Genomic DNA, 55,950 nt, shown 5'->3' with positions numbered 1-55,950 from the left:
GACTTCTCGTCGGCCTTCGTTCTCAACGTTCTTGCCGCCCGTCCGGCCTCGGTTGTCGATGCCGAAACCGTCAAGGCCAACGAAGCCGATGGCGACTTCGGCAATGCCTGGCTGAAGGCCAATTCGGCCGGCACCGGTCCCTTCGTTCTCAAGGCCTTCCGTGCCGGCGAACTGCTGAACCTTGCAAGCAACCCGAACTACTTCGGCGGCGCTCCGGCGATCAAGGGCGTCATCATCCGACACGTGGCCGAAGCTGCGACTCAGCAACTGATGCTGCAGACGGGCGACGTCGACATGGCCAAGAACCTGACGCCTGACCAGGTGTCGGGCCTCGAAGGCAAGGACGGCGTCAAGGTCGAATCCTATCCGCAGGCAGCCGTGCACTTCCTTTCGTTCAACCAGAAGGACGCAGCCCTGCAGCCGCCGGCCGTCTGGGAAGCCGCCCGCTATCTCGTCGACTACAAGGGCATGACCGACAGCTTCCTCAAGGGGCAGATGGATGTCCACCAGGCCTTCTGGCCGAAGGGCTTCCCGGGCTCGCTCGACGAAACGCCTTACAGCTACGACGTCGAAAAGGCGAAGAAGATCCTCGCCGACGCCGGCATCAAGACGCCGATCAAGGTGACGCTCGACGTCATCAACTCGACGCCGTTCACCGACATGGCGCAGTCGCTGCAGGCATCCTTCGCCGAAGCCGGCATCAACTTCGAGATCATCCCGGGCACCGGCAGCCAGGTCATCACCAAGTACCGCGCCCGCACCCACGAAGCCATGCTGCTCTATTGGGGCCCCGACTTCATGGACCCGCATTCGAACGCCAAGGCGTTTGCCTATAACGAGGACAACGCCGACGACAAGTATCAGTCGACGACGACCTGGCGGAACGGCTGGGCGGTTCCGGCCGAACTCAACGAGGCGACCAAGGCAGCGCTCAAGGAAGCCGATCCGGCCAAGCGCGACGCGCTCTATGTCGATCTGCAGCGCAAGGTGCAGGAAAAGTCGCCGATCGTGATCATGTTCCAGGCCGCGACCCAGGTCGCGATGAAGGACAAGGTCGAAGGCTACGTCAACGGTGCCACCTCGGACTTCGTCTTCTACCGTCTCGTCAAGAAGAACTGATTAAGCATCGCTCTTGCACCGCCCTTCAAAGGCGCACATATCAACGCCCTGGGCCGGAAACGGCCCGGGGCGACATGTTTCTACCGACAGCGATTTTGTCGGTTTCGAAAATCCTGGGAAGGTTTGTGAAATGGCGGATGTGAAGGTGAGAACGCGGGAAACCGGTGCGACGGCCGTCGTCGGCAAGACCGGATTTCCGCATGTGACGTCGGTGACGGGTGGCGAACTCGATATCGTTACCGGCCCGTCGCAGCCTGGCTACGGCCCGCTCGACCTGCTCTACGCGTCGCTCGCGAGCTGCCTGGTGCTGAGCGCCCGGATCGCGGCCAGCCGCTACGGCGTTCTCGACAGGCTCACGGAAGTGAGTGCGAAGGTGACCGGCGAAAAGGCACATGACGAGCCCTCGCGTGTCGCCAGGTTCAACATCGTCTTCGACATCAAGGGCGATTTCGACGATGCGGTCCGCCATGCGATCGCGGAAGCGGCCGAAAACGAAATCTGCACCGTCAGCAACACGATCCGCGGCAATCCGGAATTCGTGACAGAGTTCAGTCACTGACCGTCATCGACCGCGAGGCTTGAAAAAAAAGGCGGGTTGCCATCGGCAGCCCGCCCTTTTGCGCGCTTTGGAGACGAACTCAGGCCGGCTGTGGTACCAGCGCCTCCGGCTGGCGCCGGCCGATCGTGAGCACGAGCAGGGCGGCAACGACGCAGAGCATCCCCGCAGCAAGCAATGCCGGAGTATAGGTTTCGAGCGACGTCCGGCTAGCGCCAGCGAGGAAGGTCGCACTGGCGGCGCCGAGCTGATGGCCGGTGAAAACCCAGCCGAAGACGAGGCCGGCACGTTCCGGGCCGAAACGTTCGGCGGAGAGCTTCACGGTCGGCGGCACGGTGGCGACCCAATCCAGGCCATAGAAGATCGCGAAGATCGACAGCGTGTAGATGTTGAAGCCGCTGAACGGCAGGAACATCAACGAGAGACCACGCAGACAGTAGAACCAGAAGAGCAGCCAGCGGTTGTCGTAGCGATCGGAGAGCCAGCCGGAGCCGACGGTCCCGATGAGGTCGAACACGCCGATCAGCGCCAGCAGGCTGGCCGCGGCAACGGCGGCTATACCCACATCACTGCAAATCGAAACCCAATGGGTCTGGATCAGGCCGTTGGTGCTGAAGCCGCAGACGAAAAAGGTTGTGAACAGCACCCAGAAGGTGTTGGTCTTCGCGGCATCGGAAAGCGCCCTGATCGGTGCCAGGAGAAGGGCTCCGAAGCTCTTTGCCTTGGGAGGGGCAGGGACGATCTTGTCGGCACCGAAGGGCGCGAGGCCGAGATCACCAGGGCGATCTTGCATCAGCAACAGGACCAAGATGAAGGCTGCCATCAGGATGACGATGATCAGCGTCAGGGCAGAGCGCCAGCCGATCGTTTCCGTGAGCGACGCAAGCAGCGGCAGGAACACCAGCTGCCCTGTAGCATTGCTGGCGGTCATCAGCCCGACGACGAGCCCGCGTCGCTTGTCGAACCAGCGTGTCGCCACCGTTGCGCCGAGCACCAGCGCGGTCATTCCGGTACCGACGCCGAGCACCACCCCCCAGATCGCAACCAGGTGCCAGAGTTCCGTCATGTAGAATGAAGCGGCGATGCCGGAAATGATCAGCATCAGGGCCGCGGAAACGACCTGCCGCACGCCGAAATGGTTCATGAACGAAGCGGCGAAGGGGCCAAGCAGGCCGAAGAGGCAAAGCCGGATTGCCAGCGCCATCGAGATCTCAGCATTGGACCAGCCAAACTCGGTTTCAAGCGGCTTGATCAGCACGCCGGCAGAGCCCATGGCGCCGGCGGTCGACAGCATGACCAGGAATGTGACGGCGGCCATGGCCCAGCCGTAGTGGATGTTGCGTCTGGCAAGATAACGCGCAAGCGCTGGACCGAGCATCGTCGATTTCCTCTTTTCCGTATTTCAAGGTGTGCGAAAGCGCTGCGCGGGCTTTTTCAGCGCAGATCGCAGATTGAATTGCATTCTCGCAGGTGCCGCCGGGCGATGCTCGTCTAGAGCGCCAGAAGCATCTCCTTCAACGCGGCGGCTGCATCTGTCCCCAGCCGTGCTTCGATCTTGTCCTGAGCGCCTTCCCAGAGCGGCGCGCCGTCCGTGAGTATCTGGCGACCGTTTTCCGTCAATTCGACAACGGCTTCTCTCTGGTCCTTTCCGCTTCCGGTCGTCACCAGCCCCATGCCCTCAAGCACCTTGACATTGCGGCTCACCGTCGAGCGCTCAAGCTCGATCGTTCGGCCAAGTTCCGTCATCGAAATAGGTTCGCCGCGTTCAATGTGCCTGAGCATACTGAACTGGGCGAGGTTGATACCGATCGGTTCGAGTGCGTCGTCATAGAGTGACGTCACCCTCCGGGTGGCTTTGCGTAAGAGGGCGCAGTAGCAACGAGACATAATGCGTGTATATACACGCAAACCCGAAGCGTCAAGTCTCCAACATGGAGACGCCGTTCCGGAGATTCTCGGCGCTAGCCTTCCAGGCGATATTGAAAGAACTGGTTCGGGTAGGCCTGCTCACCGATCCGGAAATGGGTCTGTCCGGCTATTCGAAGCCGTTTGCGAGGCAGAGGTCGTGGTCTTCTCGTTTTCGGAAGTCGCGACCGGCATCTCAGTCGACGAACGGTTCCAGTTCCTTGTCGAACTCGACCTCGACCACGTTGTTGAAGAGGGCAGTGGCCACCATGATGCCCGAGAAGGCGACGAGGTCGACCAGCGCCTTGGCGTCGTAACGCACCTTGAGACCCTTCCAGATCTCCTCCGGGACGGCGTTGCTGTCGGCTACGATCGCGCGACCGAAGGCGATCAGCCGCTGTTCGTCAGCGGTGGGCGCGACGGTGTGGAAGTCGATTCCGGCGTTTGCGAAGGCGCGGCGGAAAAAGCCCATGGCGATCGGCGAGCGCATGGCCTCGGAAATCGCATGCGAGAGGAACCAGATCGCGCGGTCATCGAGCGCGGGCCGCAGCTCTTCACGCAGCGTGAACCATTCCGCATAGATGCGATGCGCCACAGGCGAATGCAAAAGCGTGCGCTTCATGTTGGTCATGCGTCCTCGCACGCGCACTTCTTCATCGTGGGCGGCGCGGATTTCGTCGGAAGCGGTGTCGTAGTCGATTTGCGGGATATGGCTCACGGTTTTGCCTGTCTGGACTGGCGCACGCGCGGTGCGCTTGTGGTGCTGAGAGATTAAACGGTGCTGAGCAGAATGCTCGTTTCGCTGTTCGATACGCCGTCAACGTCGCGCACCTCGCGCAGGATGCGGTCGAAATCGCTGAGGCTGTTGGCGCGGATTTCGGCGACCAGATCCCAGCCGCCATTGGTGGTATGCAGCGCGTAAAGTTCGGGTAGGCCGCGCAGGTACTTGATCACCTTGGTGGTGTTGCGGCCGCTGACTTCGATCATCATGATCGCACGGATGGCGCGATCGTCATAATCTTGCCGCACGCGCAAGGTGAAACCGAGCACCGCCCCGCTCTCAAGCAAGCGATCGATCCGCGTCTGCACGGTTGCCCTGGAGATGCCGAGCACGGCCGCGATCTTGGAGTAGGGCGCGCGGCCGTCTTCTCGCAATAGCGAGATGAGCTGGTGATCGAGGTCATCGAAGATATGCATGAGAACTGCATATTACGATTGCGCAAATTGCTCAATATCTCCCTCAATTTTGCGCAAGTTTAAAATTTCAACTCACTTCTTGCCTGCCTACGCTGACTTCATCGAATTTCTCCGATGGAGTTTTTAACGTGGTTCAGTATGTCGGTGTCGGCAACGTAATCGAGCTGGTCAAATCGATCGGCATTGAGACGTTCCTTGTGGGTCTTGCGGAATACATCGAGGATGATTTCCGCCGGTGGAATGCATTCGAGAAAACCCCGAGGCTTGCAAGCCATTCGAAGACAGGCGTCATCGAGCTGATGCCGACATCGGACGGTGAGCATTACGGCTTCAAATACGTCAACGGTCACCCGAAGAACCCGAATGTCGGTCTGCAGACGGTGACTGCCTTTGGCGTTCTCTCGGACGTCAGCACAGGTTATCCCTGTCTCGTTTCCGAAATGACGATCATGACAGGTCTGAGGACCGCCGCCACCTCGGCGCTTGCCGCAAGATACCTCGCTCGTCCCGATGCCCGCTCGATGGCGATCATCGGTCTCGGCGCCCAGTCCGAGTTCCAGGCGCTCGCCTTCCGCGCCCTTCTCGGCGTCAAGCGGCTTCAGGTCTTCGACATCGACGCGGAAGCGGCCGACAAGTTCTGCAAGAACCTCGCCGACATGGACTTCGACATCGTGGTCGCCAGGACCGCCGAGGAGGCCGTATCAGGGGCTGACATCATCACGACCGTCACGGCCGACAAGCGCAATGCCACGATCCTCTCCGACAACATGGTCGGTGCGGGCGTTCACATCAACGCGGTCGGCGGCGACTGCCCCGGCAAGACGGAACTGCAGGGCGACATCCTGCGCCGCGCCGACGTCTTCGTCGAATATCCGGAGCAGACCCGCATCGAGGGCGAGATCCAGCAGATGGCGCCGGATTTCCCGGTCACCGAACTCTGGCAGGTCATTGCGGGCGAGGCCGAAGGCCGCCGCAGCTCGGCCCAGATCACCATCTTCGATTCCGTCGGTTTCGCGACCGAAGATTTTTCGGCACTGCGCTTCCTGCGCGACAAAATCCAGGGCACGTCTTTCTACACCGAGCTCGACCTGACGACGCAGCCGGAGCATCCGCGTGATCTCTATGGCCTCTTCCGGCAGCCGCCAGCGGTCCCTGCCGAGCGGAGCGCTGCATAACATGAAGAGACTGTCCGTACAGGCGCCGAAGGGCGTCGTGATGATCCGCCCGCACCACTTCGGCCCGAACCCGATGACGGCCAAGGACAACGCCTTCCAGGCGACCGATGAGGCACGCCAGCCGACGGCGATCGCCAAGGCTGCCTATGATGAAGTCAGCCGCATGGCCGACGGTTTGGCCGGAGCCGGCGTCGCCGTTCATCTTTTCGAGGACGAAACGACGACGCGGCCCGACTCGGTCTTTCCGAACAACTGGTTTTCGACCCATTCCGGCGGCCATGTGGCGATCTATCCGATGTATTCGGAAAGCCGCCAGAGCGAGCGCCGCGCCGACATCATCGAGATGCTGAAGAACGAGTATCGCGTCCAGGACGTGATCGACTATTCCGGTCTCGAAAAGGACGGCGTCTATCTCGAAGGCACCGGCGCCATGGTGCTCGACCATATCGGTCGCGTCGCCTATGCGGCCCGCTCGAACCGCACCAACGAGGTGGCGCTCGAGCGTTTCTGCACCCACTTCAACTTCGAGCCGATGATCTTCGGCGCCGTCGATCGCCAGGGCAACTCGATCTACCACACCAACGTGCTGATGTGCATCGGTACCGAGTTTGCACTGATTGGCACGAGCATGATCCCGGACATGCCCCGCCGCCAGGAAATCTGCGCCCGACTCGAAGAAACCGGTCGACAGGTGATTGATCTCACGCTCGACCAGATCGAGAATTTCGCCGGCAACGCCATCGAACTTGACGGCGCCGACGGCCGCGTGGTGGTCATGTCGGCCCGTGCGCTCGCATCGCTGCGCCCCGACCAGGTGAAGGCGCTCGAAGTCTCCGCCCGCGTTCTCGCCTTCGACGTTCCGACCATCGAACTTGCCGGCGGATCCGTTCGCTGCATGCTGGCCGGCGTTCATTTGTCGAGAAGAGAACCAGCCGGTACGCAAAAGCTTTACGCCGCCACGTCCGATCGATAGAAGCACCTCATCCAAGCCAAAGGTACTACAAATGTCGCAATCTCGCCCCGTCTACCAGTTCAACAACATCATCGTCCGCACGCCGTCGAAGTCGGTCGTAAACGGCCTGCGCGCCGACGACCGTGGCAATCCGACCTTTGAAGGTGTGAAGGCTGAACACGACGCCTATATCGCGGCGATGAAGGATGCGGGCGTGAAGGTGACGGTCCTTCCCGCGCTCGAAGCCTTCCCGGACTCGATCTTCGTCGAGGATCCGGCGCTCGTCTTTACCGAAGGCGCGATCCTGCTGCGTCCGGGTGCTGAGACCCGCGTCAAGGAAACGCCCGAGATCGAGCCGACGCTGCGCGCCATGTTCGAGACCGTGCTTGATCTGCCCGGCACCGGCTTTGCCGATGGCGGTGACGTGCTGACGACCCGCGAAAGCGTAATGATCGGCCTGTCAGCCCGCACCAACAAGGTTGGCGCCGAAGCACTGCAGGCCTGCCTTACCAAGCTCGGTCGCAAGAGCGAGATCGTCGCGACGCCGGAAGGCGTGCTGCACTTCAAAACCGACTGCTCGCTGCTCGACGACGAGACCGTGCTTTCGACCGCACGTCTTGCCAAGTCCGGCGCCTTCGAGCGCTTCAAGCAGGTGATCATCCCTGAAGGTGAAGAGCCGGCAGCCAATGCTTTGCGCGTCAACGACGTCGTCATGGTCGGCTCCGACTTCCCGCGCACGATCGAGATGCTCGACAAGCTCGGCTACAAGGTCGTGCCGATGAAGACGACGGAGATCGGCAAGATCGATGCAGGTCTTTCCTGCATGTCGCTGCGCTGGTTCAGCAACACGCTCTGATCCGCCGCAATCCCTGAGGAGGAAACAAAATGAAGACGTTGAAGACCGCCCTGTTCGCAGGGATCGCCCTTTCCATGGCTGCAAGCAGCGCATTTGCCGAGGACACGCTGCGGCTCGGCATGACGCCGGAGCCCTACATGCCCTTCACCCAGGTGAATGCCGGCGGCGAATGGGAAGGCCTTGAAGCCGATCTCTCCCGCGCGCTTTGCGAGAAGATGGCCGTCAAGTGCGACATCAACCAGATGGCCTGGGACGGTCTGATCCCGTCGCTGAAGGAAAACAAGGTCGACTTCATCATCGGCGCCTTCTCGATCACCGATGAGCGCCGTCAGGTCGTCGATTTCTCGTCGCCTTACTACACCGAAGGCACGTCCTTCGTCGGCTCCAAGGGTGATACGAGCGAAATCAAGACGGTCGATGCGGCTGACGGTTCGGGCAAGATCATCGATCCGGCAAGCGTCGAGGGCAAGATCATCGGCGTGCAGACCTCAAGCGTACAGGCAGCCTATGTCGCCAAGTACCTGACCGGCGCAGAAGCCAAGAGCTACGACACTGCCGACAACTCGGTCGCCGATCTCATCGCCGGCCGCGTCGACTACGTGCTGATCCCCGACCTCTACATCCAGACGTTCCTGAAGTCGCCTGAGGGCGCCGACTACGAGGTCAAGGTCGAGGTTCCGAAGAACGTCACGCTCGGCGAGGGCGTTGCCTATGCCGTGCGCAAGGGTGACGCTGCGACCCTTGAGAAGGTCAATGCCGGCCTTGCTGCTCTCGAAAAGGACGGCACGACGCAGAAGCTCGTCGACAAGTGGATCTTTGGCAAGAAGTAAGTCGTTTTTCGAGGGCGGCGTCCGGCTTCGGCCCGCCGCCGCCCTCGTTCGCCAAACCGGCCACAGCGCCGGGGCATCATCGCAGCAACCGCTACAGCGACCGGGCCCATAGAGGGCGGCGTAGGGGCTGACGAGACAATCGGGAACAGGTAACGACGGATGGACTATTACTGGCAATTGCTTGCCTGGGGCGGCGAGGGCTGGGGCGATGATTTCGCCTGGGGCCTGCTGATGACCCTGCAGGTCTCCGTGGTCGCCTACGCGGTCGCGGTTCTTTTCGGCTTCCTCGGGGCCGCTGGCAAACTGTCGAAGCACCGCGTTCCGCGTTACCTCGCCGAGATCTATACAACCGTCGTCCGGTCGCTGCCCGAACTTCTGGTCATCCTGCTCCTCTATTTCTCCGTTGCGAGCGGTGCCGAACGGCTGCTCAAGCACTTCGGTCTCGTGGCCGAGACCTTCCAGTTCAGTTCCTTCTGGGCGGCCATCATCGCGCTCGCCTTCGTCTCCGGCGCCTTCATGACCGAGGTGCTGCGCTCCGCCTTCCTCTCCGTGCCGCCGGGCCAGATCGAGGCGGCGGTTTCGATCGGCATGCCGCAACGCAAGGTCTTCACCCGCATCGTTTTCCCGCAAATGATGCGCCACGCCGTGCCGGGCATGGGCAATCTCTGGCTGTCGATCACCAAGGAAAGCGCCATCATCAGCGTACTCGGCTCCTTCAGCGAGTTGCTCTACACGGGCTATCGCGCAGCCGCGGGCACCAAGCAATACATCTTCTTCTATGGGCTGACGGCCATTCTGTTCCTGGCAATCACGCTCGTGTCCGTCCTGGTGATCGCCCAGATCGAGCGCCGCCTCAACCGGGGGCACCACTGATGGAAACGATCTCCAACGTCATCGGCTTCCTGCCGGCCCTGATCAAGGCAACCCCGCTCACGCTGCTTCTAACCGCCGTTGCCGGCGTCTTCGGCCTCGTCATCGGCACGCTCGTGGCGCTCGCCCGGCTTTCTGGCCGCCGCATCCTTTCTGTGCCCGCCTACGTCTTCACCTTCGCCTTCCGCGGTACGCCGCTCCTGGTGCAGATCTATCTGATCTACTACGGTCTTGGGCAAATTCTGCCCGGCACCTGGGTGCGCCACAGCTTCCTTTGGCCCTATCTGCGCGATGGCCTGTGGTATGCGATCTTTGCGCTGAGCCTCAACCAGGCGTCTTATAACGCAGAAGTTATCCGCGGCGCGATCAAGGCGATCCCGCGCGGCCAGATCGAGGCGGCAAAATCGATCGGCATGCGCTCGTCGATGATCCTTCGCCGCATCACCTTGCCGCAGGCCTTTCGCTCGTGCCTGCCGGTGCTGACGGGTGACCTGATCATCCTGTTGAAGACGACGTCGCTCGCCTCGACGATCACGATCCTTGAGGTCATGGGCACCGCGCGCATGCTGCAGCGCCAGTCGCTCCTGATCTTCGAACCGCTGATTGCCGCGGGCATCATCTATTTCACCGTCGTCTTCATCCTGACGCGCGTCATGGGCGTCGTTGAGAAGCGGCTTACCCGCTACCGCACGGCGAAGGCATAACGAGGAGGAACGGACATGGCTGCAACAGCGCTTTCCGTGAACAACATTCACAAGAGCTTCGGATCCGTCGAGGTGCTGAAAGGCGTCTCCTTCGAGGCGAAGTCCGGCGACGTCATCTCGCTGATCGGCAGCAGCGGCTCGGGCAAGAGCACGCTTCTGCGCTGCATCAACTATCTGGAGACGCCCGACCAGGGGGAGATCTCGGTCTCGGGCGAGGTCATTCGCACCGTCAAGGGCAAGGACGGCAAGCTCGTCGCCGCTGACAAGCGGCAGCTTGAACACATCCGCACCCGTCTCGGCATGGTGTTCCAGAGCTTCAATCTCTGGTCTCACAAGACCATCCTTGAAAACATCATCGAAGGGCCCATCCATGTGCTTGGCATGGCCCGCAAGGACGCGATCGGCGAGGCCGAACTGCTGATGGAAAAGGTCGGCATCACGCCAAAGCGCGACCACTATCCCAACCAACTCTCGGGCGGTCAGCAGCAGCGCGCAGCGATCGCCCGGGCGCTGGCGATGAAGCCGGAGGTCATGCTCTTCGATGAGCCGACCTCGGCACTCGACCCGGAACTGGTCAACGAGGTGCTGCTCGTCATCAAGAAGCTTGCTGAGGAAGGGCGCACCATGGTGATGGTCACCCACGAAATGTCGCTCGCCCGTGATATCTCCAGCGAAGTGATTTTCTTGCACAAAGGCCTTGTCGGAGAGCGCGGCGCGCCGTCGCAGATGATGCGCGACCCGCAATCGGCACGCCTGCGCCAGTTCCTGCAGATGGCTTGAGGAGGCCCCGATGCGCGACGCTAGTTTTTCTGAGTTCCTGCCCGAACTCGTCGAGATCCGTCACAAGCTGCACGAGATGCCTGAGATCGGCCTCTCCGAGGTGAAGACCTCCGAGTTTGTCGCCGGGTTGCTGCAGTCCTGGGGCTTCGAGGTCACCCGTGGCCTGGCAACGACCGGCATTGTTGCGACGCTGAAGCGCGGCAATAGCAATCGCGCCATCGGTTTCCGAGCCGACATGGACGCGCTGCCGATGCAGGAAGAAACCGGGCTTGCCTATCAGAGCAAGCATCCAGGCGCGATGCATGCCTGCGGCCACGATGGCCACACCAGCATGCTGCTCGGGGCTGCCTGGGCGCTGTCGAAGGACGAGAGCTTCAACGGCACGGTCCACCTGATCTTCCAGCCGGCCGAAGAGAATTTCGGCGGCGGCAAACTGATGATCGAAGATGGTCTGTTCGAGCGTTTCCCTTGCGAACGCGTCTATGCCCTGCACAACTGGCCAGGTCTGCCGGTAGGCCAGTTTTCCAGCCGCGCCGGCGCGATGGCTGCGTCGATCGATGTGCTGACCTTGACGATCAAGGGCAAGGGCGGGCACGGCGCCCAGCCGGAACTGACGGTTGATCCCGTCGTCGTCGGCTCCAGCGTGGTGATGGCGCTGCAGACACTGGTGTCGCGCAATGTGTCGCCACACCAGCCCTCGGTGCTGACGGTCGGTTCGTTCCAGGCAGGCTCCGCGTCGAACATCATCCCGGATACGGCGGTGCTGGAGATCAGCATGCGCGCGATGGATCCGACTGTCCGCAAGCAATTGCAGGAGCGTGTCGAACAGATCGCCCGCCTGCAGGCCGAAAGCTACAACGCCGAAGCCTCCTTCGACTGGCAGGTCGGTTATCCCGCAACGATCAACGATGCCGAGGCGGTCGAAGACGCCCGCGCGGTGATTGCCGAGACCTTCGGCGCAGACGCCTATCTGGAATTGCCGGAGCCGCTGATGGGCAGCGAGGACTTTTCCTTCCTGCTCGAAAAAGTGCCGGGCGCCTATGTGCTGATTGGCAATGGAGACAGCAGCGGGCTGCATACCACCCGTTACGACTTCAACGACAATATCCTCGAGCGCGGCGCAACGTACTTCTACCACCTCGCGCGTGCTGCGCTGGTCTGAACGAAGCCGAACAACCCGGCTGCTCAGGTGGCCGGATGCAGATCGCCGAAGACGGTCGGTATCAGCTCCGACACCGTCGGATGGATGTGCACCGCGTGGGTGATCGTCGTGTAGGGCTTGCCTGCATACATCACGTCGAGGATGCCCTGCACCGCCTCGTCGCCGCCGGTTCCGAGGATCGAGGCGCCGAGAATTTCCTTGCTGTCGGCGTCGACGATCACCTTCATGAAACCTTCGGTCTCGCCCTTTTCGACGGCGCGGCCGACGCGGGTCATTGGCCTTGTGCCAATCAGCAGCTTGCGCCCTGACTTGCGTGCTTCGGTTTCGGTCATGCCGGCGCGGCCGAGCGGTGGGTCGATGAAGAGACCGTAAGTCGAAATACGATCGCTCACCTTTCTGTTTTCACCGTCGAGCAGGTTCGCCGCGATGATCTCGAAGTCATTATAGGCGGTATGGGTGAAGGCGCCGCGGCCGTTACAATCGCCCATGGCGAAGATGTGCGGCACGTTGGTCCTGAGTGTCTCGTCGACCTCGACATAGCCGCGGGTGTCGGTCTTCACGCCGGCACGCTCGATATCGAGGTCATCGGTGTTCGGCCGGCGGCCGGTCGCAAGCAACAGGTGGGAGCCGTTGATCTCGGGTGCGCCTGCGGTGCAGTCGACGCCGGCGACGACATCGTCGCCACGCTTGGCGAAGCGGATGCACTCGGCATTGAGCCGGAACTTAATGCCTTCCTTTTCCAGAATCGCGAGGATGGCGTCGGAAACGTCGGCGTCCTCGCGGCCGATGATGCGAGGGCCTTTTTCGATCACCGTCACCTCGGAGCCGAAGCGGCGGAACATCTGCGCGAATTCGAGGCCGATATAGCTGCCCCCGACCACGACCAGGTGCCGGGGTAGGGTATCGAGATCCATGATCGAGACATTGGTGAGATAGGGCACGTCTTCGACCCCGGGGAAGTCTGGTGTCGCCGCACGCCCGCCGACATTCAGGAAGATCTGGTCGGCCGAAAGCAGTTCGTCGCCGACGCGGATCGCGTGCGGGCCCTCGAAGCGCGCATGGCCGTCGAAGACCACGGTGTTTTCCATGCCCCTCAGCCAGCTCTCGACGTTTTTGCGGGAGGTGTATCGAACCGTATCCTTGCGTGCCATTACGCGAGCGAAATCGATGGAAATGGGTCCGGTCGTCACCCCAAAGTCAGCGCCACGCCGCGCCAGATGTGCGGCGTAGGCGCTTGCGACCATCGCCTTCGTCGGCATGCAGCCGGTGTTGACGCAGGTGCCGCCGAAGTGCTTGCGCTCGACAAATGCGACAGTCTTTCCTGCAGCCGTCAGGCGGCCGGCGAGCGATGGGCCGGCCTGGCCGGCTCCGATGATGATTGCGTCGAAATGTTTTGTCATGACACCGAGGACACCACCCAGAGTGCGAGGAGAACGGCGACAACGTCCTCAAGAAGGGCGATCGGCAGATCCTTGCCGCCGATGGTCGCAACGAGGCGCTTGCGAGCTTCATAGCCGCCGAGCGTTCCGATGACTGCACCGATGACGCCGGCGGCCAATCCGCCCAACATAGCACCTCCAACGGTCCCGAGCACAGCACCGCAGAAGGCGCCGCTGACGATGCGGGCCCCGAACTGCTGCGGGACCTTGCGACTTGGCGTGCTCGGCAATTGATCGCCCACAAACTCCACCAGCGCCAGCAGACCGACGATGTAGGGTGTGAACCGGAAGCCCATGAAGGCTGCCCAGGTGCCGCTGAGCGGTAGCCAACCGGCCGCGGCGCCAATGCTGACGGCTGCAGGTGCGGTCATCGTCCGCAGGCCGGCAACCACGCCGATAAGCAAGGCGAGAAGATAGATCGACATGAATTCCCCGAACTTTCGCCGGGCGAGCCGCCACCAGCCCCCAAGTGGTCGGGTCGAGCGGCATCGCAACCAAGAATGAACGCGGATGTTCTGGCGGGCCTTGTTCAAGGTGGCTGACAATGCCGCCGATTGCAATCTTCAATCGCACACAGCCGGATGCAGTAGTCTAGTCTTTCGATCGTGTTAGTCGCTGACGAAATTTTTCGTCCGCTACAGTCTCTGCGTGCAACCCTATTTTTTGCCGGGGGCTGACATATATGGAATGGCTTGCCCCGACGCGGCGGACATTCCGTGATCAAACTTGCGGATCGAAATTCGAGGGAGAAACCCATGCGCCTGACCAGACTGCTTATCGGAACCGCCTTTGCCTTCACCTTGACCGCTGCCACGGCGAGCGCCGATGTGGTCGTTTCCTCGAAGATCGACACGGAAGGCGGCGTGCTCGGCAACATCATCCTTGCCGTGCTCAATGCCAACAACATCAAGACGGTAGACCGCGTCCAACTCGGTGCGACGCCGGTCGTGCGCAAGGCGATCACCGCCGGCGAGATCGACATCTATCCGGAATACACCGGCAACGCCGCCTTCTTCTTCGAAAAGGCGGACGATCCGGTCTGGAAGGACGCGGCCAAGGGTTACGAGACCGCCAAGAAGCTCGATTACGATGCCAACAAGATCGTCTGGCTGACGCCGTCGCCGGCCAATAACACCTGGGCAATCGGCTTGCGCAAGGAAGTGGCGGACGAGAACAAGCTGAAGACGCTCAGCGACTTCGGCAAATATGTTTCCGACGGCGGTAAGGTGGTACTGGCGGCATCGTCCGAGTTCGTGAATTCGGCCGCCGCTCTTCCGGCCTTCCAGACGACCTACGGTTTCACGCTCAAGCAAGACCAACTGATTACGCTTTCCGGTGGTGATACCGCAGCAACGATTGCCGCGGCGGCCAACCAGACGAATGGCGCCAATGCAGCGATGGTCTATGGAACCGATGGGGGCATTGCGCCTTCCGGTCTCGTCGTTCTCGAAGACGACAAGTCGGTGCAGCCGGTCTACCAGCCGGCTCCGATCATCCGCGAGGCGGTGCTCAAGGAAAACCCGCAGATCGAGGAACTGCTGAAGCCGGTGTTCGAGAAGCTCGATCTGGTAACGCTCCAGGATCTGAACGGACGTGTGCAGGTCGGAGGGGAGCCGGCAAAGGCAGTTGCCGAAGACTTCCTGAAGAAGAACGGCTTTCTGAAATAGGTTGACCGATGACCGGGACGCTGGTCCGATGGCCGGCGTTCCGGGGTGTGCCTGCAGGTGCCGAAGTTGCGCCGGCACAGGCGGGGAGGGAATGTGGTTTGAGTGAACTCCGCTTTGACAAGCTCGGAGCGATCATCGCGGCATTGGCGCTTGGCGGTGCCTTCATCGGGCCTTTTGCAACGTTTCGTGCCAATCGCATCGTCGCCGGCGAGGTGAAGACGATCATCGAGTCCCTGCCGCAGCCCTGGAGCGTGGCGGTGCTGGTGGTGATCCTGGCAGGCGTGGTCGTGGCGGCCATCCGCACCCCAGCCATGCTGCGCCTCGTTGCCGCCTTCGCGGCGCTGGCCGTATTGGCGCTCGGGATCGGAGTCGCTGCCAGCTACCTGACCCCCGAAGCCAACACCTACGCCCGTGTTTCTCCGGCCTCCGGCTTCTGGATCATGCTTTTTGCCTTCGGGTTGCTTGCCGCCGATGCACTGACACGACTGCGTCCGACGCCCTTCGTGCGCATCGTGGTGCTTGTCGCCGTACTCGCCTTTATCGGGATCCTTTTGCTTTCCGGCAGCTGGGATGGTCTCTCCATCCTTAAGGAATATGCGAGCCGGGTGGATACGTTCTGGGCGGAAGCGCGCAAGCATGTGACCTTGGCGCTGGGCTCGCTTGTGGCCGCAACCATTGTCGGTATTCCACTCGGTATCCTCTGCCACCGCGTCACGCGGTTGCGTGACGGCTTGCTGGGTGTCCTGAACGCAATCCAGACGATCCCGTCGATCGCGCTCTTTGGCATTCTCATCGCGCCGCTCGGTTGGATCGCAGCCAACGTGCCGGGCGCCGCCACGATCGGAATTCGCGGCATCGGCGTGGCGCCGGCTTTCGTCGCCCTGTTTCTCTATTCGCTCTTGCCGGTTGTCGCCAATACCGTCGTCGGTCTGGCCGGTGTTCCGAGAGATGCGAATGACGCAGCCCGCGGCATCGGCATGACCGATTGGCAGCGGCTGGTCGGCATCGAATTTCCACTGGCCTTTCCGGTGATCCTCACCGGGATCCGCATCGTGCTCGTCCAAAACATCGGCCTTGCGACCATCGCTGCCCTTATCGGTGGCGGCGGCTTCGGTGTCTTCGTTTTTCAGGGCGTCGGCCAGACCGCGATGGATCTGGTGCTGCTCGGTGCCGTCCCGACCGTGGTGCTCGCCTTTGCGGCAGCGATCGTGCTCGATGCGGTGATCGAGATGGCCACACCCAACACCAGGCAGGCAGAGGCCGCATGATCGAGATCGAAAACATCACCAAGCGCTATGGCGAGACCGCCGTCGTCGACGACGTCAGCTTTACGATCGCACCACGCACCGTCACCGTCGTCGTCGGCACCTCCGGATCCGGCAAGACGACGCTTCTGCGCATGATCAACCGGCTGGTGGAGCCGACATCCGGCGCGATCCGTCTCGATGGCGAGGACAACCGCTCGCTGCCAGGCTACGAACTGCGGCGGCGCATCGGTTACGCGATCCAAGGGCACGGCCTGTTTCCGCATCGCACCGTCGCGCAGAACATCGCCACCGTGCCGACGCTGCTCGGCTGGGAACGCTCGCGCATCGACGCCAAGGTGAACGAGCTTCTCCAATTGTTCCAGCTAGATCCGGCTGCCTTCGGACCGCGTTTTCCGCACGAGCTTTCCGGTGGCCAGCAACAACGTGTCGGCGTCGCGCGGGCCTTGGCCGCCGAACCGAAAGTCCTGCTGATGGACGAACCCTTTGGCGCGCTGGATCCAATCATCCGCGCCAAGGCGCAGGCCGATCTTCTCGCCATCCAGAAGCATTTCGAGACGACGGTCATTCTCGTTACCCATGACATGGAGGAAGCTTTCCAACTCGCGGATCGCATTGCCGTCATGGACAAGGGCAAGGTGGTGCAATATGCGACGCCTGCCGAAATGCTGCTAAAGCCCGCGACGCCTTTCGTCGAAAGCCTGATCGGGCTCAGCGAGCGGCCTTATCGGCTACTCGCGATCGAGCCGGTGTTGAGCGCCGTCGAGCCGGGGGCGGCGGACGGCACGGCCATATCGAGCACGCTCAGCCAACGAGAAGCGCTTGCCGAACTCCTCTGGTCCGGACGGAGCGCGCTGCCGGTGGCTGATCCCGCCGGGGCGATCATCGGCAAGGTCAGCCTCCAGGGGCTGGCAAAGCGGGCGGCCGGGCCAGTCTGATGCCGAAACTATCGACGCTTTTTCGTTTGGGCGTGTTCCTGGTCTTGGTCGCCTTCCTGCTGCAGCCGCAATGGTTCGAGCCATTGCTGCGGCCGCTGGTCCAAGCGAACGCGCCGGTGATCTACAATCAGGGCAGCCTGTTGCAATTGACGCTACTGCATCTGCGCACCGTCGCCATCGCAGTGGCTGCTGCGGCATTGGTTGCGCTTGCCTTGGCGATACTGGTGACGCGCGAATCCGGTGCGGAGTTCCTGCCGCTGTCGCGCAGCCTGGTCAATATCGGCCAAACCTTTCCGCCGGTGGCCGTTCTGGCGCTCGCCGTTCCCATCTTCGGTTTCGGGGAAAAGCCGACGCTGATCGCGCTTTTTCTCTATGGTCTGCTGCCGATTTTCGAGAATGCGCTGACGGGACTGACGACATTGCCGCCATCGGTCATGGAGGCAGCCCGCGGTGCCGGCATGACAAGCAGCCAGCGGCTGCTTAAGGTGGAATTGCCGCTGGCGATGCCGGTCATCCTTGCGGGCATCCGACTTTCTGTGGTCATCAGCCTGGCGACGGCCACGATCGGATCGACGGTCGCGGCGAAAACCCTCGGTGAAGTGATCATTGCCGGCCTGCAATCGAACAATCTGGCTTTTGTCGTTCAGGGTGGACTGATCGTCGCGACACTTGCGGTGCTGCTGCACGACGGGCTGCAGGCGGCCGAAAGAAAACTCGCCGTGCGGATGGGCCGCTAGCGCTCGAGCGTATGCGGCAAATCCCCGGCGAGGTGCGGACGTCCTCGACATCGGGGGCGCCACCGACCGGTATCACGTGCTAGAATGGCGCATGCTGTACCGAGGCGCCAAGAGTCCTGTCGTCAGGGATATGGGCGGGTTCAAGGCCAGGCTCAACATGCCCGGATGGCTACTTCCCAGACCCCGTGATCATGGCTACGGCCCCCTGGCGATGATTGTTGAGTCGATCCTCGAGCCGGGCAGGCTTATCGCCATGCATGAGCATCGGAACGATGAGATCCTCTCATGGGTGCCTGAGGGCGTCATGCGTCACGATGACCGCGCGACCGGGAGGCTGATTACGGACAGCGGGCATCTTATGGTCATGAATGCGGGAAAGAGCTTCTGGCATTCGGAAGAGACCCTGCCGAGTGATCCACCGTTGCGGATGCTCCAGATCCTCGTGCGCCCTCACGGCCTCGATCTCCAGCCAACCATCCAGCATGGCCCCGTTGCAGTGGTGCCTGTCAACCAATGGAGGCATCTGGTCGGGCCGGAAGGTGGCACGGCACCGTTTTTCGTGCGCAACAGCGTCGATTTTTTCGATCTTCGGCTTGCGGCTAAGACGAAGGTTACGTTTCCTCGGGCGGAGGGGCGACACCTCTACTTCTATCTGTTTTCGGGTTCGGTAAGCGTCGGAGATATCGCCTTTGGCGAGGGCGATCAGGGGTTATACCTGTCGGATGACGCCCTGGAGATCTTCGCCACGCGCAGCTTGCTGATCGTTGCATTCCTGATCGAGCCGAGCGCGCGCGCCGCACGGCAGGGGACGGTTGGTGACCACCCCAAGATACCGCGACCTTATCTGGCGCGACCTTTACTTTGGCTGCTGCACTGGCGAAACCGCCTGGTCGGAATGGGCTGAACTGATCAGAAGCCAATCACGCAACGTGCAGTGGTCTGGACCGCTTTCCTCCTGCCGTAGAGTTGCGAATTGCTCACCCTCTTTAGTTGTCCGTGAAATGCCTGCTTTCTCGGCATTTGCCTGTGGTATGAAAATGAATTTCACAATTTTACAAAATATGCGGATTTGAGTTGACGGCCTGAAAAAACTGTCCCAGTCTGCGAAAATAAATTACGCCAAACGGCAGGGGAACAGGACGAGCATGAAAGTCGGCATCATCGGACTCGGATTCCGTTTGGGTTATCTGGGTTATGTCTTCAAGGCCATGGACGAGAACTTCGAGATCGCCGGCTACGTCGATCCGAACCCGGCCGGTCTTGCCACCCTGACGGACAAAGGCATCTCGGCCGGCAAGGCGTATGCGACACCCGAAGAACTGATCGCCAACGAGAAGCTCGATCTCCTGATGATCGGCTCGCCAAACCACATGCATCTCGATCACATCCGGATCGGTCTCGAGGCCGGTCTCAAGGTCTTCAGCGAGAAGCCGATCGTGACGACCGTTCAGGAGAGCCTGGAACTGGCTGCACTGATGGCGAAGTTCGGTCATGAGCGCCTGATGGTTGGTCTGGTGCTGCGCTACGCGCCGATGTATCGCGACCTGCGTGCGGCTCTTGCCGAAGGCAAGCTCGGCCAGGTGGTGTCAATCGAGGCGGCTGAGCACATCGAGCCCTATCACGGCGCCTTCTTCATGCGCGACTGGCGCCGCTACGAACGCTATTCCGGCAGTTTCATGCTGGAAAAATGCTGCCACGACCTCGACCTCTACAATGGCGTCGTCGGCGCTCGGCCGGAGCGCGTCGCAAGCTTCGGTGGACGCAAGAGCTTCATTCCTGCCAACGATCCGGCACGCGAGGGCATCAACGACCTCGAGCTCTTTCATCGCAAGCCGAGCGGCTGGATGGGCTCCGACAAGGTGTTCGACAGCGACGGCGACATCATCGACTACCAGGTCGCGATCGTCGAATATGCCAATGGTGTTGGCATGAATTTCCACACCAATCTCAATGTGCCGGACCAGTTCCGTCGCTTCTGTATCATGGGGTCGCGCGGCATGGCCGAGGGCGATTTTATTCGCGGCTATTTCGACGTGCACGAGATGCTGACCGGCAAGAAGGTCATCGAGAACAAGTACGCCGCCACGGAACTGTCGCAGCATTACGGTGCCGACGAGCAGATGGCGACCGATATCATCGGTCACGTGCGCGACCGCCGGCCCTTGCCGGTATCGACGCTCGATGCGCTGGAGGCCGGCATCCTGGCCCTTTCGATGGACGAGGCGCGACGCAAGAAGAGCGTCATAGATCTCCGACCCATCTGGGACCGTTTCGACGAAGCGCTGCATTCCCGCGCGGCGTAAGGGGAGGTGGGGATGAGTGTTCAACGCAGCACGGTCATCTTCGCCTGGATCCTGCTTCTTCCCGCTGTCCTTTACGTCACGGTGATTGTCGCCTATCCACTGGTCGATACCTTCATCCTGTCGTTCACGGATGCGTCGCTGAAGAAGACGACCAACTGGGTCGGCTGGGCGAACTACGACAAGATCTTCAACGAGACCTTCGCCGAGGTCATCTTCCGGACCTTCATCTGGACGTTCTTCTCGGTCTCGATCAAGATGATCATCGGCGTCTTCGGCGCGACGATGCTGAACGCCGCCGTGCCCGGCCGTGCGCTATTTCGCCTGCTCACCATGCCGCCATGGATCGTGCCGATGGCGATCGGCATCTTCATGTGGGGCTGGATGTACAATGGCCAGTTCGGCATGATCTCGGGCGTGCTACAGAACCTGGGTCTGTCCAACGGACCCATCGCCTTCCTCGCCCACGGTTCCACCGCCTTTTGGGCAACGATCATCACCGACGTTTGGATCGGCGTGCCGCTGGTGACGCTCTATATGCTGGCGGCCATGCAGGCGATCCCGCAGGATCTCTATGAAGCCGCCTGGACCGACGGAGCAGGGCGCCTCTATCGTTTTCGCCGCATCACCCTGCCGCTGCTGGTTCCGTCGCTGATCACCATGTCGATGCTGTCGCTGATTGCGACGTTCAACTCCTTCGACATCATCTGGATCCTCACCCAGGGCGGCCCCAACGGCGAGACGACGACGATGATCATCGATACGTACCGTACCGCGATCGGGTCGAAGAAATACGGTGAAGGTGCGGCGCGTGCGGTGCTGATCTGCATCTTCCTGTCGATCTTCTGCTTTGCCTATTTCCGGGTCACCAGCCGTCTTGCTGCGGGGGAACAGAAATGAGCCAGCCTGCCATGATCAACCGCTATCGCTGGTACGAGCTCCTTGGCATCTACGCCGGTATCTTCGTCTTCCTGTGCTTCATTCTGGCTCCCTTCGTCGAAGGGTTCCTGGTGTCGTTGAAGCCACTCGGACTATTGTTCTCGTCGCCCTATCGCTTCTGGCCGCAGAACGGATCGTTCGCCGCCTACTCGACAATGTGGGACAGCGTGCCGGGTTTTGCCCGCTACATCTTCAACTCCTTCTTCATCTCCACCATCGTCACGGCCATCGTGCTGTTGCTGGTCATTCCGGCTGCCTATGCCTTTGCGCGCTTCAATTTTCGCGGCGCCGGCCTGCTGCTTGGTGCCTTCCTGGCCGTCAACATGTTCTCGGGCGCAGTGCTGCTTATCCCGCTGTTTCGTCTGATGCGCACATTGGGCGTGCTCAACACCTACCTGGCAATGATCGTGCCGGGCGTTGCCTTCCTGATCCCCTCGGCGATCTGGCTCTTGCGCACCTACATGATGCGCATCCCACGCGAACTCGACGAGGCTGCCTTCGTCGATGGCGCCAGCCATTTCTATACGCTGCGTCGGGTGATCCTGCCGATCGCCATGCCCGGTATCACGGTGGTGGCGATCACCACCTTCATCGGTGCCTACGCCCAGCAATTCATCTACGCGCTGACCTTCAATTCCAAGAGTGAATACATGCCATTGCCGGTCGGGCTCTTTGCCTATTTCGGCCGCCAGGAGGTGGTCTGGAATGAGCTGATGGCGGCAAGCTTCGTCGGCATCGCGCCTGCCGTCGTCGTGATCTTCCTCTTGCAACGCTATCTCGTCAGCGGGCTGACCGCAGGCGCGGTGAAACAATAAGACTTAAGTCAACCACCAGAGAACGGGAGCATAAATAGTGTCTATCCAATTCAAGACGGGGGTACTCGCCCTGGCCCTGCTCGGCTCGACCGCGCTCGGCGCCGTGACCGCCAAGGCGGCCGACCAGGAGATCAGCTGGATCTACTGCGGCGACACCATGGATCCGGTTCACGAGAAGTACATCAAGCAGTGGGAAGAGAAGAACCCGGGCTGGAAGGTTACGCCCGAGGTCGTCGGCTGGGCCCAGTGCCAGGACAAGGCGACGACGCTTGCAGCGGCCGGCACGCCGGTCGCCATGGCCTATGTCGGTTCGCGCACGCTGAAGGAGTTCGCCCAGAACGAGCTCATCGTTCCTGTGCCGATGACGGAAGATGAGAAGAAGACCTACTACCCCAACATCGTCGACACCGTCACCTTCGACGACAACCAGTGGGGCGTTCCGATCGCGTTCTCGACCAAGGCGCTCTACTGGAACAAGGACCTGTTCAAGCAGGCTGGCCTTGATCCCGAGAAGCCGCCGAAGACCTGGGCTGAAGAAATCGAATACGCCAAGGCAATCAAGGAAAAGACGGGCATTGCCGGCTACGGCCTCCCGGCCAAGACCTTCGACAACACCATGCACCAGTTCATGCACTGGGTGTACACCAACAACGGCAAGGTGATCGACGGCGACAAGGTCGTCATCGACAGCCCGCAGGTGCTGGCGGCGCTCCAGGCCTACAAGGACATCACGCCGTTCTCGGTCGAAGGTGCAACCGCGTACGAGCAGAACGAAATCCGCGCCATCTTCCTCGATGGCAAGGTCGGTATGATCCAGGCAGGTTCGGGCGCTGCCACGCGCCTGAAGGAAACGAAGGTCAACTGGGGCGTCGCGCCGCTGCCGCTCGGTCCTGAAGCCAAGGGCGAGGGCACGCTGCTCATCACCGACAGCCTCGCGATCTTCAAGGGTTCTGGCGTCGAGGAAAAGGCGATCGAATTTGCCAAGTTCATCACCTCGCCCGGTCCGCAGGGCGAGTATGAACTGCAGGGCGGCGCCGGTCTGACGCCGCTTCGCCCGTCGCCGATGGTCGACGAGTTCGTCAAGAAGGACCCCTATTGGAAGCCGTTCATCGACGGCATCACCTATGGTGGTCCGGAACCGCTCTTTACCGACTACAAGGGTTTCCAGAACGTCATCATCGAGATGGTCCAGTCGGTCGTGACCGGCAAGGCCGAACCGGCCGACGCCTTGAAGAAGGCGGCCGGCGATCTCGAAGAGTACAAGTAAGGCCATCGGGGCCGCGTATCCTGAGGGTTCGCGGCCCTTGCTTCGTTCTGCTATAAGTGAGCCGCTTCTCGCCGGTGGCCGGAGACAATTTCTTGGGACAGCTCAATCTCAATCGGATTCAGAAATTCTACGGGACTTTCGAGGTGCTGAAAGGCATCGATCTCGAAGTCAAGAACGGTGAGTTCGTCGTTTTCGTCGGACCCTCCGGTTGCGGCAAGTCGACCTTGCTCAGGATGATAGCCGGTCTCGATGAGGCCAGCTCGGGGGACATCCTGATCGAGGGCAAGCGCGTCAACGACCTGCCGCCGGTCAAGCGCGGGATCGCCATGGTCTTCCAGTCCTACGCGCTCTATCCGCACATGACCGTCTTCGAGAACATCGCCTTTCCGCTTCGCGTGGAAAAGATGGCCGAGGAGAAGCTGAAGGCGAAGGTGGAGCATGCCGCGCGCATCCTGCACCTTGACCAGCGCCTGCAGCAGAAGCCCGGGATGCTTTCCGGAGGCCAGCGCCAGCGTGTTGCGATCGGGCGAGCGATCGTGCGTGAGCCGAAGATCTTCCTCTTCGATGAGCCGCTTTCGAACCTTGATGCAGCACTTCGGGCGGACATGCGCATCGAACTGGCGAAACTGCACCGGCAATTGCAGGCAACGATGATCTACGTCACGCACGACCAGGTCGAGGCGATGACGATGGCGGACCGGATCGTCGTCCTCAATGCCGGGCAGATCGCCCAGACGGGCGCCCCGCTCGAGCTCTATCACAAGCCTGCCAATACCTTCGTTGCCGGCTTCATCGGCAATCCGAAGATGAACTTCCTGCCGGTCACCTGCAAAGGTGTCAGCGACGTCGGCGTCGAGGTCGACTACAAGGGGCAGATGATGGTCATTCCCGTCAACCCGCAGAGCGGCCTTGCCGGGCGAACACTGACGCTCGGTGTTCGGCCGGAGCATATCACCCTCGGAACCGGAGACCTGACCCTCAAGGTGACGCCAACGGTCATTGAACGCCTCGGCGCCCATACGGTCGCCTATGCGGCGATCGGCGGCGAAGGCGAAAACTTCTGCGCCATGTTGCCGGGAACGGCGGCAATCCGACCGGAGGAGACGATCCAGACCGGTATCAAGGTTGCGGATTGCCACCTGTTCGACGAGGCGGGCCTCGCGCTCGAACGCCGCGTCGAACTGACCGACATCGACATGGGCGTGCTCGATCCGGCGGCTGCCTGATCGTTCAAGACCAAGAAAAAGACCGCTGTCTTGCGAAAGACAGCGGTCTTTTTTGTCCGTGTACTAAGTCCGTCTTACCGGGGTCGGCGAGACGCGCTAGCCTTACACTAGGCGCAGTTCAGGCCGCACCCTTCTCTGCTGCGTGCGGATTCGCGACCTTCGGCCAGATGTGCTTCGGTGCCCGCTTGTAGTCGGTCTTCGCCGGGTTGTTCGGATAGGGCGTGCCGGCCGAGCAATAGAGGATCTCGGAGGCGATCTTCGAGAACGACGCGTAGAAGTGGTTGGTCGACTTGATGACCAGGATCTTCTTCTTGGTCGGATCGATGCCCATCACCGAAAACAGGCTCGGATCGAAGCTCTGCGCGCGCGTCGAATTGAGGATGATGTCGATACCGTTGAAGACGATATGGGCGGAATCGCCGAACGGGGCAAAACTCTCGCCGAACCGCATCTCAGCGTCGCGCAACAGCTTGACCACCCTGACGGTGCCGTCGACCGGATTGCCGGTCCCCGGTGCCGACTTGGCGCCGAAGCGCAGCGGAATCTCGGCACCTTCTCCGGCCGCCATGCAGATCTGAACTGCCATCGGGTCCCAGATCGTCCCGACCGCAACGTCGGTTGCGCTGCGTGCCAGCAGCTCTTCGAGCAGCACCGTCGCATCGCCGGCGGTGCCTCCGCCCGGGTTGTCCCAGACATCGGCGATGACGACAGGACCCTTCGATGCAGCGAGGGCCTCGGAAACGGCCTGCTTCTCGTCGATCTGCGGCATGATGAAGGTACCGCGGTGGGAGAAGAGTTCGAGACCCAGCTCCCGCGCGAGGTTCGCGCCCTTCTCCGGCTTGCCGTTGGTGACGGCAAGCAGCTTCGTCCCCATTTCCGGCACGTCGCCGGCCATGAAGCCGTGGATCACTGAGAGCGAGAGCACATCCGCATCTTCCTTCTCAATGCGCATGAGTTTGTCGACGAAGGAGCGCATCGGATCGCGCGAGGTCGGGTAAACGTCGATCATCCGACAGTCGAAGATCGACATCACAGGTTTTACCCGACCCTCGAGCGTATCGACGACAATCCGCCAGAGATCCTCGGCACGATCGACGAAGTCGGTGTGTGGAAACTCCTTGAAGTAGACGAAGAAGTTCGACGCTGCAGCGCGTTTGGCCGTCAGGTGGCTATGGGGGTCGAGCTCGGCGCAAACGAGGATGTCGGGGCCAACGATTTCGCGGACCCGCGTCAGCAGATCGCCCTCGGGGTCCTCGTAGCCGTCTGCGACCATGGCGCCGTGCAGGCCTAGCACCACCGCGTCGACGGGCATGGCAGCGCGAAGCTGGCTGAGGATCTCGTCGCGCAGGCTCTCATAGGTCTCTCGGTTGACGAGGCCGGCCGGGTCTGCCCAGGTCGCGGTGCCCTCGATCAGGTGCCAACCCTTCTCGGCGGCGATGCGGCGGCCGACGGTAATCGGCGCGGTGCAGAGCGTCGGAGTCTCCGGATGCTCTCCCGGCGGCGCGTAGAGCGACGCTTCGAAGGCCCGGCGGTCGATGCAGATCGGGGAGAAGGTGTTGGTTTCGGTCGCAAGCGCCGCTGTGAAGATCCGCAATGCCTTTGCCTTTTCTATCGCGTCTTTCAGGCCGGGCCCATCGGGTTCGGCAGGTAGCCGGTAAAGCCGGCAATCTTCCAGCGACCCTCGTGCAGGCGGCAGTAGTAGACGGTCTGCCATTTCAGGATGTCGACGCTGCCGTCCGACTTCTTGAGGCTGCCATCGAATTTCTTGCGCGCCAGCGCCTGATCGCCGTTGATCTCGATATCTTCGAGCGTCGTCGTCGTGAAGATCGCTGCGCGCGGGTCTTCAGCGAAGCTCTGGCCGGCGAAGTCCTCTGCCTGGCGCAGCCACTCGTCGCGATAGGCGGTAAGCGAAGGGAAGGTCAGCCGCCAATTGTCGGGATTGGTTTCCCGGCGGCCGTCGATGCCGATGAAGCTCTCTTCGACGAAATCATCGGCGACCATCGACCAGTCGGCGGCCAGAAAGGCGCTGATGTCGCGCGAGACGAGCATCTCCCAGATCGAGTGGCGTGCAGTGTCGGAGGAGGGGAATGGATTGAGGAAAGGATCCCGCATATTCGCGCCCTGGATTGAAATTCTTTTCATGAATGGTGTTTTTCGCTGGCCAAATTCAGCTTTCTATGGTCACTTGTCAACGATCAAAGAAAATAATTTGCAAGAAGGCTCATGATGACGATCAAGCGCTATGGTGCGGAGCAGGTCGGCGCTGGCGGCAAACCCTTGCCTTTCGCACGTGCGGTGGAAGCGGACGGTTGGCTTTATGTTTCCGGCCAGGTTGCCATGGAAAACGGCGAGATCATCGAGGGTGGGATTATCCCGCAAACCCACAAGACGATCGCCAACGTGCTGGCCATCCTGACGGAAGCCGGCTACGGTCCGGAACACGTGGTTCGTTGCGGTGTCTGGCTCGACGATCCCAGGGACTTCTGGACATTCAACAAGATCTACCAGGAGTATTTCGGTGCTCATCCGCCGGCGCGGGCCTGCGTCCAGTCGTCGATGATGGTCGATTGCAAGGTCGAGATCGACTGCGTCGCCTACAAGCCGAAGGAAGGCTGATCTTAGAGCGGGATGAGGAAAGGTGGATGCGGTTTTCCGCCCGCATCCTGATCCGAAGCAAGGCTTGAGCGGGCGATGGACATCTTCGCGACACTACAGGAAGAAAGAGGGCGGCTCTCCCAGTCGGAAAACCGCATTGCCGAAATTCTCCTGAACGATTTCGAATTCGCGGTGAACGCCTCCATCATCGAACTGGCGAGTAAGGCGGACGTGTCGCCGCCGACGGTCACCCGCTTCTGTCGGCGACTCGGCTGCGACAGCTTCTCCGATTTCAAGGTGCAACTCGCCCGCACTGCCTATATCGGCATGCGCTACCTGAAGCCGGAGCCGAAGAGCCGCGAGACCGGCGATGTCGCGCAGGACATCATCACCAAATCACAGAACGCGCTGTTCCTTCTCCATCGTTCGCTGGACCTTGCGGCGATCGAGCAGGCGGTCGAGCGCATCGCCGCGGCGGAAATGATCTACGCCTTCGGTTCCGGCGGCAATTCGTCGATGATCGCCGGCGAGTTGCAGAATCGGCTGTTCCGTTACGGGCTTCGCATTACCTCCAGTTCCGATCACAGCATGCAGCTGATGATGACGGCGGCAGCGCGGCCAACCGACGTGCTCATCGGCTCTTCCTTTTCCGGTCGCAACGCGGAACTCGTGCGTGCCTTCACGCTCGCCCGCGAACTGAAGGTTCCGACCATAGCGCTGACCCAGAGCGGCAGCCCCGTCGCCGCCGCCGCCAGCATCACCGTTCCGGTCGATCTGCCGGAGGGCAACAATATCTACCGTCCCACCTCCACCCGCATCGCCTATCTGGCGCTGCTCGATATCCTCTCCAGCCTCGTTGCCTACCGGGTGCAGCCGCAGGCGACCACCACACTTCGGCGCATCAAGCAGCAGCTGGTCACGCACCGCGACGGTGATGATCGCCAGCTTCTCGGAGACTGACGTGCCGCGAAAGGTCATCGTATGACGCATTCCCTAGCGATCGTAACCGGCGCGGCCGGCGATATCGGCCGCGCTATTGCGCACAAGCTTTCCGCCGATCACGACGTGATCCTGCTCGTCGATATCGACCCAGACGCCGCTGAACGGGCGGCGCGTGCGCTTGGCGACGACAAGCGTTACGTGGCCGTCGCCTGCGACGTGACCGATGTGACAAGCGTTGCGGCTATGGCCGCGACGGCAAAGCAGAGGGGAGCGGTTCGCACGCTCGTCAACAATGCGGGGGCTGCCCGCGCCGTCAGCCTGCACGATACGACGCCTGAAATCTGGCGCATGGACAACGCGCTGAATCTCGAAGCCGCATTCCTGTGCTTTCGCGCCGTCGAGGACATGCTGAAAGAGACCCGCGGATCGGTCGTTAACATCGCCTCGGTCAATGGCATGAACGTGTTCGGTCACCCTGCCTATAGCGCCGCGAAGGCGGGACTCCTGCATCTGACGCGGCTGATCGCAGTGGAATACGGCAAGTTCGGCATCCGCTCCAACGCAGTAGCGCCCGGCACCGTACGCACCCAGGCCTGGGAGGCACGGGCGGCGTCGAATCCCGATGTCTTCGAGGAAGCACGGCGCTGGTATCCGCTGCAGCGCATCGTCAACCCCGACGATGTCGCCAATGCCGTGCATTTCCTGGCGGGCCCGATGGCTGCGGCCATCTCGGGGGTCTGCCTGCCTGTCGACTGCGGCCTTACCGCCGGCCAGGCGGAGCTGGCCCGCACATTCTCGCAATCAAGCCATTACTGACATAAGCATTCGGAGGAAGAGCATGCACCCGGTTTCCTATCGTCTCGAGGCGTCGTGGCAGCCGGACGGCGGGCCGTTCGGCCGGTTTACCTTCACGTTGTTCAATTTTTCCGGTGAACCGCTTTCCGGCTTCAGGATCGTCTATACGTCGCTGACGCGCGTCATTGATCCCAAGGCCTGTGAGAATGCCGTGTTTCTGCGCCGCAACGCCAATTTTCATGAATTCGCGCCGCCTGCGGGACAGACGATCGAAAATGGTGGCAGCTGGACCTTTACCGTCAGTGGCCTGCATCGCAATGCGCGCCATTGCACCGACGGCGCCAAATCCGCCTACCTGACACTTGCGGATGGCCGCCATGTGCCGGTTGCCGTCTCTGACCTGCTGCTCGAAAACGCTATCAGTGAACCGCCCCCGGCGCGGCTGCCGGAGGGTAAGCTCGACCAGCCCTATGCGCTGACGCCCTGGCCGACGAAGCTCGAGCTTCGTGCCGGGACAGGTTTCCCCGTCGTTCTCTATCCGGCCGCCGAGGCCGGGCAAGACGACATGGCAGCGGTCGACACGGTCCTGTCGATGTTCCATCGATTGTTTCCTGGGGGCCATGCTCCCTTCAGCCTCGCGGCATCGAAGCAGGGGTGGCCGGTGGTCTTCACGGCGGAGGCTGGTTTGCCCGCAGAAGGTTATCGCCTTGATTTCTCTGAAGGCGAAATTCGGCTGAGCTACGGCGGCAGCGCCGGCCGGCAATATGGCCTGACGAGCCTCGCGCAACTGCTGGATGGCGCGCGCAATCATCCCGGCAAGTTCAGCTTTCCTGCGAGTGGCTCCATCTCAGATGCGCCACGTTATAGCTGGCGCGGCTGCCATCTCGACGTTTCCCGGCAGTTCTACCCGACCGCGGACGTGGCACGCCTGATCGATATTCTCGCTTGGTTCAAGCTCAACGTCTTCCACTGGCACCTGACGGACGACGAGGCGTGGCGGCTGGAGATCAAGGCCTTTCCGCAGCTGACGACGCTTGGTGTGCTGCGCGGCCCCGATGAGCCGTTGCTGCCGCAACTCGGCAATGGTGCGGAGCCCGTGGGCGGTTTCTACAGCCAGGCGGACGTCAAGGCGATCGTCGCGCAGGCAACCGCCCTCCATATCGATGTGGTGCCGGAGATTGACATCCCCGGACACAGTACGGCGACGCTCGTCGCGCTGCCGGATCTGACCGATGGCCAGGAGGCGCCGGAGAGCTACCACTCGGTGCAAGGTTATCCGAACAATGCGCTCAACCCGGCCGTCGCCTTCACCTATGAGTTCCTGGAGAAGGTGTTCGACGAGATGGTCGAACTCTTCCCGAGCCAGTACCTCCATATCGGCGGCGACGAAGTGGCGAACGGCTCGTGGCTTGCTTCGCCGCTTGCCAAGAAGCTGATGGAGCAGGAGGGTATTTCCGGTACCTTTGCGCTGCAGTCCTATTTTCTGAAGCGGGTGAAACAGATGCTGACGGCGCGCGGCCGCAAGCTCGCTGGCTGGAACGAGGTGGCGCATGGTGGCGGCGTCTCGATCGAGGATACGCTGCTAATGGCGTGGGAGCGGCCGGAGGTCGGCATCGAACTGGCGCGCGAAGGCTACGACGTGGTCATGACCCCTGGGCAGGCCTACTATCTCGACATGGCGCAGGCCGATGCGTGGCAGGAGCCGGGCGCCAGTTGGGCCGGTACCGCCACGCCGGCGCATACCTACGGCTATGAGGCAGAGGGCGAGTTTCCGGATGACCTGAAAACGCGCCTCAAAGGTGTTCAGGCCTGCATCTGGTCTGAGCATTACCTCTCCCGCAGCTATTTCAATCGCCTTGTCTTCCCGCGGCTTCCGGCGATTGCCGAGGCTGCCTGGACGCCAAGGGCGGCAAAAGACTGGCTGCGCTTTGCGGCCATCGCTCCGCTCAGCCCCAATCTTTAAGAGGAAAGCCCATGCGCATCGCCGTTGGTGGCATCCACACCGAATGCAGCACCTACTCGCCCGTCCTGATGACAGAAGAGGACTTTCGCGTGCTGCGCGGGCAGGTGTTGGTGGACGCGGATTATTTCAGCTTCATGAGGGACGAGGGTGTCGAGCACTTGCCGCTGCTCCACGCGCGGGCTGTGCCTGGCGGCCCGGTGTCCCGTGCGACCTACGACGCCTTCAAGGCGGAGTTCCTCGAAAAGCTCCGCGAAGCGCTGCCGATCGACGGGCTCTATCTGGCCATGCACGGCGCCATCAAGGTCGATGGCATGGACGACGCCGAGGGCGACTGGATCTCAGCGGCGCGCGCGGTCGTCGGCCCAGATTGCCCGATTGCGGCAAGCTACGACCTTCACGGCAACGTCAGCCAGAAGATCATCGATCAACTGGATATCTTTGCTGCCTATCGCACCGCGCCGCACATCGATACGCCGGAGACCATGACCCGGGCCTGGTCAATGCTCGTCTCGGCCTTGCGAAGCGGGACGCGTCCGGGTGTTGCCTGGGCGCCGGTTCCGGTTCTTCTGCCCGGCGAATGTACCTCGACCGAAGACGAGCCGGCGATGTCGCTCTACGCTCAATTGCCAGAGATCGATAAGCGCCCGGGCATTCTCGACGCCAACCTGATGGTCGGTTACGTCTGGGCAGATGAGCCGCGCGCCACCGCCTGCGCGGTCGTGACCGCCACCGATAGGGCCGCAGCCAAGCAGGCGGCAGAAGAAATTGCCGCGGGCTACTGGGCGGAGCGCAGGAACTTCCTTTTTGGCCCGGTGACCGGACCGCTCGACGAGATGCTGGATATCGCCGAACGGGCGACGACAACGCCGATCATCCTTGCGGACTCCGGCGACAACCCGACCGGCGGCGGTGTCGGCGACCGAGCCGATGTGCTGAAGGCGCTGCTGGCACGCAGCTGGCGCGGTGCCTTGATTGCCGGCATCACCGACCGCCCCGCCGTCGAAGCCTGCTTTGCCGCCGGGGCCGGCGAAACGCTGATGCTCAGGATCGGCGGTAGCCTGGATCCGACAAGCCCGTGCGCCGAGATGCTGGCGGAGGTCGTCAGGCTCGACGATCCAGGTGCGGAGAGGGAGAGGCAGGCCGTAGTGCGTGTCGGCGCCATCGATATCGTCATTGCCGCGCGCCGCAGGCCCTATCACAACATCGAGGATTTCCGACGTCTGGGCCTCGATCCCCAGGCTGTGCGGTTGCTGGTCGTCAAGTCGGGTTACCTCTCGCCGGAACTCGCGCCGATCGCCAATCCCAATCTGATGGCTTTGACCGAGGGCGTCGTCAATCAGGACATTCAGGGCCTCGCCAGCCTGCGCCGTCACCGGCCGAGCTTTCCCCTCGATCAGGACTTCGCCTTCGAGCCTGTCGCTCGCTTCTCGTCCCGTTGGTCGAGCCGCGACTGAGGCGTCACTACCCGCATGTGCCTACCCAAATCTCGGGTAGGCTTCTCCTTTTGCAGCGCCGCGTGCCTCTGAAGGCGCTAAGGTCGCCGCCACACATTAAGTTGCTGCATGACTTTGTCTTGGATCGATCCCGATTTAAGGAAGCATGCGGTGCCCTCCACCCGCTTCGCGGACACGTTCTGGCATGACTCCCACCATCCTTAGCGCCATGCGCACTCCAGCCATGCGGATCAGCATGCTGGCGATCTTCCTGTTCGGCTTCGCCGGCGCTGCCACCTCGCCCTACCAGTCCGTCGTCGGCATCAACGAGCTGGGCCTTAGCGACGCCGTCTATTCGCTGCTGATCCTTCTTGCTTCGACGGTCAATGTGATCGTCAGCGTTTCGATCGGCATTCTCGCGGATCGTGTCGGCAACTATCGGCTGCTGATGTCGACGGCGATCCTCTTCGGCGTGGTCGGCTATGGCATCGTCTATGTGCTGCCGTACCAGACGAGCTTCGTCATCAGCGTCCTGTTGTTCCTGCCGATCTACGGCGCGCTTTACACATTGCTCTTTGCCAATGTGCGCAGCATCGCCCGCCGGATGAGCGGCCATGACGCAGCCTCGCTGACAACAGGCGCTCGCGCGGCCATATCGGTGTCGTGGGTGCTCGTGCCCGGGCTGGTCGGCTTCGCGCTGGCGGGCGGCGACAGCATGCTGCCGGCCTATCTGCTGGCCTGCCTCGGCTGCGCGGCCAATCTGCTGATCGTCTATTTTAGATTGCCCAATGAAAGCGGGGCCGACGCTTCGCTCGGCAAGCGGCTTTCCTACTGGACGTCGTTCCGGGAGATCCTTGCGCCGCGCATCTTCCTGCGCGTGATCGCCGTTGCAACCATCACCTCGACGTTGCACGTCAATGCCGCCGTGCTACCCTTGATCATGACCGACGAGATCGGCGGCAGCGTCACCGATATCGGCATCATCGTCGGGATCGTTGCCTTTCTCGAAGTCGTCTTCATCTTCGTCTGGGCACGTATCCAGCTAGGCCTGGTCCCATTCAAGGCGCTGGCGCTCGGGACAGTCATCTACATCGGCTACATGGTGTTGCTTGGCTTTTCCAATGCCACCTGGCAAATCTACGCGCTCACCCTGATCAGTGCCTTCGGCGCCGCCGCCTTGATCACCATCCCAATCAGCTATCTGCAGGACCTGATTGCCGATCGGCCGGGTCTCGGAAGCTCGCTGATTGCGGTGAACCTTTTTTTGAGCGGTGGTCTTTGCGCCGGGCTTTTCGCCTTGGGAACGCGCATCAGCAACTATTCCGGCACGGCGCTCATCGGCGGTGTCGCGGGATTTGCGGGGTTGGTGTTGCTGCTGGTGTTGGATGGTGATCGAACAGTAAAGAAAACGGTCCGCCGCTAACTCGGCTAGTCCCAGGGCTCATCGACAAAACTGCAGGTGAATTTTGTTTGGTTGTCCTGAAGACATCTCTTCTTTTGATCGACGAGGATCATGATCCTCGCGATGAAGCGTGAGAAATCGGCTTTGCTGGAGTTGAAGGTGGCTATTCCCAGAGCGTGCGCCTGGGCCTGAGCCACGCAGGTCGCCAACTCCTGATCGGGGACGTCACTGTTTGCAACGACGACAGCTCTGTCAAATCGTCCTTCCGCGGAATAGTTCACGGCAGAAGCGCAGTTTGCTACACCAGTTGCTGCACTATCGTTCAGTAGCCTCTGATAGTAAGGGTCGAAGCCAAAGTCTTCAATTTTGCTGACGTCGACCCGGCCATTCTGGACGGCATCATTTCTGAAGATGACGCCGATGGTGTTTCTTCCGAGGCCCGGTTGGGCTCTCACTTCAATTCCGGCAGTGATGGCGAGCATTTGAATCGTTGAGAAGACCACATCCCTCTTCTTGGTCTCCCCTTGGCTCATTCCTACGCCGATAAATTCCGGGAAGGCGGTAAAATGTCGCTCTCCGTTGCGAACAGGGCCGAAGAAGCTCACATTCTGGGCGACCGAAGACGAAGCAATAAAGACGCTCGTGAGAAGTCCCGCGGTAAACATAAGATGTCTAATGGTTCTTCTCCTGTTTCTGTCGCAACACACGAAGCCTTCTCACCAGAAGTCGGCGCTCGCGTAAGCAGATAGGACGGCAACGCATCGCCAGCAATGCGTTGGCACATCCATTTTTCTATCATTGCGATCAACAGCCGCAAGACGCTGAGGCGCGGAAGACGCGGTCCTGGTACAGGTCTCATCAAAAAGTGATTGGGGCGCCTTTCGGCGCCCCAATCAGCATGTCCTTGAGTATGTCAGGCGAGAGCGTATCAGTTGCCGAGAATGCCCGGCAGCCGCAGGCCCTTGTCCTTGGCGCAATCAAGGGCGACGTCGTAGCCGGCATCGGCATGGCGCATGACGCCGGTTGCCGGGTCGTTCCAGAGCACGCGCTCCAGGCGCTTGGCAGCATCATCCGTGCCGTCTGCGCAGATAACGACGCCCGAGTGTTGCGAGAAGCCCATGCCGACGCCGCCGCCATGGTGCAGTGACACCCAGGTGGCGCCCGAGGCGGTGTTGAGCAGGGCGTTCAGCAGCGGCCAGTCGGAAACGGCGTCCGAGCCGTCCTTCATCGCTTCGGTCTCGCGGTTCGGCGAGGCGACCGACCCGGAGTCGAGGTGGTCGCGGCCGATGACGACTGGTGCCTTCAGCTCGCCATTCCTGACCATTTCGTTGAAGGCAAGGCCGAGGCGGTGGCGGTCGCCGAGGCCCACCCAGCAGATGCGTGCCGGCAGGCCCTGGAAGGAGATGCGCTCCCGCGCCATGTCCAGCCAGTTGTGCAGGTGCTTGTTGTCGGGCAGCAGTTCCTTGACCTTGGCGTCTGTCTTGTAGATGTCTTCCGGATCGCCTGACAGAGCCGCCCAGCGGAACGGGCCGATGCCACGGCAAAACAGCGGACGGATGTAGGCTGGAACGAAGCCCGGGAAGGCGAAGGCGTTTTCCAGACCCTCTTCCTTGGCGACCTGGCGGATGTTGTTGCCGTAGTCGAAGGTGGGGATGCCCATGTCCTGGAAGGCGATCATCGCTTCGACATGTTCACGCATCGACGCACGCGCTGCCTTTTCGACGGCCTTCGGATCGCTTTCGCGCTTGGCCTTCCACTCGGCCATGGTCCAGCCCTTCGGCAGGTAGCCGTTGACCGGGTCGTGCGCCGAAGTCTGGTCGGTGACCATATCAGGGCGGATGCCGCGGCGGACCATTTCCGGCAGGATTTCGGCGGTGTTGCCGAGCAGACCGACGGACTTCGCCTCGCCGTTCTTCGTCCAGTGGGCGATGATCTCCATCGCTTCGTCCAGCGTTTCGGCTTTTTCGTCGAGGTAGCGGGTGCGCAGGCGGAAATCGATCGAGTCCGGGTTGCATTCAACCGCAAGGCACGAGGCGCCTGCCATGACCGCTGCGAGCGGCTGAGCGCCACCCATGCCACCGAGACCACCAGTCAGGACCCATTTTCCTTTGAGGTTGCCGCCGTAATGCTGGCGACCGGCTTCCACGAAGGTCTCGTAGGTGCCCTGAACGATCCCTTGAGTGCCGATGTAGATCCACGAGCCGGCGGTCATCTGGCCGTACATGGCGAGACCCTTCTTATCCAGCTCGTTGAAATGATCCCAGGTCGCCCAGTGCGGCACGAGGTTGGAGTTGGCGATCAGCACGCGCGGGGCGTCCTTGTGGGTGCGGAAGACGCCGACCGGCTTGCCCGACTGCACCATCAGGGTCTCGTCGTCGTTGAGATCCTTGAGCGTCTCGACGATCTTGTCGAAGTCAGCCCAGGTGCGCGCCGCGCGGCCGATGCCGCCATAGACCACCAGCTCGTGCGGGTTTTCCGCAACGTTCGGATCGAGGTTGTTCATCAGCATGCGCAGCGGCGCTTCGGTCAGCCAGCTCTTGGCGTTGAGCGTTGTGCCCTGGGGGGCGCGCACGTCGCGAATGTTGTGGCGCGGATTGTTGATAGTCATGCCTCGCTCCCTGTCAGTGTCTTGAGGTCAAATGCGATGGTTTCGATGCGGTTCAGGATGGCCTTCAGCGGTTCCCGAAGGCGCGTGCTACGGGCAGCGTCGAGCGTGAAGGGTGGTTCTTCGGCTGCGAGATGGGTCGATTGCGCGAGCTCCATCTGGATCGCGTGTACGCCCGTCTCGGGGCGGCCATAGTGGCGGGTCGTCCATCCACCCTTAAAGCGGCCATTGAGAATACTGCTGTAACCTTCTGCGGAAGATGCGATTTCTGCTGTCGCCCTCTCGATTTCCGGCGCACAGGTCTTGCCCATATCCGTGCCGATGTTCAGATCCGGCAACTTTCCTTCGAACAGGAACGGGATGTGCGAGCGGATTGAGTGGCAGTCGTAGAGCACGGCAACCCCGTGGATCGCCTTGACCCGCTCGATCTCGGCAGCGAGTGCTGCGTGATAGGGCGCGTGGAACGTCCGCAGACCTTCGGCAATATCGGCTTCCGTTGGTGCCAATCCATCCTTCCAGATCGGCTTGCCGTCGAAATCCGTCTCCGGGATCAGGCCGGTCGTGTTCTGACCGGGATAAAGGCTGACGCCTTCGGGATCGCGGTTGGCGTCGATCACGTAGCGGTGGAAGGTGGCGCGAACGACGGTCACTTCCGGCAGCAGTCCGTCATAGAGCTGATGGATATGCCAATCGGTATCAGCCAATATCCGGCCGTTGTCGTTCAGCCGATCCCAGATGGCACCCGGCACATCCGTACCCGTGTGCGGAAAGCCGAGGATGACCGGGGAATTTCCCCTTTTGACTTCGAAGACCGCCATCTCAAGCCTCCAGGCTGGGCAGGATGCCCGCGGAGACCGCGGCGTTGAGGCGGCCGGAGGCGATGAGGTCGCCGGCGGCCTTCAAATCGTTAGCCATGTAGCGGTCTTCTTCGATCGTCGGCGACACGGCGCGAAGGGCCGCTGCCGCTTTCTGAAGTTCGCGGCTCGTCGCCAGCGGCGCGCGGAATTCTACGCCCTGGACTGCGGTCAGTGCTTCGATGCCGACGATCGAGAAGAGGTTCTCGGTCATCAGCAGGAGGCGGCGCGCACCATGGCAGGCCATGGACACATGGTCTTCCTGATTGGCCGATGTCGGCGTCGAGTCGACCGAGGCCGGGTGCGAGAGCTGCTTGTTCTCCGACATCAGTGCTGCCGAGGTGACCTCGGCTATCATCAGGCCGGAGTTCAGGCCAGGCTTTTTGGCGAGGAAGGCCGGCAGGCCGTAGGAGAGTGCCGGATCGACGAGCAGCGCGATGCGGCGCTGCGAGATCGCACCGATCTCGCAGACCGCGAGCGCGATCTGGTCGGCGGCAAAGGCAACCGGCTCGGCGTGGAAGTTACCACCGGAAACGACGGAATTGTCCGAAAGAACCAGCGGATTGTCGGTGACGGCGTTGGCTTCGGTCTCGAGCACGCGCGCGACGGAGCGCAGGAGATCGAGGCAGGCGCCGTCGACCTGCGGCTGGCAGCGGATGCAATAGGGGTCCTGGACGCGCTCGTCGCCTTCGATGTGACTTTCGCGGATGGCGGAGCCGGCAAGCAGCGCGCGGAGAGCCGCGGCCGTATCGATCTGGCCGCGATGACCACGCAGCGTGTGGATGTCGGGGTGGAAAGGTGCGGAAGAGCCCATGGCCGCATCGGTCGACATGGCGCCGGCGATGAGTGCTGCCTGTGCGGCGCGATGGGTACGGAAGAGGCCGGCGAGCGCCAGGGCGGTCGAGGTCTGGGTGCCGTTGATGAGAGCCAGGCCTTCCTTGGCGGCAAGGATCACCGGCTTGAGGCCGGCTGCGGCAAGTGCCTCGGCGCCAGACAAGCGGCGTCCGTCAAAGAAGGCTTCGCCATGGCCCATCATCACGGCTGCCATATGGGCGAGCGGAGCGAGGTCACCGGAGGCGCCGACCGAGCCCTTTTCGGGAATGACCGGGATGACGCCCTTTTCGAGCATGGCTTCGATCAGCCGAATGAGCTCGAGGCGGACACCGGAGGCGCCGCGGCCGAGAGAGACGAGCTTCAGCGACAGGATCAGGCGCACGACGTTTTCGGCGAGCGGTTCGCCGACGCCGCAGCAATGCGACAGGATCAGGTTGCGCTGCAGCGTTGCGACGTCGGCACTGTCGATCTTGATCGATGCCAGTTTGCCGAAGCCGGTGTTGATGCCGTAGACCGGCGCGTTGCCGGCGACGATCTCGGCGATGCGCGCTGCGGCCTTGTTGATGCCGGCGTCAAAGGACGGGTCGAGGCGAGCAGGCTCTCCGGTCCAGTAGATCGTTTCGAGGTCGCGAAGGGGCACGGAGCCCGGGTGAAGAATAATGGTCATTGACCGTTCCTTTGCCCTCTGAAGATGCGTTCATGAAGCGGGTTGAAGCCGATGCGATAGACGAGCTCGGCGGGATCCTCGATGTTCCAGATCGCCAGATCGGCCGACTTGCCGACCTCGATCGTGCCGGTTTCGGCAATGAGGCCAAGCGCCCGTGCGGCTTCGCGTGTCGCGCCGGCTAGGCATTCGGCAACCGTCAGCCGGAAGAGCGTCGCCGACATGTTCATGGTGAGAAGCAGCGAGGTCAGCGGCGAGGTGCCGGGGTTGCAGTCCGTGGCGATCGCGATATGCGCGCCGGCGTCGCGCAGCGCCTGAACCGGCGGCAGTTGCTCTTCGCGCAATGCATAGAATGCGCCGGGCAACAGCACGGCAACGGTGCCTGACTTGGCAAGGGCCGCGGCACCTTCGGCGTCGAGATATTCCAAGTGGTCGGCCGAAAGCGCTCCGTAGGAGGCAGCAAGCTTGGTGCCGCCGAGATTGGAGAGCTGCTCCGCGTGAAGCTTCACCGGCAGGCCGAGTGCCTTGGCGCGGTCGAAGACGCGGGCGATTTCCGTGGTTGAGAAGGCAATGCCTTCGCAAAAGCCATCGACCGCATCGACCAGTCCTTCGGCGTGCGCGGCATCAAGGCCAGGCAGGACGACATCGGTGATGTAGTCGTCATTGCGACCCTTGTAGTCTGCCGGCGTCGCATGGGCCGCGAGGTAGCTCGTTACAACGCGCACCGGGCGCAACGTTGCGAGTTTGCGGGCGGCACGCAGCATGTTGAGCTCGGCCGTGACGTTCAGCCCGTAGCCGGATTTGATTTCAACGGTCGAAACACCTTCGGCAAGAAGCGTGTCGAGCCGCGGCAATGCGCTTTCTACCAGCTGGTCGACCGTCAGCGCATTGGTTGCCTTTACCGAGGAAACAATGCCGCCACCGGCGCGTGCGATCTCTTCATAGGTTGCTCCTTCGAGCCGCATCTGGAATTCGCGGGCGCGGTTGCCGCCGTGAACGATGTGGGTGTGGCAGTCGATGAGCGCGGGTGTCATGACGCGACCCTGGCAGTCGGTCACTTCAAGGCTGCGGGAGATCTCGATTGGGAGATCCTTTTCCGGCCCCGCATAAGCGATACGACCATCGATGACCGCAACGGCCGCATCTTCGACGACGCCAACCCCTTCAGCGCTTTCGCTGAGGGTCACGAGACGCATATTGCGCCAGATGCCGGATGCCTGCTTGCTGCTCGAGAGTTCGTTCATGAGGTCGCCTCCACTGGATATAATGTATATACATATTAATTCGCTCTACAAGAGGAAAATTGGGAGGCAGGAGGAAAAGGAAAGGGCGATCGGCTCGCCAAAAGGCGATGAGATATCTGAGCAGCTGGTTTTAGAAACTTGATTTCGCCAGAATTTTTGACCGTCCCTTCGTCTTGAAGGCACGCATAAAGAAAGGCCCCAAACCTGAGGTCTGGGGCCGCCATCTATGTCAGCTGGCAAGGGCAATCACGACGCTTGCTTCCGACTCGAAGTCCTGCCGAGGCCGAAATGGATAAGGCTAAGCTGCGTGGTCCGCCTTGACGCGCAGGCGCTCGACGAGCTCGACGAAACGATTGCCGGCGATCTCAAGCTTTCCGCTGTTGTCGATGATACTGACGCCAGGCCCCGACGTGACGTCGGGGGCCTGGCGGCTAAGCCGCCGCAGAACCTGTTCCTCACTCTCCCGGCCACGTTCGGCAAGGCGCTTTGCCAGAACCGGTGCCTCGGCGGTGATGACGACGACAGCGATCTCGCCGAAAGCATCCCGGAACGCTGGCAAGGCACCGCGGCTGCCGTTGACGATCGCCGTCATGCCGTTCCGGACATTATGTAACACCACGGAGGGGATGCCGTATTTCAGACCGTGCGCGTCCCAGAAGACCGCGAAGGCGCCATCCTTCTGCATGTCGACGAATTCGTCTTCCGAGACGCTTTCATGCACCTCGCCACCGGCATCCGAGGGCCGGGTGATGACGCGTCGGACGAAATGCACGTCGTGACAGTCGGCGAAATGCCGGGCAGCAAAGCCCATGACGCTGTCCTTGCCGGCACCGCTTGGTCCGACGACGACGACGAGCGCACCTGAACCCCGTTCACTCGCGCTCATGCGACACGCCGTCCTTCGCGCCAGACGGAGCGCACGACCGGAATGCCTTCTTTGCGGTGCACGCGGGCGATATCGGCGCGCAGGCCGATCGCGACGCGGCCGCGGTCGTCAAGGCCGACAGTGCGGGCCGGTGTCGAGGTCACCATCGCAATCGCCTTCGGTAGGTCGATGGCTTCCAGTTCGTCGGAAAGGACGAACGGCGCGTGGATCAGGCTGAAGGGCACATAGTCCGACGACAGCACGTCGAGAACGCCGCGCTCCGCCAGGTCGCGGGCGGCGATGTTGCCGGAGTGCGACTTGCCGCGAACGATGTTCGGCGCCCCCATGAGCACGCTCAAGCCCGCCCGGTGCGAGGCTTCGGCGGCTTCGAAGCTCGTCGGGAACTCCGCGAGCTTGATGCCGTAGCCGATCGATTCGTCGACATGGGCGATCGTCGCGTCGTCATGGCTGGCGATCGTGATGCCGCGCTCGGCGCAGGCTTTGGCAAGCGCGTCGCGGTGCGGAGCGGCATACCGTGCCGACAGCGCCTGCTGACGTTCGACGAATTTTTCGAATTCGGCGTCCGACAGGCCGCGCTTGGATTTGTAGTAGAGCGTGTACTGGTCCATCGTCTGGAACTGACGCTGGCCGGGAGCATGATCCATCAGCGAGACGAGCTTGACCTGCGGGTCGTTCTGGAAGTCCTCGTAGTGGTCGAGCACGTCGGAGGTGGAGACCTCGCAGCGGAGGTGGATCAGGTGGTCGGCGCGCAAGCGGCCTTCTTCCTTGGCCTGCGCCAGGGCGTCGGCCATGCTGCGCATTTCGCCCTTCTGGAAGCCGCCGTCCTCGTCGGAGCCGAGACGGAGGCAGTCGAACACCGTGGTGATGCCCGAGGTCACGACCTGTGCGTCATGCGCCTGGATCGCCGCGATCTTCAGCCAGCGCACCCCAGGACGCGGCGAGTAGTGGGCTTCCAGGTGATCGGTGTGCAGTTCGATCAGGCCAGGGATCAGAAAGTCGCCTTCGAAGTCCTCACCGTTCGCAACTGTTCCCTTCGAAATATCGGCAACCTTGCCGTCGCGGATCAGCACCGAACCGTCGAGGATACTGTCCTCGAGAACGATGCGGGCGTTGGTCAAAACCTGTTCTTTGCTCATCTCATGCGATCTTTCGTTGGGTGTCGCTGCCGAGCGGCAGCAGGGAGCGGACAGTAAAGGGGGCGCCGCGCTCAGGTTCGACGAAGAGCGCGACTGACGTTACGTGAAGGGGTGTGCCGATATGCTCGGCGAAGGTGGTTTCGAGCGCGGTGCGCATGACGCCTGCGGTCTCGGCAGGCACGGGGCCCGTCAAGGTCAGATGGAACTGAAATTCTTCGAATACATAGGGATAGCCCCATTCTCTCAAGTACTGCCGCTGCCGCACTGGCAAGGTTTCCGGTTTGCGGCGGGCGAAGTCTGCGTCGGATAGCGGAGCGCGGAACGGGTCGAAGCGATGAACCGCATCCTCCGCCAGATCCTGCAGGTCGGCCGAGGGGGCGGAAGGCACCAGTGCAAAGAATGGGCCGAGCTGGTGCAGAACGATCTCGGGGATTTCGAACGGATCGAGGTCGGCCGCGAAGCATTCGAAGATGCTCAGCAGTTCCTCTTCGTCGCGCCCCTCGGCAAGCTCGAAAGGCGCCTTTAGCGTGCCGTGGAAGCCGTAGCGCCGCGGATCGGCCGTCAGTGCGTGCAGCCGCTCCTTGTCGATCCCCGCGATCGGTGCAGGATCGAGGTGTTCGCCTGTAAAGGCGTCACGGCCGAGCCAACGGGACGCGACCTGCGACAGCCGGTCGTCCGCCGGCGGCGCGAAATAGATTGCATAACGCACGGACTTCACTTTCTTGTAGCGACCGGCCCGCCATGCGGCGGGTCGATTGTTTGCGGGATGCGATGCGCAGCTAGCCGATTTCCATGACAACATCATGATAGCAGGCGCGCAATTCACGCTTCTGGTCAGTGACCTTTGCGCCCGATCAGTCGCGAACGGCACGCGTTCGAGATGCTGTCGAAAATAAAGACAACCAGCAAGATCAGAAGCACCATGTAGGCGACATTTTCCCAATCGGAATTGGTTCGCATTGCTTCCCAGAGCTTGAGGCCGATACCGCCCGCGCCGACAGCGCCGATGATCGTCGCCGAACGGGTGTTCGATTCCCAGAAATAGAGCGCCTGGCTGGCAAAGACCGGCAGTACCTGCGGCAGCACACCGAAGCGCTGCACGGCGAGCGGTGCCGCACCCACGGACTTGACGCCTTCGCGCTGCTTGTCGTCGATGTTCTCCAGCGCTTCGGAGTAGAGCTTTCCGAGTGTGCCGGTATCGGTGAAGAAGATCGCGGAGATACCGGCAAGCGGTCCGGGGCCGAAGGCACGGGTGAAGAACAGCGCCCAGATGAACATGTCCACCGACCGCAGAAAGTCGAAGAACCGCTTGACCAACTGGTTGGTCATGAAGCTCGGGGTGATGTTGCGGGCCGCGAGGAAGCAGAGCGGGAAGGCGATCAGCGACGCAAAGAGCGTGCCGACGAAAGCCATGACGACTGTTTGCAAGAGCTTCGTCCAGACGTCCAGATGTTGCCACTCGGCATTGTAGAGAATGTTGTTCCAGGCGAGCGAAAGGTTCGATCGGGCGGGATCGATCCGCTCGCCCGAGGTGATCAGTGAGGCGACCTCGCCATAGCTCTTGCCGAAGAAGGGCGAGTTGGTGTCGAAGAGGAAGTTCGCCCAGCCGAAGAAGCGGTTGCGGACGGAGACCTCGTCGCCTTCGACTTCGGCCCAGCCGGTGGCGCCGAATGCGAGCACGATCTTCTCGCCGGGACGCTTCTGCGTCGCCCAGCCGGGCAGTGCTCCCTGCGGCGTCACCGTGTCGGTGCCGTCTACGGCCATCACCAGTGTATCGCCCGCATGTGTTGCCTTCACCAGGCCATCGGCAATCTCGATCCGCGTCGAGCGGTCGTACGTGACGACCACACGGGTCAGCACCTCTTCCGTACGGGTTTCGACCCGGCTCTCGGCTTGGGCCGTGGCGGTTCCCCCAAGTGCTGCGCCCGGCGTCATGAAGCTGAAGGACGAACTCGCCTTCGGTTTGGCGGTCTGTACGACCGACGCCGGGACCTCGACCCTTCGCGTTACCGTCTCCCTGTCGAGTTCCACCCAGTCGGGGTTGGGGTTGCGGCCGAGCGGCGAATTGCGCTGATAGTTGAGGCTCATCGTCCGGTCGGGAGCGACGTGGATCTCGGGGCGAACCTCATAGGACACCCAATCGGCGAGGTAGGTGCCGGCGATACCCCAATTGGCGTTGCCGAGCACATGACCGATCGAGAAGAACCACCAGCTGAAGATGAGATAGGCGACGACGCCGCCGGCGATCGTTGCTGTGCGTACACGCTTGGAGGTGGAGGATTTCAGGAGCTCGGGATGGCGGCTCGCGATCGCGTCCGTCTCCATCGGGCTCAGTCGTGTGGTCGTGGTCATGGCGCGCACCTACTGGGCAAGCTGGAAGGCCTGCTCGCCGACGAGGCGGCGGCGAAGCCAGGCGGAAAACTGGTCGACGGCGAAAATGGTCGCGAACAGCAGGATGACGATCGCAAGGGTCTTGGCCTGGTGGCCCTGGCCGATCGAAAGGCGCAGCAGCTCGCCGATGCCACCGCCGCCAACAGCGCCGATGATGGTCGAGGCGCGCACGTTGATTTCGAGACGCAAGAGGAAGTAGCTGGTGAAGTTGGGAAGAACCTGCGGCACCATGCCGAACCAGACACGCTCGATCCAGTTGCCACCAGCGGCACGCAGGCCTTCATCCGGCTTCATGTCTGCGTTCTCGACCACTTCGTAGAAGAGCTTGCCGAGCGCGCCGACCGTGTGGATCGAGACCGCTGCAATTGCGGGAATGGGGCCGAGCGAGAGGATGGCCAGGAAGAAGCCGGCAATCACCACTTCCGGAAAGGCGCGCAGGATCTCCATGATGCGGCGAACAAGGCCGCGGATCCACGGATTGGGCATCAGGTTGCGCGCGGCGAGGAAGCAGAGCACGAAGCCGAGTGCCGTGCCGATGACGGTGGAGAAGATCGCGATGTTCACGGTCTCCAGCATCTTGTGCACGTATTCGGGAATGTAAAGGCTCTCGGTCAGGTATAGCCGGCCTTCGGGGTAGTTGTACTTGAAGCTGCCGTCGTCATAGGGCGAGGGCAGGTCGAACATGGCGCGGAAGATTTCCAGGCCGTCGCGCGGGGCGAGATCGCCGACGAAGTCGAAGAAATGCGGCAGGCGATCGAAGAACTTGCCGGCGTTGGAATCGTTGGCGAACCAGAGCGAGCCCGAAAGCGCCAGGAAGAGAACGCCGAAGCCGAGCCAGGAGTAAAGCCGGCGGCGGGAACTCAGTTCCTGCCAATGGCGCTCGATGACGGCGCCGTTGTCGCTCAGATGCCGCGGGAGCAGGGAAGTTGCCATGACCGTTCCGGCTCGCGCCGGCCTCTATGGCATTTCAAGGAAAAGCACGAAGCGGCTTTCCGTCCGGAAATGCGTGAAAACAAAACGATAAAGATGTTCCAGGAGCGCGTGCCTGGCACCCCTTCAAACAGTGAAACGCTGGCCGTTTGGGCGGCCAGCGTTCCCTCGTGATGCGATCTATCAGCCGCCGATCGTTGCCTTGCGGGCGTCGATGATCGGCTTGTAGAAATCCGAGTTGACTTCGGTGAAGCCGGTGAAATCACCGCCCTGGATAGCCGAGAAGCAGGCTGCGTCGGTCTTCGGCAGGTCGAGCATGAACTGCTTGAACTTTGCCTTCATGTCGTCGTTCATCGAGGTGCGCACGACGATCGGGCCGTTCGGGATCAGCGGCGACTTCCAGAGTTCGACGAGGTCGTTCATGTCGAGGATGCCCTTGTCGACCATCTTCTTCAGGTTGCCCGAGGTGTAGCCGTCCTTGAATTCGCCGACGCCCGAGCCGAAGGTCGTGCCGGCATCGAAGGTGCCCTTGACGACTTCGAGGACGAGGTTTTCGTGACCGCCGCCGAAGCCGGTTTCACCGAAGAATTCCTTGACCGGGGCGCCGATGGCTTCCGGCAGGGTGACGAGCGGTACGAGGTAGCCCGAGGTCGAGTCCGGATCGGCGAAGCCGAGCTTCTTGCCCTTCAGGTCTTCGAGCTTGGTGATGCCGGAATCCTTGCGGGCGACCATGATCGAGTGGTAGCCGGTCGAACCGTCGGTCTGGACGGTCGTCAGGATCGGCTCGACGGCGTCGGCCTTGGCGAGGTAGATCTTGGCGTAGCCGGAAGCGCCGAGTTCGGCGTAGTCGAGCGTGCCGCCGAGCAGGCCCTGGATTACGCCGTCATAGTCGGCAGCCGGGAACAGCGAGACCTTCTCGACGCCGATGGCAGCCGGGAGCTTGTCGACGAGGCACTGGAAGTTGCGCAGGCGGTCGGCTTCGTTTTCGCCGCCGAGGATGCCGATGCGGAACTCCTTGAGGTCTTCAGCCTGGGCGTGGCCGATAAGGGCGAGGAGCGCGACGGCGCCCAGAAGAGCTTTCTTCAGCATAAGGTTCTCCCGTATGTCCGGCTCGGCCGGATCCTATTCGGTTTCAAAGAGGTGCCCTTGACGCGGGCTTTCGATCGTGGCGGGCGTCAGATGCCGGCCAGTGCCAGCGGCTTGAGGCCGGCCGATGCCGTTTCTTCCTGCGGTTCGGCCGCCGGAATGTTGATGCTGGTGGAGGTCATCGATTCCTCGATGCCCGTGTCGGCGCCGTAGATCTCGGCAACCGCTGCCGCCGTCAGATCCTTGGGCTGGCCGTCGAAAACGACGCGACCATGCGCCATGCCGATGATGCGTTCGCAGTAGTTGCGCGCCGTATCGAGCGTGTGAAGGTTGGTGATGACCGTGATGCCGTCGCGCTCGTTGATGTCGCGCAGCGCGTCCATGACGATCTTGGCGTTGAGCGGGTCGAGCGAGGCGATCGGCTCGTCGGCAAGCAGCACCTTCGGTTGCTGCATCAGGGCGCGGGCGATCGCGACGCGCTGCTGCTGGCCGCCGGAAAGCGTGCCCGCCGGCTGAAGTGCGGTCTGTTCGATGCCGAGGCGCTCGAGTGCGCCGATCGCCATGATCCGCTCTTCGCGGGTAAACATGTTGAGGATGCTGAGCACCGTCGAGCGATGATTGAGGCGGCCGAGCAAAACGTTGGTGAGAACGTCGAGACGTGGCACCAGGTTGAACTGCTGGAAGATCATCGCGCAATCGCGTTGCCAGTTGCGAAGCGCAGCACCGCGAAGTGACGACACTTCCGCGCCGTCATAGACGATCGAGCCTGAAGACAGATCGACGAGGCGGTTGATCATGCGCAGAAGCGTCGACTTGCCGGCGCCCGAGCGGCCGATCACGCCGACCATCTGACCCTGGGGGATGTCGAAGGTAACCGAACTCACGGCTGTCTTCTTGCCGAACTGGCGGGTTACACTCTTCAACTGAAACATTTCTAGCAGGTCCTCTTTCGGGGAGACCGGTCATCGGTATGACACCTGCCATATCGGCGCTTCATGAAAGCGAAATGTCAGTTTGTTGTAAGTTCTGTTACAGTTCACACCCGCACGGGCTGGGTTAATCAAAAGTGAACAGCATCGGCTCCGGCAGATGGCCGAATGGTTACCTTTCACGGTATTGCCAGCTCGAAATTTGGCCGGATACGCCCGTCAACGGACAGCTTTGCCGACGCATACAGCCGCGTGATCCCTAGCGCTGCGGGCCGGGCTCCAAGGTCGCTCCTGGAATATAGAGCGCGATCGGTCGGATCTCGTAGATCGCCGTTGGATTGCTGCGCCTAAGGTCGCGGGCTGCAGCGATGGCCGCCTCGATCGTCGGGAAGTCCACGACATAGAGGCCAAGAAGCTGCTCCTTGGTCTCGGCGAAGGGGCCATCCGTGACGATGCCTTCGCCGCTGCCCCTTAGCGTCACCGCGCCTTCGGTAGGCCCGAGCCGCGCCGCCGGTCCGAATGACTTTTGCTCAACGAAGTGATCATGAACCCGGAGGAGATCGGTCATCAGGGCCGCATCCTCCTCCTCGCTCCAGGATTCGACGACGCCTGCCGTGTGATAAGCCAAGATCGCGTAATACATGAACCGTCCTCCCGGACGTATTCCTGTCAGGTTTCGCCGGCGGCTTCAATCGGCGCGGCAAGGTTCATGTTTCAACGCCACGCCCGAAATCACCCCCAGAATGCTGCGGCGTCACGCTAGGTCCGGGCGGTAGTCCGGATACGGCGCCTTTGAGTTCCGCAGCCCGGGACTGCCGCCTTGTGTCGTACTTGTCACGGTCACACACGGCGACCAGTGCGTCTCGCCGGCGTGAATGCGCCTCGATCCAGTCGTGTGCTTCGTTGGCTCATTCATCACGCAGGCACATGGTCTCATCACTTCGTTTCATGGAGTGGACGCGCTTCCGCCCTTGACTCGTCTCTATCGATCTCTTCTAACTTATGTTGTCAGACATCTTACATAAATGGGAACCCATTATTGCTGACGTTCAAACAGGAGGACTGCGTGAGGAAACTGGTTTTACAGCTCGCCGTCGGCGCTGCCGCGTTGGCGCTCGCCACCGCCGCACAGGCAGGCGAGACGCTCGATCGTGTCATGAGCAAGAAGGCGATGGTGGTTGCTACCAACAGCGGGTGGCCGCCGCAGAGCTTTCTCGACGACAGCAACCAGCTCGTCGGCTTCGACATCGATGTCTCCCGCGAGATCGGAAAGCGCCTTGGCGTCGAGGTCAGCTTCGAGACACCGGACTGGGCCACGTTGACAGGCGGCCGCTGGCAGGGACGCTATGACGTCGGCGTCGGTTCGGTCACCCCCACCAAGGCGCGCGCCCAGGTCATCGACTTTGCCGGTATCTACTACTACAGCCCCTATGTCTACGTGCTGCACAAGGACAGTGAGGCGAAGTCCGTCGCGGACCTCAACGGGAAGGTCATCGGCGTTGAAACGGCCACGACATCGGAAGATTTCATTCGCCGTCAGTTGGAAATCGACGCGCCAGGACTGCCGCCGATCGAATACAAAGTGGAACCGGGCGAGATCCGTACCTTCGCCGACTCCATGCTTCCCTTCGACGACCTGCGCCTCGGCAATGGCGTGCGCCTTGACGCGGTCATTGCGCCGGAACAGACCGCGCTGAACGCCATCAAGAACGGTTATCCGCTCAAGGTGCTTGACGGCGAATACGCGTTCAAGGAGCCGCTCGTCGTGATCGCGGAAAAGACCGATCCCGAGTGGACAAAGAAGATCGGCGATCTCATCGCCGAGATGAAGAAAGACGGCACACTCGCAAGCTTTACCACCAAGTGGTACGGCAAGGACTACAGCGCCGACTGAGCTGGACAAGTGTGCGGGGCGGCAGTTCGTGCGGCCCCGCAATCCTTAATCGCTGTCTGCAGGGCGAGAGAACATGTCCTACCCCGATACCTACTACAAGAATACGATGGTCGACCGGAAGGTCAGACCAGTGCTTTCGGAAACTATCGAATGTGACACGGTCGTGGTCGGCGGCGGGCTCGCTGGTCTGACAACGGCGCTTCAGCTTGCACGCGCCGGGCAGTCGGTGGTCGTGCTCGAAGCCGAGAGTGTCGGTTTCGGGGCTTCCGGTCGAAATGGCGGCTTTGTCAGTCCCGGATTTGCGACCGGTAGCGAGAATATTGCTCGACTGGCCGGTGCCGAAGGTGCACGGCAGATCCACCGCCTGTCGATCGAGGGCGTGGATTTTGTCCGCGATACGATCGCCGAGCTGAAGATCGAGAGCGCGCATGCGCAGCCCGGCATTACAAGTGTGCTGCGCTATGACGACGGCGGCAGCTTGAAGGCACATGCCGAGGCGATGCGTCAAAACTACGGATATGAATTGGAATACTTCGATACCGAGCGTGTCCGCTCCGTGCTGAAGTCGAAGCGCTACTTCCAGGGCCTGCGCGACCCCAAGGCCTTTCACATGCATCCGCTCAACTACCTTCGCGCTGTGGCAGAAGAGATCGAGCGGTTCGGAGGGCGGATCTACGAGCGGTCGGCAGCAACGGCAAGCATGCTCGACGGTGCCGAAAAGACGGTGTCGACGACCGGCGGTCGCGTCAAGGCGCGCCAGGTCGTCTTTACGACCGGCGGCTACACCGGCGCGCTCAATGGCCGGCTGCAGCGTGCGTTCCTGCCGATCGCCACCTATGTGATGCTGAGCGAAGAGGCGCCGGACCTGATCCGCTCGGCCATCGCGACCCGCGACGCGATCGGCGACAACCGCCGCGCCGGGGACTATTACCGCTTGGTCGATGGCGGCAAACGGCTGCTCTGGGGCGGGCGCATCACCACCCGCGCAGCTTCGCCGGCCGCCCTTGCCGCCGAATTGCGCCGCGAGATGACCGGCACCTACCCGCAGCTGAAAGGTCTAAAGACCGAACTCGCCTGGTCGGGCCTGATGTCTTACGCCCGCCACCTGATGCCCCAGATCGGCGAGATGCGGCCCGGTGTCTGGCACTGCACCGCGTTTGGCGGTCATGGGCTCAACACGACCGCGATCGGCGGCAAGCTCGTTGCCGAAGGCATTCTCGGCCAGTCCGAACGCCACAAGCTCTTCCGGCCGTTCGGCCTGGTCTGGGCCGGCGGTTACGCCGGGCTGGCGGTCGCGCAACTCACCTACTGGAAACTGCAGGCACAGGACTGGTGGCGCGAGCGCGCGGCCTGAACGCCGGAGATGATGAGATGATTGGTCGTCTGATACTCACTTATCCGGACGTCGCACGACGGTCCGGCATGTTTCTCATGCTCGCGCTCGTCACGCTGGCCATCTACGGGCTCGGCATCAGCCCCGCCTGGATCGGCCACCTGTTGCCGACGTCGACGGGCTGGCTGGAAGCCAACCCGACGCTCGGCCGTCTGCTCAGCGCCTTGATGGTCGCCCTGATCGCGGTAGCGAACTGGAAGGCCTTGCGGCAATTGCCGCGTAGCGGACAGGTGATCGGCGTCTGGGTCGAACTCTTCGTCCTGCTGATGCTGTTCTTCTATTCGTTCGATCTGTCCTTCGCCTTCATCGCCAAGAAGATCGGCTACCTGGTTTCCCAAGGCGTCGTCACGACGCTCTACATCTCGGTGATCTCGATCGCGATCGCTACCCTGATCGCGTTGGTCGGAGCAATCGCGAAGCTGTCGAAGAACGGTGTGATCTACGGCCTTGCCACCTTCTACACCTCGCTCTTCCGCGGTCTGCCGCTGTTGATGCAGATCTACATCATCTATCTCGGCCTGCCGCAGGTCGGCTACGTCATCGGTGCGGTGCCCGCCGGCATCCTGGCGCTTTCGCTCTGCTATGGCGCCTACATGACCGAGATCTTCCGCGCCGGCATCGAGAGCATTCCGCGCGGCCAGACGGAAGGCGCGACCGCGCTCGGCCTCAGCCCAAGCCAGACGATGGCGCTGGTGGTCATGCCGCAGGCGATGCGTGTGATCATCCCGCCGACCGGCAACCAGTTCATCGCCATGCTGAAGGACTCGTCGCTTGTCTCGGTCGTCGGCGTCTGGGAGATCATGTATCTCGCGCGTACCCAGGGGCAAACCGAGTTCCGCCACATAGAGATGCTGATCACCGCCTCCATGATCTACTGGATCCTGTCGATCGGTCTCGAATTCCTGCAGTCGCGCGTCGAAGCTCGTTTCGGCCGCTTCGACGTTCGGTAAGCATGTAAGCGTTTCTCGAGGTGGAAAGCCCGAAGACGCCGCCAAATTGTCCGGCCCGTTTTTGAACTGGGCCGGGCAGGGCGGGGCTGATCCCGTTAGAGAGCTTGGGGCTGCTGGGGGAACCCGCCGACATGGGTGCAGGTGCGTGCGGCAAGGTCGCGCCCCGCCTCCAGCCGCTCGATCAGCGGGCGGCCCTCAATATGAGCGAGAATGAAGCCGGCGATAAAGCTGTCGCCCGCGCCCGTGGTGTCGACGACATCCACCGGACGGCTACCGGTCGACGCCAGTTCGCTTCCGTCACTTGCGAACGAGCCGAGCGCGCCCCGCGTGACGACGGCGAGTTGAGCGCGGCGAGAGAGGAAGTCCTCGGCCAACCGTTCCGCGTCCCTATCGCCTTCGCCGCCAGACCCGAAGGCGATGTCGAGGCCCTCTACGCCCAGGTCGGCGGGGGCGGCGTTGACGGAGACATCCTGCGAGACGCTGACACCCGCGGCTGCAAGCGCCCTGCGCAGCGCTCCGCCGTCATCGAGCCAGCCGATATGCACGTGATCCATGGTCTTCAGCAAAGCAAGGTCGTCCGAGTCGGGGTGGTAGCCAGCACAGGCGCCGAAATCCTCGTAGAGGAAGACACGGTCGCCATCCGGCGTGATGCCGATGTCGGTATAGGCCGTGTTGACGTCTCGCTCCCTGAGGCCGTCGAGCCGCACGTCGTTCTGCGCGAGAAGCTGGCGCACCTGTGCCCCGTCGCGGTCACGGCCGATGGCGCCGAAGTAGAATGATTGGTGTCCCAGACGCGCTAGTTGGACGGCAACGTTGATCGCGTTGCCACCAACATAGGTTTCCCCCACGGGCGCCTGGAAACGGTCGATGCAATTGTCGCCGACAGCAGCAAGGCGGAAGGTGGTCATGGCGTCTCCTGGCGGCCGTATGGAAAGGTCGCGAACGCATTTTTCGCATCCGCGACCGTGGGGCGAACGATTACGTCCGGAATGCTTAGTAGGCAACGCGCTTGTAGTAACGCCGCGTCGTCAGCGGATGATTGCGCATGACCTCAAGGTGGGCGCTGATACGCTCGAGCACCGTTGCAAGCACGATCGGCGAGATGAGACCCCGCACGTCGGGAGAGAGGCCGGGGAGGGCAAACTCCGCCGTGTCGAGGACGGTGAGCTTGTTCGTGTAGCCCGGCACGAAGTTCTGAACGCGCTCGGCAAGCGGACGCATCGCATCTTCGCCCTTGAAGAGGATGACGCTGACACCCTGTTCCACCAGTTCAAGCGTTCCATGGAAGAAGTCTGAGGCATGCACCGGTCGGGTGCGGATCCACTGCATCTCTTCGAGAATGCACATGCCGTAGTAGAAGGCCTCCGGCCAAACGTTACCGGCGCCGGTGATGATGTGATAGTCCGAGCCGGCAAGAGCCTTCGCGAAATCCTCCGCCCGCGCTTCGAAGTTCCGCTTCACCTCAAGCAGCGCCTGCGGCAGGGTTTCGAGCTCACCCACGACCCGTTCGTAACCTTCGAGTTCCCCGCGGTGACGCATGATCGAAAGCGCGATGAAGAGCGATTGCAGATAGAAGGACTCACAGGAGGTGTCGTCCTCGGCGAAGTTGACGAAGACGTGGTCCCCGCCGTGGCCGAGCGGCGTGTCCCGATGCCCGACCAAAGTCAGTACGGTCGCGCCAACCGCCTTTGCCTTCTCGAGCAGCGCCACGCTTTCCTTCGTCGTGCCGGAGAGGGAGGGGATGACCACGATAGACCTGGAATTCAGGTTTGCCGATCCGGAAAGGACGAGCTCCGCCGGTAGGTCGACAAAGGCAGGAAAGCGGGACTGGCGCTGAAGAAGCTGGGCCGCCGGTTGCATCAGGATCGCGGCGCCTCCTGTTCCTGCAAAAAAGATGTTCTCCGCGCCGGCGGCGAGACAGGCCGCGATGGTGGCGTCCAGTTGTTGGCGCAGCGCGACCGCGCCCGATTGGATGCGAAGAAATCTCTGTTCGTCAAAGTTCAGCATGACACGCTTTCCCGGTGGTTGCCTCGGTCGGCGGTCACGGTGTCCGCCGCGCTTCTCAATGTTGTAAGACAACTGACAACAATGCGAAGCTGTGTCAAGGGCGATAACTTTCTAGTCCGGCTGCACATCGTGACGCGCGCAGAGAAGGGGCCAAAATCCGGGCTAGTGGGAGCGCGCTTGACCTTCCGAAATTTGTCAGACAAGAACATCTTTGTGATTGTTCAGCGGAGTGAGAGGAATTGGACGAACCCCTTCGTGATACGCGCACACTGGTCATTCAGCTTCGCGATCGCATCGCGGATCTGATTCGTGACGAAGGGCTCAACCCCGGCGACAAGCTGCCGACCGAGGCGCAGTTGACACAGCGCTTCAAGATCTCGCGTCCTGCGCTGCGTGAAGCGCTGAAGCTTTTGGAGCAGGACAGCATCATCTATGTCGAACACGGTCGGGGACGCTTCGTCTCGGCCATGTCCGCCGTGCAGGTCGATCGCCCGATCACCGTCTTTGAAAGCGTCACGGACATGGCCCGGCACTATGGCTACGCCACGGCCAACAAGGTTCTTTCCGTTGCGGAAGAAGCACCTGACGCCACCACGGCTGAACAGTTGCGGCTCCAGCCGGGTGAGCGGGTGATCCGCCTCGAAAGGCTGCGCCTGCATAAGGACGAGCCGATCCTCTATTGCGTCGACTTTATCCCGCGCAGCATCATCCCCTTGCGCCTCTATGATGTCGATTGGACAGGTTCATTGCTCGACCTGCTGGATCAGCACCGGAGCAGGCCCAGGATGTCGGCAGCGATTGTCTCCGCCGTCATGCTTCCTGATGATGTGGTGGAGCGCAACGATTTGCGCGATTTCGGGCCAGCGCTGCTGATCCGCGAGACCTGCTTCAACGCGGCCGGATTGCCGGTGGTCTACGCGCTCGACTATCACCGCGGCAGCCACTTTTCCTTCAGCCTGGCGCGGAAGTGATGCGGCCGACGCTTGAGGTCGGCCAGCAATCGACATTGAACCCTGGGGGGCGAGCGGCCTCGTTACTGTTCCAGGCGTGCCGGGCTGAATTTCGAGGGATCGAGACTGACTGCGCCGAAGCCTTCCGGTGCCGCGGCACCGATGACGAGGTTTGCGGCGAGTGCGCCGAGCGCCGGTGAAGTGAGGATGCCGTAGCCGCCCTGGCCGGCGAGCCAGAAGAAATCCGGCCGGTCGCGGGCAAAGCCGATGACCGGCAACCTGTCGGGCGAGAAGCTGCGCATGCCGGCCCAGCTCTTGAATATGCGGCGAATCGGTACGGTCGTTGCCTCTTCGACGTAGTGCGCTGCCCAGGCGACATCGATCTCCTCGGGCTGAACGTCGGCCGGCTCGCAAGGTGTGGCGTCGGCCGGCGAGGCGAGCAGCCGCCCGCCTTCGGGCTTCATGTAGAAATCTTCATCGATCTCGTTGATCTCCGGCAAGGTGAGCGCATCGATGCCTTCAGGGAGATCGACGGTGATCGCCGTGCGGCGATGCGGCACGATGCCGACCGGGGCGACGCCGAACAGGTCTGCAACCGGATCAGCCCAGCCACCGGCGGCGTTGACGATCGTCCTTGCGCGGACATCGCCGGCACTTGTCGTGAGCACCCAGCGATCACCGTCCTGACGGGGTGTCATCACGTCCGATCGTTCGATGATCGCTGCCCCGTGACGGCGGGCGCCCCGGACGTAACCTTGGACTAGGTTTTCCACCTCGATGTCCCAGAAATGCGGATCATAGTAGGCGGCGGCAACATAGTCGCGCCGGAGAATCGGTACCCGTGCAATGACTTCGTCGACCGTCAGCCGCTGAATTTCGGCGTTGGCCTGCTGTTCCTCCATGAACACCTCTTCGAAGCGGTCAGCCTTCTCGGCATTGGCAATCATGACGCCGCCGCGCTGTTTAAGGAGCGCCACCTCGGAGAACCCTTCAGGCGGATTGTCAAAGAAGGACTTGGAAATCGCCGCAAGCGCGCAGACCTCCGGCGCGTTGTAGCGCAGCACGAACTCTGCTGCCGAGCGGCCGGTGCTGTGATAGCCGAGCCCGTCCTCCCGCTCGATAACCACGACGGAGCGATGTGGCGCCAGGAAATAGGCGAGCGACAGGCCGGCGATCCCGCCGCCAATGATTGCCACATCGTAGTCCCGCATGCCCAGCCTCCGTTGGTTGTTGGCGGGACCATAGGCAAGCCAGCATCAGCGTTCAAATTTATAACCGGAAAGGCGGCTATCAATTATGATGATGGTTAGGCGGTCTCAACAAGGCAGTGGTCGAGTGGTTCTGTATCGGCGACGTGGGCCAGAAAAG

At 61.9% G+C, this 55,950-nt stretch carries 55 protein-coding genes (2 of these 55 cut by a window edge); 30 read left to right on the top strand and 25 right to left on the bottom strand.

Features of this window, described 5'->3' with window-relative positions; genetic code table 11:
* Together PWG15_RS26355 and PWG15_RS26350 are read left to right on the top strand one after the other, a co-directional pair.
* Positions 1-1,119, top strand: the 3' portion of a protein-coding gene (locus tag PWG15_RS26355; RefSeq protein ID WP_275027096.1) for an ABC transporter substrate-binding protein. Its footprint begins 471 nt before the window's first position; 1,119 of the gene's 1,590 nt are visible here — the last part of the coding sequence; its start codon lies off the left edge, out of view; it ends in the stop codon at positions 1,117-1,119.
* Positions 1,120-1,249: 130 nt separating this feature from the next.
* Complete coding sequence (locus PWG15_RS26350; protein ID WP_275027095.1) at positions 1,250-1,678, top strand: OsmC family protein; 429 nt, start codon at positions 1,250-1,252, stop codon at positions 1,676-1,678.
* Positions 1,679-1,757: 79 nt separating this feature from the next.
* Here the strand turns inward: PWG15_RS26350 and PWG15_RS26345 are convergent, their stop codons facing one another.
* The 4 genes from PWG15_RS26345 to PWG15_RS26330 form a co-directional block, all read right to left on the bottom strand.
* Positions 1,758-3,053 (bottom strand): MFS transporter, encoded by a 1,296-nt coding sequence (locus tag PWG15_RS26345; protein WP_275027094.1) that lies wholly within the window; start codon positions 3,051-3,053, stop codon positions 1,758-1,760.
* A 113-nt stretch (positions 3,054-3,166) separates the two neighbouring features.
* Positions 3,167-3,562, bottom strand: coding sequence for a MarR family winged helix-turn-helix transcriptional regulator (locus PWG15_RS26340; RefSeq protein WP_275027093.1), 396 nt, complete (start codon positions 3,560-3,562; stop codon positions 3,167-3,169).
* A 214-nt stretch (positions 3,563-3,776) separates the two neighbouring features.
* Entirely contained in the window at positions 3,777-4,298 is a 522-nt protein-coding gene (locus PWG15_RS26335; protein ID WP_275027092.1) for a carboxymuconolactone decarboxylase family protein, read from the bottom strand.
* Positions 4,299-4,351: 53 nt separating this feature from the next.
* Positions 4,352-4,777, bottom strand: a complete 426-nt coding sequence (locus tag PWG15_RS26330) for an Lrp/AsnC family transcriptional regulator (protein ID WP_043613515.1) — start codon at positions 4,775-4,777, stop codon at positions 4,352-4,354.
* A 92-nt stretch (positions 4,778-4,869) separates the two neighbouring features.
* Here PWG15_RS26330 and PWG15_RS26325 point away from each other — a divergent pair, with 92 nt between their 5' ends.
* The 8 genes from PWG15_RS26325 to PWG15_RS26290 all read left to right on the top strand — a co-directional run bounded on the left by PWG15_RS26325 (position 4,870) and on the right by PWG15_RS26290 (position 12,106).
* Complete coding sequence (locus PWG15_RS26325) at positions 4,870-5,952, top strand: ornithine cyclodeaminase (RefSeq protein WP_275027220.1); 1,083 nt, start codon at positions 4,870-4,872, stop codon at positions 5,950-5,952.
* Between the two features lies 1 nt (position 5,953).
* Positions 5,954-6,925 (top strand): citrulline utilization hydrolase CtlX, encoded by a 972-nt coding sequence (gene ctlX, locus PWG15_RS26320; RefSeq protein WP_275027089.1) that lies wholly within the window; start codon positions 5,954-5,956, stop codon positions 6,923-6,925.
* 31 nt (positions 6,926-6,956) lie between these two features.
* Positions 6,957-7,760, top strand: a complete 804-nt coding sequence (locus tag PWG15_RS26315; protein WP_034799482.1) for a dimethylarginine dimethylaminohydrolase family protein — start codon at positions 6,957-6,959, stop codon at positions 7,758-7,760.
* A 29-nt stretch (positions 7,761-7,789) separates the two neighbouring features.
* The gene (locus tag PWG15_RS26310) at positions 7,790-8,590 is read left to right on the top strand and encodes a transporter substrate-binding domain-containing protein (RefSeq protein ID WP_275027084.1); all 801 of its coding nucleotides are present in this window, start codon (positions 7,790-7,792) and stop codon (positions 8,588-8,590) included.
* A gap of 159 nt (positions 8,591-8,749) precedes the next feature.
* On the top strand, positions 8,750-9,463 hold the full coding sequence (locus PWG15_RS26305) for an ABC transporter permease (protein WP_275027083.1): 714 nt from the start codon (positions 8,750-8,752) through the stop codon (positions 9,461-9,463).
* The gene (locus tag PWG15_RS26300; protein ID WP_275027082.1) at positions 9,463-10,164 is read left to right on the top strand and encodes an ABC transporter permease; all 702 of its coding nucleotides are present in this window, start codon (positions 9,463-9,465) and stop codon (positions 10,162-10,164) included. The genes PWG15_RS26305 and PWG15_RS26300 overlap by 1 nt, the downstream gene beginning before the upstream one ends.
* Before the next feature lie 15 nt (positions 10,165-10,179).
* The gene (locus PWG15_RS26295) at positions 10,180-10,944 is read left to right on the top strand and encodes an ABC transporter ATP-binding protein (protein ID WP_275027081.1); all 765 of its coding nucleotides are present in this window, start codon (positions 10,180-10,182) and stop codon (positions 10,942-10,944) included.
* Positions 10,945-10,954: 10 nt separating this feature from the next.
* Positions 10,955-12,106 carry a M20 aminoacylase family protein gene (locus PWG15_RS26290; RefSeq protein ID WP_275027080.1) on the top strand — a complete coding sequence of 384 codons (1,152 nt, stop codon included), beginning with the start codon at positions 10,955-10,957 and terminating at the stop codon, positions 12,104-12,106.
* Positions 12,107-12,129: 23 nt separating this feature from the next.
* On the opposite strand, the gene PWG15_RS26285 is transcribed toward PWG15_RS26290, so the two are convergent.
* Positions 12,130-13,506 (bottom strand): FAD-containing oxidoreductase, encoded by a 1,377-nt coding sequence (locus tag PWG15_RS26285; protein WP_275027079.1) that lies wholly within the window; start codon positions 13,504-13,506, stop codon positions 12,130-12,132.
* Positions 13,503-13,970: a DUF4126 domain-containing protein gene (locus PWG15_RS26280; protein WP_275027078.1), complete on the bottom strand. Its 468-nt coding sequence runs from the start codon at positions 13,968-13,970 to the stop codon at positions 13,503-13,505. The genes PWG15_RS26285 and PWG15_RS26280 overlap by 4 nt, the downstream gene beginning before the upstream one ends.
* 330 nt (positions 13,971-14,300) lie before the next feature.
* On the opposite strand from PWG15_RS26280, the gene osmF reads away from it, so the two are divergent.
* The 10 genes from osmF (at position 14,301) to PWG15_RS26230 (ending at position 24,699) form a co-directional block, all read left to right on the top strand.
* Positions 14,301-15,212 (top strand): glycine betaine ABC transporter substrate-binding protein OsmF, encoded by a 912-nt coding sequence (osmF, locus tag PWG15_RS26275; RefSeq protein WP_275027077.1) that lies wholly within the window; start codon positions 14,301-14,303, stop codon positions 15,210-15,212.
* 98 nt (positions 15,213-15,310) lie between these two features.
* The gene (locus tag PWG15_RS26270; RefSeq protein ID WP_275027076.1) at positions 15,311-16,480 is read left to right on the top strand and encodes an ABC transporter permease; all 1,170 of its coding nucleotides are present in this window, start codon (positions 15,311-15,313) and stop codon (positions 16,478-16,480) included.
* Positions 16,477-17,415 (top strand): ABC transporter ATP-binding protein, encoded by a 939-nt coding sequence (locus PWG15_RS26265; protein ID WP_275027075.1) that lies wholly within the window; start codon positions 16,477-16,479, stop codon positions 17,413-17,415. The genes PWG15_RS26270 and PWG15_RS26265 overlap by 4 nt, the downstream gene beginning before the upstream one ends.
* The gene (locus tag PWG15_RS26260; RefSeq protein WP_275027074.1) at positions 17,415-18,152 is read left to right on the top strand and encodes an ABC transporter permease; all 738 of its coding nucleotides are present in this window, start codon (positions 17,415-17,417) and stop codon (positions 18,150-18,152) included. The genes PWG15_RS26265 and PWG15_RS26260 overlap by 1 nt, the downstream gene beginning before the upstream one ends.
* Before the next feature lie 91 nt (positions 18,153-18,243).
* On the top strand, positions 18,244-19,056 hold the full coding sequence (locus PWG15_RS26255) for a pirin family protein (protein WP_275027073.1): 813 nt from the start codon (positions 18,244-18,246) through the stop codon (positions 19,054-19,056).
* A gap of 241 nt (positions 19,057-19,297) precedes the next feature.
* Positions 19,298-20,455: a Gfo/Idh/MocA family protein gene (locus PWG15_RS26250; RefSeq protein WP_275027072.1), complete on the top strand. Its 1,158-nt coding sequence runs from the start codon at positions 19,298-19,300 to the stop codon at positions 20,453-20,455.
* Positions 20,456-20,467: 12 nt separating this feature from the next.
* Positions 20,468-21,352: a carbohydrate ABC transporter permease gene (locus PWG15_RS26245; RefSeq protein ID WP_058324994.1), complete on the top strand. Its 885-nt coding sequence runs from the start codon at positions 20,468-20,470 to the stop codon at positions 21,350-21,352.
* The gene (locus PWG15_RS26240; RefSeq protein ID WP_275027070.1) at positions 21,349-22,206 is read left to right on the top strand and encodes a carbohydrate ABC transporter permease; all 858 of its coding nucleotides are present in this window, start codon (positions 21,349-21,351) and stop codon (positions 22,204-22,206) included. Before PWG15_RS26245 ends, PWG15_RS26240 begins: the two co-directional genes overlap by 4 nt.
* Before the next feature lie 37 nt (positions 22,207-22,243).
* Positions 22,244-23,473, top strand: a complete 1,230-nt coding sequence (locus PWG15_RS26235) for an ABC transporter substrate-binding protein (RefSeq protein ID WP_275027068.1) — start codon at positions 22,244-22,246, stop codon at positions 23,471-23,473.
* A 92-nt stretch (positions 23,474-23,565) separates the two neighbouring features.
* A complete protein-coding gene (locus tag PWG15_RS26230; RefSeq protein ID WP_275027066.1) occupies positions 23,566-24,699 on the top strand; it encodes an ABC transporter ATP-binding protein in 1,134 nt (377 codons plus the stop codon).
* 118 nt (positions 24,700-24,817) lie between these two features.
* Here the strand turns inward: PWG15_RS26230 and PWG15_RS26225 are convergent, their stop codons facing one another.
* Positions 24,818-26,293 carry a M81 family metallopeptidase gene (locus tag PWG15_RS26225; RefSeq protein ID WP_275027065.1) on the bottom strand — a complete coding sequence of 492 codons (1,476 nt, stop codon included), beginning with the start codon at positions 26,291-26,293 and terminating at the stop codon, positions 24,818-24,820.
* Between the two features lie 26 nt (positions 26,294-26,319).
* The gene (locus PWG15_RS26220) at positions 26,320-26,811 is read right to left on the bottom strand and encodes a hypothetical protein (RefSeq protein WP_275027219.1); all 492 of its coding nucleotides are present in this window, start codon (positions 26,809-26,811) and stop codon (positions 26,320-26,322) included.
* 114 nt (positions 26,812-26,925) lie between these two features.
* Here PWG15_RS26220 and PWG15_RS26215 point away from each other — a divergent pair, with 114 nt between their 5' ends.
* The 6 genes from PWG15_RS26215 (at position 26,926) to PWG15_RS26190 (ending at position 33,850) form a co-directional block, all read left to right on the top strand.
* On the top strand, positions 26,926-27,315 hold the full coding sequence (locus PWG15_RS26215) for a RidA family protein (RefSeq protein ID WP_104665256.1): 390 nt from the start codon (positions 26,926-26,928) through the stop codon (positions 27,313-27,315).
* A 75-nt stretch (positions 27,316-27,390) separates the two neighbouring features.
* Positions 27,391-28,254 (top strand): MurR/RpiR family transcriptional regulator, encoded by an 864-nt coding sequence (locus tag PWG15_RS26210; protein ID WP_275027063.1) that lies wholly within the window; start codon positions 27,391-27,393, stop codon positions 28,252-28,254.
* 21 nt (positions 28,255-28,275) lie between these two features.
* Positions 28,276-29,052 carry an SDR family oxidoreductase gene (locus PWG15_RS26205; protein WP_275027062.1) on the top strand — a complete coding sequence of 259 codons (777 nt, stop codon included), beginning with the start codon at positions 28,276-28,278 and terminating at the stop codon, positions 29,050-29,052.
* Positions 29,053-29,074: 22 nt separating this feature from the next.
* Positions 29,075-30,994: a beta-N-acetylhexosaminidase gene (locus PWG15_RS26200; protein ID WP_275027060.1), complete on the top strand. Its 1,920-nt coding sequence runs from the start codon at positions 29,075-29,077 to the stop codon at positions 30,992-30,994.
* Positions 30,995-31,005: 11 nt separating this feature from the next.
* Positions 31,006-32,448 (top strand): M81 family metallopeptidase, encoded by a 1,443-nt coding sequence (locus tag PWG15_RS26195; protein WP_275027059.1) that lies wholly within the window; start codon positions 31,006-31,008, stop codon positions 32,446-32,448.
* 184 nt (positions 32,449-32,632) lie between these two features.
* On the top strand, positions 32,633-33,850 hold the full coding sequence (locus PWG15_RS26190) for an MFS transporter (protein ID WP_275027057.1): 1,218 nt from the start codon (positions 32,633-32,635) through the stop codon (positions 33,848-33,850).
* Positions 33,851-33,855: 5 nt separating this feature from the next.
* Here the strand turns inward: PWG15_RS26190 and PWG15_RS26185 are convergent, their stop codons facing one another.
* From PWG15_RS26185 to PWG15_RS26125, 13 genes are all read right to left on the bottom strand, one after another.
* Entirely contained in the window at positions 33,856-34,494 is a 639-nt protein-coding gene (locus PWG15_RS26185; RefSeq protein ID WP_275027055.1) for a hypothetical protein, read from the bottom strand.
* A gap of 263 nt (positions 34,495-34,757) precedes the next feature.
* Entirely contained in the window at positions 34,758-36,431 is a 1,674-nt protein-coding gene (hutU, locus tag PWG15_RS26180) for a urocanate hydratase (protein ID WP_275027218.1), read from the bottom strand.
* A 2-nt stretch (positions 36,432-36,433) separates the two neighbouring features.
* The gene (hutG, locus tag PWG15_RS26175) at positions 36,434-37,252 is read right to left on the bottom strand and encodes an N-formylglutamate deformylase (RefSeq protein ID WP_275027053.1); all 819 of its coding nucleotides are present in this window, start codon (positions 37,250-37,252) and stop codon (positions 36,434-36,436) included.
* A 1-nt stretch (position 37,253) separates the two neighbouring features.
* Positions 37,254-38,789, bottom strand: coding sequence for a histidine ammonia-lyase (gene hutH, locus PWG15_RS26170; protein ID WP_275027052.1), 1,536 nt, complete (start codon positions 38,787-38,789; stop codon positions 37,254-37,256).
* Complete coding sequence (hutI, locus tag PWG15_RS26165) at positions 38,786-40,030, bottom strand: imidazolonepropionase (RefSeq protein ID WP_275027050.1); 1,245 nt, start codon at positions 40,028-40,030, stop codon at positions 38,786-38,788. The genes hutH and hutI overlap by 4 nt, the downstream gene beginning before the upstream one ends.
* 298 nt (positions 40,031-40,328) lie before the next feature.
* Positions 40,329-40,916 (bottom strand): phosphonate metabolism protein/1,5-bisphosphokinase (PRPP-forming) PhnN, encoded by a 588-nt coding sequence (gene phnN / locus PWG15_RS26160; protein ID WP_275027049.1) that lies wholly within the window; start codon positions 40,914-40,916, stop codon positions 40,329-40,331.
* Positions 40,913-42,052, bottom strand: coding sequence for an alpha-D-ribose 1-methylphosphonate 5-triphosphate diphosphatase (locus PWG15_RS26155; protein ID WP_275027047.1), 1,140 nt, complete (start codon positions 42,050-42,052; stop codon positions 40,913-40,915). Before PWG15_RS26155 ends, phnN begins: the two co-directional genes overlap by 4 nt.
* A gap of 1 nt (position 42,053) precedes the next feature.
* Positions 42,054-42,761 (bottom strand): DUF1045 domain-containing protein, encoded by a 708-nt coding sequence (locus PWG15_RS26150; RefSeq protein ID WP_275027045.1) that lies wholly within the window; start codon positions 42,759-42,761, stop codon positions 42,054-42,056.
* 125 nt (positions 42,762-42,886) lie between these two features.
* Entirely contained in the window at positions 42,887-44,404 is a 1,518-nt protein-coding gene (gene phnE, locus PWG15_RS26145; protein ID WP_275027044.1) for a phosphonate ABC transporter, permease protein PhnE, read from the bottom strand.
* Between the two features lie 9 nt (positions 44,405-44,413).
* Positions 44,414-45,376 (bottom strand): phosphonate ABC transporter, permease protein PhnE, encoded by a 963-nt coding sequence (gene phnE, locus PWG15_RS26140; protein ID WP_275027043.1) that lies wholly within the window; start codon positions 45,374-45,376, stop codon positions 44,414-44,416.
* A gap of 180 nt (positions 45,377-45,556) precedes the next feature.
* A complete protein-coding gene (gene phnD / locus PWG15_RS26135; protein ID WP_275027041.1) occupies positions 45,557-46,462 on the bottom strand; it encodes a phosphonate ABC transporter substrate-binding protein in 906 nt (301 codons plus the stop codon).
* Between the two features lie 86 nt (positions 46,463-46,548).
* The gene (gene phnC, locus PWG15_RS26130; protein WP_057249148.1) at positions 46,549-47,391 is read right to left on the bottom strand and encodes a phosphonate ABC transporter ATP-binding protein; all 843 of its coding nucleotides are present in this window, start codon (positions 47,389-47,391) and stop codon (positions 46,549-46,551) included.
* A gap of 256 nt (positions 47,392-47,647) precedes the next feature.
* Positions 47,648-48,031 carry a YciI family protein gene (locus tag PWG15_RS26125; protein WP_275027038.1) on the bottom strand — a complete coding sequence of 128 codons (384 nt, stop codon included), beginning with the start codon at positions 48,029-48,031 and terminating at the stop codon, positions 47,648-47,650.
* A 423-nt stretch (positions 48,032-48,454) separates the two neighbouring features.
* Here PWG15_RS26125 and PWG15_RS26120 point away from each other — a divergent pair, with 423 nt between their 5' ends.
* The 3 genes from PWG15_RS26120 (at position 48,455) to PWG15_RS26110 (ending at position 51,625) form a co-directional block, all read left to right on the top strand.
* Positions 48,455-49,282 (top strand): transporter substrate-binding domain-containing protein, encoded by an 828-nt coding sequence (locus PWG15_RS26120; protein WP_275027037.1) that lies wholly within the window; start codon positions 48,455-48,457, stop codon positions 49,280-49,282.
* A gap of 73 nt (positions 49,283-49,355) precedes the next feature.
* Positions 49,356-50,636 (top strand): NAD(P)/FAD-dependent oxidoreductase, encoded by a 1,281-nt coding sequence (locus PWG15_RS26115; RefSeq protein WP_275027035.1) that lies wholly within the window; start codon positions 49,356-49,358, stop codon positions 50,634-50,636.
* 17 nt (positions 50,637-50,653) lie between these two features.
* Positions 50,654-51,625, top strand: a complete 972-nt coding sequence (locus tag PWG15_RS26110) for an amino acid ABC transporter permease (protein ID WP_275027034.1) — start codon at positions 50,654-50,656, stop codon at positions 51,623-51,625.
* Between the two features lie 95 nt (positions 51,626-51,720).
* Here PWG15_RS26110 and PWG15_RS26105 read toward each other — a convergent pair whose 3' ends face one another.
* On the bottom strand, positions 51,721-52,533 hold the full coding sequence (locus PWG15_RS26105) for a PfkB family carbohydrate kinase (RefSeq protein ID WP_275027033.1): 813 nt from the start codon (positions 52,531-52,533) through the stop codon (positions 51,721-51,723).
* Positions 52,534-52,618: 85 nt separating this feature from the next.
* On the bottom strand, positions 52,619-53,632 hold the full coding sequence (locus tag PWG15_RS26100; RefSeq protein WP_275027032.1) for an SIS domain-containing protein: 1,014 nt from the start codon (positions 53,630-53,632) through the stop codon (positions 52,619-52,621).
* Positions 53,633-53,871: 239 nt separating this feature from the next.
* On the opposite strand from PWG15_RS26100, the gene PWG15_RS26095 reads away from it, so the two are divergent.
* On the top strand, positions 53,872-54,603 hold the full coding sequence (locus PWG15_RS26095) for a GntR family transcriptional regulator (RefSeq protein ID WP_057249142.1): 732 nt from the start codon (positions 53,872-53,874) through the stop codon (positions 54,601-54,603).
* A gap of 62 nt (positions 54,604-54,665) precedes the next feature.
* On the opposite strand, the gene PWG15_RS26090 is transcribed toward PWG15_RS26095, so the two are convergent.
* Positions 54,666-55,793 carry an NAD(P)/FAD-dependent oxidoreductase gene (locus PWG15_RS26090; protein WP_275027031.1) on the bottom strand — a complete coding sequence of 376 codons (1,128 nt, stop codon included), beginning with the start codon at positions 55,791-55,793 and terminating at the stop codon, positions 54,666-54,668.
* A gap of 95 nt (positions 55,794-55,888) precedes the next feature.
* On the bottom strand, positions 55,889-55,950 hold the 3' end of the coding sequence (locus tag PWG15_RS26085; protein ID WP_275027030.1) for a LysR family transcriptional regulator. It continues 892 nt past the right edge of the window; 62 of the gene's 954 nt are visible here — the last part of the coding sequence; its start codon lies off the right edge, out of view — the gene reads right to left on this strand; the stop codon is at positions 55,889-55,891.

The sequence above is a fragment of the Ensifer adhaerens genome (genome assembly GCF_028993555.1).
Lineage (GTDB): Bacteria > Pseudomonadota > Alphaproteobacteria > Rhizobiales > Rhizobiaceae > Ensifer > Ensifer adhaerens_I.
The sequence above is the reverse complement of the archived record's forward strand: the minus strand, read 5'-3'. Positions and strand labels throughout refer to the sequence as shown.

What these genes read in the sequence shown, in the direction of transcription:
- PWG15_RS26255 (WP_275027073.1), top strand. Translation starts at nt 18,244, where the DNA reads ATGCTGTACCGAGGCGCCAAGAGTCCTGTCGTCAGGGATATGGGCGGG.
- PWG15_RS26185 (WP_275027055.1), bottom strand. Translation starts at nt 34,494, where the DNA reads ATGTTTACCGCGGGACTTCTCACGAGCGTCTTTATTGCTTCGTCTTCG.
- PWG15_RS26100 (WP_275027032.1), bottom strand. Translation starts at nt 53,632, where the DNA reads ATGCTGAACTTTGACGAACAGAGATTTCTTCGCATCCAATCGGGCGCG.
- PWG15_RS26340 (WP_275027093.1), bottom strand. Translation starts at nt 3,562, where the DNA reads ATGTCTCGTTGCTACTGCGCCCTCTTACGCAAAGCCACCCGGAGGGTG.
- PWG15_RS26115 (WP_275027035.1), top strand. Translation starts at nt 49,356, where the DNA reads ATGTCCTACCCCGATACCTACTACAAGAATACGATGGTCGACCGGAAG.
- PWG15_RS26110 (WP_275027034.1), top strand. Translation starts at nt 50,654, where the DNA reads ATGATTGGTCGTCTGATACTCACTTATCCGGACGTCGCACGACGGTCC.
- PWG15_RS26310 (WP_275027084.1), top strand. Translation starts at nt 7,790, where the DNA reads ATGAAGACGTTGAAGACCGCCCTGTTCGCAGGGATCGCCCTTTCCATG.
- phnD (WP_275027041.1), bottom strand. Translation starts at nt 46,462, where the DNA reads ATGCTGAAGAAAGCTCTTCTGGGCGCCGTCGCGCTCCTCGCCCTTATC.
- PWG15_RS26220 (WP_275027219.1), bottom strand. Translation starts at nt 26,811, where the DNA reads ATGCGGGATCCTTTCCTCAATCCATTCCCCTCCTCCGACACTGCACGC.
- PWG15_RS26285 (WP_275027079.1), bottom strand. Translation starts at nt 13,506, where the DNA reads ATGACAAAACATTTCGACGCAATCATCATCGGAGCCGGCCAGGCCGGC.
- PWG15_RS26350 (WP_275027095.1), top strand. Translation starts at nt 1,250, where the DNA reads ATGGCGGATGTGAAGGTGAGAACGCGGGAAACCGGTGCGACGGCCGTC.
- PWG15_RS26315 (WP_034799482.1), top strand. Translation starts at nt 6,957, where the DNA reads ATGTCGCAATCTCGCCCCGTCTACCAGTTCAACAACATCATCGTCCGC.
- PWG15_RS26245 (WP_058324994.1), top strand. Translation starts at nt 20,468, where the DNA reads ATGAGTGTTCAACGCAGCACGGTCATCTTCGCCTGGATCCTGCTTCTT.
- phnE (WP_275027043.1), bottom strand. Translation starts at nt 45,376, where the DNA reads ATGGCAACTTCCCTGCTCCCGCGGCATCTGAGCGACAACGGCGCCGTC.
- PWG15_RS26240 (WP_275027070.1), top strand. Translation starts at nt 21,349, where the DNA reads ATGAGCCAGCCTGCCATGATCAACCGCTATCGCTGGTACGAGCTCCTT.
- PWG15_RS26250 (WP_275027072.1), top strand. Translation starts at nt 19,298, where the DNA reads ATGAAAGTCGGCATCATCGGACTCGGATTCCGTTTGGGTTATCTGGGT.
- PWG15_RS26295 (WP_275027081.1), top strand. Translation starts at nt 10,180, where the DNA reads ATGGCTGCAACAGCGCTTTCCGTGAACAACATTCACAAGAGCTTCGGA.
- PWG15_RS26300 (WP_275027082.1), top strand. Translation starts at nt 9,463, where the DNA reads ATGGAAACGATCTCCAACGTCATCGGCTTCCTGCCGGCCCTGATCAAG.
- phnN (WP_275027049.1), bottom strand. Translation starts at nt 40,916, where the DNA reads ATGAGCGCGAGTGAACGGGGTTCAGGTGCGCTCGTCGTCGTCGTCGGA.
- PWG15_RS26105 (WP_275027033.1), bottom strand. Translation starts at nt 52,533, where the DNA reads ATGACCACCTTCCGCCTTGCTGCTGTCGGCGACAATTGCATCGACCGT.
- PWG15_RS26190 (WP_275027057.1), top strand. Translation starts at nt 32,633, where the DNA reads ATGACTCCCACCATCCTTAGCGCCATGCGCACTCCAGCCATGCGGATC.
- PWG15_RS26305 (WP_275027083.1), top strand. Translation starts at nt 8,750, where the DNA reads ATGGACTATTACTGGCAATTGCTTGCCTGGGGCGGCGAGGGCTGGGGC.
- PWG15_RS26260 (WP_275027074.1), top strand. Translation starts at nt 17,415, where the DNA reads ATGCCGAAACTATCGACGCTTTTTCGTTTGGGCGTGTTCCTGGTCTTG.
- PWG15_RS26330 (WP_043613515.1), bottom strand. Translation starts at nt 4,777, where the DNA reads ATGCATATCTTCGATGACCTCGATCACCAGCTCATCTCGCTATTGCGA.
- PWG15_RS26265 (WP_275027075.1), top strand. Translation starts at nt 16,477, where the DNA reads ATGATCGAGATCGAAAACATCACCAAGCGCTATGGCGAGACCGCCGTC.
- PWG15_RS26290 (WP_275027080.1), top strand. Translation starts at nt 10,955, where the DNA reads ATGCGCGACGCTAGTTTTTCTGAGTTCCTGCCCGAACTCGTCGAGATC.
- PWG15_RS26195 (WP_275027059.1), top strand. Translation starts at nt 31,006, where the DNA reads ATGCGCATCGCCGTTGGTGGCATCCACACCGAATGCAGCACCTACTCG.
- PWG15_RS26125 (WP_275027038.1), bottom strand. Translation starts at nt 48,031, where the DNA reads ATGTATTACGCGATCTTGGCTTATCACACGGCAGGCGTCGTCGAATCC.
- PWG15_RS26155 (WP_275027047.1), bottom strand. Translation starts at nt 42,052, where the DNA reads ATGAGCAAAGAACAGGTTTTGACCAACGCCCGCATCGTTCTCGAGGAC.
- PWG15_RS26200 (WP_275027060.1), top strand. Translation starts at nt 29,075, where the DNA reads ATGCACCCGGTTTCCTATCGTCTCGAGGCGTCGTGGCAGCCGGACGGC.
- PWG15_RS26210 (WP_275027063.1), top strand. Translation starts at nt 27,391, where the DNA reads ATGGACATCTTCGCGACACTACAGGAAGAAAGAGGGCGGCTCTCCCAG.
- PWG15_RS26345 (WP_275027094.1), bottom strand. Translation starts at nt 3,053, where the DNA reads ATGCTCGGTCCAGCGCTTGCGCGTTATCTTGCCAGACGCAACATCCAC.
- osmF (WP_275027077.1), top strand. Translation starts at nt 14,301, where the DNA reads ATGCGCCTGACCAGACTGCTTATCGGAACCGCCTTTGCCTTCACCTTG.
- PWG15_RS26090 (WP_275027031.1), bottom strand. Translation starts at nt 55,793, where the DNA reads ATGCGGGACTACGATGTGGCAATCATTGGCGGCGGGATCGCCGGCCTG.
- hutI (WP_275027050.1), bottom strand. Translation starts at nt 40,030, where the DNA reads ATGAACGAACTCTCGAGCAGCAAGCAGGCATCCGGCATCTGGCGCAAT.
- hutH (WP_275027052.1), bottom strand. Translation starts at nt 38,789, where the DNA reads ATGACCATTATTCTTCACCCGGGCTCCGTGCCCCTTCGCGACCTCGAA.
- ctlX (WP_275027089.1), top strand. Translation starts at nt 5,954, where the DNA reads ATGAAGAGACTGTCCGTACAGGCGCCGAAGGGCGTCGTGATGATCCGC.
- PWG15_RS26280 (WP_275027078.1), bottom strand. Translation starts at nt 13,970, where the DNA reads ATGTCGATCTATCTTCTCGCCTTGCTTATCGGCGTGGTTGCCGGCCTG.
- phnE (WP_275027044.1), bottom strand. Translation starts at nt 44,404, where the DNA reads ATGACCACGACCACACGACTGAGCCCGATGGAGACGGACGCGATCGCG.
- hutG (WP_275027053.1), bottom strand. Translation starts at nt 37,252, where the DNA reads ATGGCGGTCTTCGAAGTCAAAAGGGGAAATTCCCCGGTCATCCTCGGC.
- PWG15_RS26215 (WP_104665256.1), top strand. Translation starts at nt 26,926, where the DNA reads ATGACGATCAAGCGCTATGGTGCGGAGCAGGTCGGCGCTGGCGGCAAA.
- PWG15_RS26205 (WP_275027062.1), top strand. Translation starts at nt 28,276, where the DNA reads ATGACGCATTCCCTAGCGATCGTAACCGGCGCGGCCGGCGATATCGGC.
- phnC (WP_057249148.1), bottom strand. Translation starts at nt 47,391, where the DNA reads ATGTTTCAGTTGAAGAGTGTAACCCGCCAGTTCGGCAAGAAGACAGCC.